Below are 54,591 nucleotides of genomic sequence, written 5' to 3' on the forward strand. Positions count from 1 at the left end.
GAGGCGACCGGGGCGAACATCGTCAAGGTCGCGATCGACGCGCCGCTCAAGCAGATCGCGCTCAACGCGGGCCTCGAGCCGGGCGTCGTGGTCGACAAGGTGCGCAACCTGCCCGTCGGCCAGGGCCTCAACGCGGCCACCGGCGAGTACGTCGACATGCTCGCCTCGGGCATCAGCGACCCGGTGAAGGTGACCCGTTCGGCGCTGCTGAACGCGGCCTCGATCGCCGGTCTGTTCCTCACCACCGAGGCCGTCGTGGCCGACAAGCCCGAGAAGAACCCGGCCCCGGCCGGTGGCGACATGGGCGGTGGAATGGACTTTTGACCTGAAGGGTGAAGGTTTCGGAGAAACGTTCACCCGAAAGGTCAAGGTTGAGGAGCGCCGCGCGAAGCGCGACGCGTCTCGAAACCCACGCCGATACGACAAAGCGGGCGGCTCCCACAAGGAGTCGCCCGCTTTCGCGTTGCCGGGGTGACGGCGGTTTCGAGACGCGTATCGCCTGAGGCGATGCGCTCCTCAACCACCTGACAGGGTCACCGGCTGGAAAACAACCGCTGGTTCTGCTGCTCGATCTCGGCGTACTGCTGGCCGGCCTGCGCGAGCGCGGTGCCGATGGTGGCGAGGTTGTCTTCCACCCGCTGCTGCGTGGCGCGCCATTCGGCGACGAGGCCACGGAAGGCGCTGGCGGCACCGCCCGTCCACGAGCTCTGCAGCTGCTCGAGCTGGGCGTGGAGGGCGCTGACCTCACCCTGGATGCGCCCGACGGTCTGCCGGGCGGCCGCCGCGTGTGCGAGGACGGCTTCGCTGTCTACCTGGAATGTGCTCATGCCGCCACGCTAGGAGCGCGGCGTGGTCCGCGTGGCGGGCGCATCGGCATCCGGGGACGACTCGAGCGTTTCGGCGGTGTGCAGGAGCGGAATGCTCACCCGAAACGTGGCGCCGCCGCCTGGGGTCTCCAGCACCTCGACGTGGCCGTCGTGCTTGGCCACGATGCCCGCGACGATCGCGAGGCCGAGACCCGATCCGCCCGTCTCGCGCGTGCGCGAGGTGTCGGCCCGCCAGAAGCGCTGGAAGATCTTCTCCCGCAGTTGCGGGGGATGCCCTCGCCGTGGTCGACGATCGAGATCACCCCGTAGCTCCCCGAGCGGTCGACACCGACCTCGAGTTCGATGGGGCTGTCATCCGGTGTGAACCGCATGGCGTTGCCGATGAGGTTCGTCATCACCTGCCGCAGCTTGTCTTCGTCGCCGCGCACGATGGGCCCGACCTTGGGCAGCGGGGTCGCGCTCGAGATCGTGGTGGCGGCCGTCGTCTCGATCGTCGCGGGGCGGCGGCGGCGCAGTCGGGCGAGCGCCGAGCCCGCGAAGGCGATGGGCCCGGTCGCGGTCGTCGACGGGGGCGTGGTCGGGCGGCCTGCGGCGACCGGCGCCACCGGTTCGGGCTCCGCCTCGCCCGCCTCAGGCGCCTGCTCGGGCTCGATGAGTTCGGGCACCACGACCGTGATCCGGCGGTTCGGTGCCGACGCGGAGGCGTCGAGGGCGGCATCCTGCGCGATCGGCAGCAGGTCGACGGGCTCGTGCACGACCGTGCGGGGCTCGTCGAGGCGCGCGAGCTCGAGCAGGTCCTCGACGAGGCCGCCCATCCGGATGGCCTCGCGCTCGATGCGGTCCATCGCCTGGGCCACGTCATCCGGCTTCTGCAGGGCACCCATCCGGTACAGCTCGGCGTAGCCGCGCAGCGACACGAGCGGCGTCCGTAGCTCGTGGCTCGCATCCCCCACGAAGCGGCGCATCTGCTCGACGGCGCGTTGACGGTCGGCGAGGGCGAGGTCGATGCGCGCGAGCATGGCGTTGAGCGAGCGGTTGAGACGGCCGACCTCGGTGTTCGGGGTCGCCCCGCCGAGGCGCTGGTTGTAGTCGCCGGCGGCGAAGCGGGCAGCTGTGCGCTCCACGTCGCGCAACGGCGTGAAGGTGCTCGTGACGAGCAGCTGGGTCACGGCGGCGCCGAGCAGCACGACGGCGATCGCGAACAGGAAGAAGATGAGGCCGTAGCGGGTGATGGTCGCGTCGATGTCGGTGATGTCCATGCCCGCCACGAGCGTCACGAAGCTGCCGTCGGTGCGGGGCGACAGGCTCGTCATGACGTGCCACTGCACCTTGCCGGTCTCGTCGACGACCTCCGTGATGCGGCCATCGTGCAGGTACGTCCACGACAGCGTCATGTTCGAGAGGTCGGGCTGCGGATAGCTCCGCGGCACGTTCGTGCACAGCTCGTCGCCGCTCGAATCGACCAGCGCGACCAGGTAGCCGTTGGGCTGGTAGCGCACCGTGCATTCGGCGAGCTGCGCGCCATCCATGCCCTGCACCTGCTGGAACCACGCCGTGACGGTCGCGTCGCGCTGCTCGAGCAGGTAGGTGCGCAGCACGGTCATGGTGCCCATGCCGGCCACCGCGAGCCCGAAGGTGAGCAGCAGCACCGTGACGCCCGTGATCTTGGTGCGCAGCGAGATGCCGTTCCACCACCGGTCGAACGACGCGTGCAGCTTCGCCATCAGCTGCTCCGCATCCGCTGCCCCCGCTGCAGGGGCGTCACGCCTTCGCGGTCTTGAGCATGTAGCCGAAGCCGCGCTTGGTCTGGATCATCGGCTCGGCCGAGTGCTGGTCGATCTTGCGGCGCAGGTAGGAGATGTAGCTCTCGACGATGCCCGCGTCGCCGTTGAAGTCGTACTCCCACACGTGGTCGAGGATCTGCGCCTTCGACAGCACCCGGTTGGGGTTGAGCATGAGGTAGCGCAGCAGCTTGAACTCGGTGGGGGAGAGCTCGACGGGCACGTCGCCCACGGTCACCTCGTGGGTGTCCTGATCCATCGTGAGCTCGCCGGCGCGGATGATGGCGTCTTCTTCGTCTTGCATCGTGCGGCGCAGGATCGCCTTGATGCGCGCGACGATCTCGTCGAGCGAGAAGGGCTTGGTGACGTAGTCGTCGCCGCCGACGGTGAGACCGGTGATCTTGTCTTCCGTATCGTCTTTCGCGGTGAGGAACAGGATGGGCGCCGTGTAGCCGGATGCGCGCAGGCGCTTGGTGACGCCGAAGCCGTTCATATCGGGCAGCATGACGTCGAGGATGATGAGGTCGGGCTCCTCGTCGAGCACGGCCGAGATGGCCTGCGCGCCGTTACCGACCGCGCGCACGGCGAAACCGGCGAATCGCAGGCTCGTGGTGAGCAGGTCGCGGATGTTGGGCTCGTCATCGACGATGAGGATCTTGGGTCCGTCGCTCATTCAGCCATTATCTGCATGTTCGCTGTATGCGCGCTGGATCGTTATCGGATCGCATCCTGCGTGCGGGTGATCCGCACGCAGCATCCGTCGTCGAGCGGGGTGACGGCCTCGACCATCTCGGGGTCGGCGCCGGCGCCTTCGGCGATGCCGCGCAGCAGAGCCGCGTTCGCGTGGCAGACGAGCTCGGTGTGCGCGGAGGCGAGCCGATGGAACGGGCAGTTGGCGAGCGCGATGCCCCCGGCCTCGTCGGCGCGCGGCTGGTACCCGCCCTCCTCGAGGGCGGCATCGAGCGACCCCGCTTGCGCCCCCAGTCGACGCCCGGTCGCCGTCGCGACGCTCGCGAGCGCCTCGCGCACCGGCAACTGGGACCGGTCGGCCTCGTCGATCGCCGAGGCGAGCAGTTCGCTCGCGAGCTCGTACTGGCGCGGGGGATCGATACCTGCACATCTCCCGGTGCGCGGCGGTACAGCTTGGCCGGCCGGCCGGACCCCGGTCCGGTGCGTCCGCTCAGCCGTCGGTACTCGGTCACGAGCAGCCCCTGCTCGACGAGCCGGTCGAGGTGGAACGCCACGGTGCTGCGCGAGATCCCGAGGTGCTCAGCCGCGTCGTCGCGCCCGACGGGTTCGCTCTGTCGGCTCACGAAGTCGTAGAGGGCCGCCCGCTGGGGGTCGTCGACGGCGGCGACCGCGGCGATCTGCTCACGACGGGAAGAGCCCATGTCGGCATCCTATCTCTAAAAATGCGAATCTTGACAAAAGAAATCCGGCGGTCCTAGAGTCCAGGCATACCGACCCCGGAGAGGACGATCGCCATGACCACCACACACACATCCGAGCACACCCGGACCTGGCTGCGCGATCCGGCATCACAGGCGTTCGTGCTGCTGCGCACCGTGTTCACCGTCGCGCCCATCCTGTTCGGCGTCGACAAGTTCCTGAACCTGCTCGTCGACTGGCCGAGCTACCTCGCGCCCATCGCGACCGACATCCTGCCCTTCGATGCGCAGCAGATCATGTACGCCGTCGGCGTCGTCGAGATCGCCGCGGGCATCGTCGTGGCGCTCGCTCCGCGCTTCGGAGCCCTGCTCGTCGCTGTCTGGCTCGCGGGCATCATCGTCAACCTGCTGCTGGTTCCGGGCTACTTCGATGTCGCCCTGCGCGACTTCGGGCTGCTCGTGGGGGCACTCGCGCTGCAGCGGCTCGCGACCGCCCATCACCGCGGCCAGCTCGTCGCACGGAGCTGACGCGGCATGGGGGCGCATGACGGAATCGTCATCGTGGGGGCAGGGCTCGCCGCCGCCTCGGCGGCAGCCGAGCTGCGGGCGCAGGGATACGAGGGCGGCATCCGGATGCTCGGCCGTGAGGCCCACCCGCCGTACCTGCGCCCGCCGCTCTCGAAGGGGTACCTGAGCGGGGAGGAGGGGCTCGATGGCGTGTTGCTCCACACGGAGGACTGGTATCGCGACAACGCCATCGAGCTCCGCACCGAGACGCAGGTATTCGCCGTCGACGTGCAGGAGCGCGAGGTGACGTTGCGCGGCGGCGAGACGCTGCCCTACGCGACCCTGCTGCTCGCGACGGGATCGGCGCCTCGCCAGCTTCCGATCGACGGTGCCGAACTGCGCGGAGTGCACTATCTGCGCACGCTGGATGACTCGCGTCGCCTCCGCGAGCAGCTCGCCCGCGGGGGCGGCGTCTCGTGCTCATCGGCTCCGGCTGGATCGGCATGGAGGTCGGCGCGACGGCGCGCGGCCTCGGCAACGAGGTGACGATCCTCGAGCGCGACGCGGTGCCGCTCGCGAACGCGATCGGCGAGACCCTGGGAGGGATGTTCGCGAGGCTGCACCGCCAGAAGGGCGTCACCATCCGCGCGGGGGCGCTCGTCGACCGCATCGTCGGTGACGCCGGGGGTGTGCGCGCCGTCGAGCTCGTCGGCGGTGAGCAGGTGCCCGCGGATCTCGTGGTCATCGGCGTGGGCGCGGTGCCGAACGTCGGACTCGCGGAGTCGGCGGGACTGCTCGCCGACGACGGGGTGCTCGTGGACGAGCGGATGCGCACGAGCGATCCGCACGTCTTCGCGGCGGGCGACATCGCATCCGCGGTGCACCCGCTCGTGCGCAAGAGGCTGCGCAGCGAGCACTGGGCCAATGCGAAGCGCGGGGGAAGGCTGCCGCGCGTGGGATGCTCGGCGTCGAGGGCGACTACCGCGACGTGCCGTACTTCTACACCGACCAGTTCGAGCTGGGCATGGAGTACACCGGCTTCGCGCCGTTCACCGTCGGTGCGGAGATCGTGTATCGCGGTCGCCCCGAGGACGGCAGCTTCATCGCGTTCTGGCTGCGAGACGACCGCGTCGTCGCGGGCATGAACGTCAACCTGTGGGATGTCGCTGACGACATCGCCGAGCTCGTGCGCGGCGGCGCCGCGGGGCGTCGGATCGATCGCGCACGGCTCGTCGACGTCGACGTGCCGCTCGGGGAGGTCTGATGGCCGCCGCGGGCAGCCGGGCAGGCCGCGCCCCCGGGCACGGGCCTAGCATCGGGAACATGGCCGATCACATCCTCATCGTCGGAGCGGGACTCGCCGGAGCGGGCGCCGCCGTGGAGTTGCGCGAGCGGGGCTTCGACGGCGACATCGAACTCATCGGCGCCGAGGCCCACGCGCCCTACATCCGTCCGCCGCTGTCGAAGGGCTATCTCGCGGGCACCGACGAACGCGCGTCGTTCGAGGTGAAGCCCGCGGGCTGGTACGCCGAGCACGGCATCCGCTTCGTGCCGGACGCGACCGTGACAGCGCTCGACACCGCGGCACGCAGCGTCACGCTCGCGAGCGGCGACACGCTCGGCTACGACAAGCTCCTGCTCGCGACGGGCTCGACGCCGCGCCCGCTGCCGGTGCCCGGCGGCGAGCTCGCGGGAGTGCACCTGCTGCGCACCGTCGACCAGGCGGATGCGCTGCATGCGGCGCTCGCGGATGGGGGCCGGCGCGTCGTGCTGATCGGCTCCGGCTGGATCGGCATGGAGGTGGCCGCGACGGCGCGCACGCTCGGCAACGAGGTGACGGTGCTCATGCGCGGCGCGGTGCCGCTGCACTCCCAGCTCGGCCCCGAGCTCGGGGCCGACTTCGCGCGTCTGCACATCGAGAACGGTGTCGTGCTGCGCGCCGACGTCAGCGCGAGCGAGGTCGTCGGCGTGGGGGCGCGGTGACGGGCGTGCGCCTCGAGGGTGGCGAGCTCGTGCCGGCGGATGTCGTGGTCGCGGCGGTGGGGGCGTCGCCGGTGACCGAGTTGGCGGCATCCGCGGGCCTCGCGACGGGCGACGGTGTGCACGTGGATGCGCGACTGCGCACCTCGGACGCCGCGGTCTGGGCCGCGGGCGACATCGCGGCGATCGCGCATCCCGTGTTGGAGGCCGCGGGGTTGCCCGCCCGCATCCGCAGCGAGCACTGGGCCAACGCCGAGAAGACCGGCCCCGCGGCCGCCCGTTCGATGCTCGGCGACGACACCGCCTACGACGCGATCCCGTACTTCTACACCGACCAGTTCGATCTGGGCATGGAGTACACCGGGTTCGCGCACCTCACGCGGGATGCCGAGGTCGTCATCCGCGGCGACCGTGCGGCGCGCGAGTTCATCGCGTTCTGGGTCCGCGAGGGCGCGTGCTCGCGGGCATGAACGTCAACGTCTGGGATGTCGCGGATCAGGTGGAGCGGCTCGTTCGGGCGGGCTTCGCCGGGCATGTGGTCGACCCCGTGCGGCTCGCCGACCCCGGCGTGGCCCTCGACGAGCTCTGATTCCGGGATGCCTGCCCGCGGCTCAGCAGTCGGGCTTGCCGTCGGTGAGGCGGCAGAAGTCGAGGGTCCAGCTGTAGTCGAGGGTGTGGAGTTCGCCCGGCCCGTCATCCTGGCAGCTGAACGAGCCCTCGACCTGGAAGTGCCGCACCGAGGGGTCGCCGATGTCGGCGATCGAGGGCAGCTTGCCACCCGTGATCATCGGGGTGCCGTAACAGACCTCGTACTGCGAGGCCACGATCGGCTCGTTCGGCTGCACCGGGTCGCCACAGTGCTTCCACAGCTGACCGCCGACGGGCTGGCCCGCCGCGAAGAGCGTACGCGGCTCGGGGATCGTCACCTGCAGCGTCGAGTCGTAGTCGCGCACGCCGCAGTCCTGCGCCGGCTCGGCGTCGTCGTCGCCCGTGCCGCCGGCGCCCACGCCGTTGCAGGCGGCCGAGTCGGTGACGTGGTCGGGTATCGGCGCCGTGCCGGGGAGGCGACCGACTTCTCGACCGTGTAGTGCACCGGCATCGAGAACATGCCGACGCCGCTCTGAGCGACCTCGCGCATCGTGAACTCATCCTCGCCGCGCGGCACGAAGACGAAAGCCTGATCGCCCAGGTTGCCCACGTCGTTGCTGATGAGCAGCGCCGTCACCTCGACCGGGTCGGCCGTGAGGGTGCCCTTCTCACGCGTCGACCGATTCTTGCCGGGGATGTCACTGCAGGCCCAATCGATGTTGTAGGCGCTGCGTCCCTCGAGCGTCCCGATCGCGGTCACCTCGAAGTCGGCGTCGAGCTTCCAGTCGCGCACGGCGATCTCGCCGTAGGTGGTGATGTTCTTACCGCGCGAGATGAGCTCCGGCAGCAGGCTCACCCCGAAGTTCTCAGAGAAGTCGGCGGCATCCCAGGGAATCGAGCCGAGGTCGTTCAGCAGGTCGCTGCCCTTGAGGTCGTTGCGCGCGTGCACGCCCACGGTGAGATCGTCGGGAACGGCCTGCTTCGGAACGGGCTCGGCCTGAGCCGCGCCGGAGAGCTGGAAGGTCACCTTGCCGTCGCCGTCGGTCTCGGCCGAGTTGACGGTCGTGCTGCCCGTGCCGCCACCCACGAGCACCTCGTCGATGTCGTCGGAGAAGAGCTCGACGTCGATGCCGGACGGGGCACCCGCCTGGCTGCCGGGGATCTCGATGCCCGTCGGCGCCAGGAACAGGTTGAGGCACTCGCGCACCTTCTCCCACTTCTGCCCGTCAAAGCCGTAGGTGATGTGCAGATCGCGCACCTCGCCCGGATGCGTGTCCTTGGTGCGCACGAGCGGTGCGTTGTCGAGGAGTACGTCGCCGTGATGGCGGCGAACTTCGCGATGAGGCTTGCATACGCCGAGAAGGTGCGAGCCGTCGACACCCACTCGCCCGCGCTCGTCATGATGCCCGACTTCGCGAGATACTTGAGGCCCTCGTCGAAGATGAACTTCGCGTGCGACTTCATGAACTGGTTGAGGATCTGCTGGCCCCATGGGCTGCCGCTCAACTCACACGGGCGCTTGTCTGCAGCGCGCGAGCCGGACGAGCGCACGCTCGCCAGCTGGACGCCGGCGGATGCCGCATCGTGCGTGTACGCGACGGTTACGGCATCCGGATCCAGCTCGAACCCGGTGACGACCGCTTCCGCCGCGAGACGGCGCAGCAGCAGTTCCACCTGCGCGAAGTCGAGGAAGACCTGGTCGGCCGCGACGAGCCCGTGCTCGTCGGTGAGGCCGGGGCCGACGGCCCAGAAGACCTCCCAGAAACCGTGGTCGGGGATGCCCTGAAGCTCGTCGTAGAGCTGTTGCGTGAGCTCGGCGTCGCCCAGGTCGAACGCGGCGTCGAGCACGTGGGCGAGGTCGGTGAGCATGAAGCCGTCGCGGTCGGCGGCGAGCGCCGCATGCGTGCGCAGCTCGGCGTCGCTGAGCGGCCAGCCGGAACCCGTGACGCCGTCGAGCGCGACCGGGGTGCCGTCTGGGCCGTCGACGGCGATACCGGCGACCACGAGCAGCGACTCCCAGGCGGCGACGGCGTCCTTGCCGCCCTTCGCCGCGGTGGCGGCGAGCTCGCCGACGGCCTTCTGGTGGGCCTCGGCGACTGCCTGTTGCTTCTGGTACGCCGTGGAGTACGCGTCGAGCCCCGCCTTGTAGGCGGCCATCGCCGTGCTGTCGGTCACATCGGCCGGGCGGTGGGGCAGCGCAGGCAGTTCTGCGGCGGGGGCAGCGGGGCCGGCGGCGGCAGCTCTCCCATGTAGAGGTTCGTGTCGGCGGAGGTTCCGGAGGCGCCGGCGGTCTGCGGCGAGATGCAGGCCGTGAGGAGCAGCGCGACCGCGACCGCGAGTGCGGCGGCATGGGTCGCTCGATTCGAGAGGAGCTTCAGCATGATCGGGTCTGAGTCCGGTGCGGCGTCGGTGCCGGCGCGGAAACTCTCGGAGGCTAGTCCTCCTCAGGACGTGCGTCAAGGTTTTCGGGGGCTTGTCGGGACGGGCTCTAGCATCGAGAGCGTGACCGCTTCCTCGCTCGTGCGCCGCATCGGGGCCCGCGAGTTCGACTTCTCGCGTCGCGTGGCGGTCATGGCGATCGTCAACCGCACGCCCGATTCGTTCCACGACAAGGGCGCCACATTCGCGCTCGATCGCGCGGTCGAGGCGTCGCTCGCGGCCGTCGCCGACGGCGCCGACTGGGTCGACGTGGGCGGCGTGCCGTTCGGCCGCGGCCCGGTCGTGGAGCTCGCCGAGGAACTCGAGCGCATCGTGCCGGTCGTCGAGGCGATCCGTGCGGCGAGCGACGTCGTGATCTCGATCGACACCTTCAACGCCCGCGTGGCCGAGGCCGCTCTCGCGGCGGGGGCGGATGTCGTCAACGACACCTCCGGGCTGTGGGACCCGGACATGGCGGGCGTGGTGGCCGCAGCGGGCGGCACCATCGTGCTGACGCACTCGCTCACCCCGCCCCGCACGCCGCATCCCTCGCCGCAGTACGACGACGTCGTGAACACGGTCGTCGCGCACCTGGGCGAGCGCATCGAGAGGGCGCTCGCGGCGGGCGTGCCGTTCGAGAAGCTCATCGTCGACCCCGGTCACGACCTCAACAAGAACACGCTGCACTCGCTCGAGCTCACGCGTCGGCTGGGCGAGCTCGCGGCGCTCGGGGCACCCGTGCTCGTGGCGCTCTCGAACAAGGACTTCATCGGCGAGACCCTCGATCGCCCGCAGTACGAGCGCCTCGAGGGCTCGCTCGCCGCGGCCGTCGTGTCGATCATGAACGGCGCACGGATCGTGCGGGTGCACGATGTGAAAGCCACGGTCGCGGCCGTGCGCATGACGGAGGCGATTCTCGGATGGCGGGAGCCGGCGTGGCTGAAGCACAACATGTAGCGATCGACCGGGTGTGGCCCGACGCCGCATCCGATCTCGACGACGACGCGCTCGTCGCGGTGCTGCGCGAGCCCGTGCTGCGCGTCAACTTCGTCTCGTCGGTCGACGGCGCTGCCACCCGCGACGGCCTTTCGGGCGGGCTCGGCGACGCCGCCGACCGTCGCTTCTTCGAGCTGCTGCGGCGGGTGGCGGATGTCGTGCTCGTCGGGGCGGGCACGGTGCGCGCCGAGGGCTACGGCCCGATGCGGGTGTCGGATGCCTCGGTCGCCTGGCGCGAGGCGCACGGCTTGACCCCGCATCCGGTGTTCGCGATCGTGTCGGGTTCGCTCGACCTCGACCCTGCCTCGCGCATCTTCACCGAGGCGCCGATCCGTCCGATCGTCGTGACGACACCGGGGCGAGACGTCGCGCCGTTCGCCGAGATCGCGGATGTCGTGGAGACCGGCGTGGGCGAACGGATCGATGCCGCCGCCGCGACCGAGGCGCTGCGAGCGCGGGGCCTCGCCCACATCCTGTGCGAGGGCGGACCGCACCTCTTCGGCTCGCTGCTCGCCGCCGACGTCGTGGACGAGCTCTGCGTCACGCTCGAGCCGAGCCTCGAGGCGGGGGAGTCGCGCCGGATTGCGGCCGGCATCCTGCCCGCGCCGCGCGAGCTCGAGCTCGTGCACGTGCTGCGCTCGGGCTCGACGCTGCTGCTGCGCTACGCACGAGACGCGTAGCGCAGCAGCACGCGTCACACGTCGCGGCTCTTGATGAGCGCCGCGCCACCGGCGAGCGCGAGCACCACCCAGCCGAGCAGGGCCAGGGTGGCCTGGCCCGGGTCGAGTGCGATGACCTCGCTGCCGGGCATGCCGCCGCCGAGGAACGGCGAGTACATCGTCGATCCGAGGCTTGAGGGCAGGAACGCCCCCACGTTGAACGCCCAGGTGGCCCGCAGCAGGCCGCCGATCACCTGGAAGATCGTCGGAACCACGAGCAGCAGGCCGAGCACGGCGGCGATCGAGCCGGCGGAATTGCGCAGCATCGTGCCGACACCGGTGGAGAACACCGCGACGAGCGCCGGGTAGAGGGCGCCCAGCACGACGCTCAGCCACACGCGGGTGTCGCCGGCGTCGGTCGGGATGTCGAATGCGCTCAGCACGACCCCGCTGAGGGCGGTGCCGATCACGAGTGCCGCGAGCGTTACGCCGAAGACGGCGCCGCCGATCACGAGGGACTTCGCGAACAGGGTCGACAGGCGCCGCGGAGCGGCGGCCATCGTCGAGCGGATCATGCCCGTGCCGTACTCTCCCGTGATCACCAGGCAGCCGAGCACGGCGGCCGCGAGCACGCTGAAGCCGATCGGGATCGTCACCACCGTCATCCACATGGAGTACACGTCGTCGGGGCCGGCGCTCGTCACGCCCGCGGCACCGAGTGCGAGTGCGATGAGCGGCGGCAGACCCGCCGCGACGATGGCGAGCACGCCGAGGCACCACCACGTGGAGCGCAGGGTCACGAGTTTGACCCATTCGGAGCGGACGATGCCGACGCCGCTCAGGCGCGTGCCGGCGAGCGCGTCGGGGGCCTGCGTGGTCGCGGTCATGCCGCACCTCCTGCGTGATATTCGACCTCGTCTTGGGTGAGGGCGAGGTAGGCGTCTTCCAGCGAGCCGGCGACGGGCGTCAGCTCGTGCAGCACGATGCCGTCGCGCGCGGCGAGCTCGCCGATGCGCTCGGTGGGGATGCCGACGACGGTGAGCCCCGTGGCATCCGGCGTCGCGGTGCCGTTCTCGGCAGCGATGGCCGCGGCGAGCCGGTCGGCGTGGGGGCTGCGCACCCGCACCGCGCCCTGCCCGGTCGCCGAGGCGACGATCTGCGCGACCGGGGCATCCGCGATCACCCGACCGCGGCCGAGCACGATGATGTGGTCGGCGGTCTGCGCCATCTCGCTCATGAGGTGGCTGGAGAGGAACACGGTGCGCCCCTCGGAGGCCAGATGGCGCGCGAGCTTGCGCACCCAGATCACGCCCTCCGGGTCGAGACCGTTGACGGGCTCGTCGAGGATGAGCGTGGCCGGGTCGCCCAGCAGCGCCGCGGCGATGCCGAGGCGCTGGCCCATGCCGAGCGAGAAGCCCTTGACGCGCTTGCCGGCGACGGCGTCGAGGCCGGTGAGCCCGATCACCTCGTCCACGCGGCGCAGCGGGATGCCGTGCGTGGCCGCGAGCGCGCGCAGGTGCCCGCGGGCGCTGCGCCCGGGGTGCACGGCCTTGGCATCCAGTAGTACCCCGACCTCGCGCAGCGGAGCGGGGAGGGCGGCGTACGGGGCGCCGTTGATGGTGACCGCGCCGCTGGTCGGGCGGTCGAGCCCGACGATCATGCGCATCGTGGTGGACTTGCCGGCGCCGTTGGGCCCCAGGAATCCGGTCACGATGCCGGGGCGGACGGTGAAGGTGGCGTCGTCGACGGCGGTCTTGGCGCCGTAGCGTTTGGTCAGTCGGGTGGCTTCGATCATCGAGTCGTCCTCATGCCATCGACCCTACGGGGCACGGGCGACCGCGGTCTATCGGGGCAGCCCCCGGATGCGTGGCAGGTCAGCAGTCGCCGGGGCCGGCACCGCGTAGGGTTGCATCGATGTCGTCGGCAATCCACCCCTCGGTAAGGTCCCCAGCATCCGGGACGCCGTCGAGGCCGCGCTCGATGAGGCGATCGCATCGGGCGAGCTGGAGCCGGGGATGCTCGTCACGGCGCCGAACCTGGCGGGTCGTTTCGGGGTGTCCGCGACGCCCGTACGCGAGGCGATGATCAATCTCGAGCGTCGGGGGCTCGTCGAGTCGGTGCCGCAGAAGGGCTTCCGGGTGCTCGGCATGGGCAGTGCCGAGGTGCAGGAGCTCCTGCAGATCCGCAGCTGGCTGGAGGCACCGGCGATGGCGTTGGTCGCGCGCACCGCGTCGCGCGACCAACTCGAGGATGCGGTCGCTCGCCGATGAGACGGTGTCGGCCGCTCGGGAGAGCGACCTCGCGCACTTCGTCGCCGTCGACAACGCCTTCCACCTGGGGCTCACGGCGCTCACCGGCAGTCCGCGGCTGGTCGAGCTCATCGCCGAATTGCGCGGCCGGATGCGCCTTGTCGGATTGTCGGGCATGTCGGGGACCGACGAACTGGTCACCTCGGCCGAGGACCATCATGTGCTGCTCGACCTGCTTCTCGCGGGCGACGCCGAGGGGCGGAACTGTTCACCCGCAGGCACATCGGTGACGTCGTCGGCTGGTGGTCGGCCCGAAGCCCGAGCTGAGATGACGATGCGCCGCCCCGGAATCGGAGCGGCGCATCGCGTGCACGGATCAGCCGAGCGCTGCGCGGGTTTCGTCGAGCAGAGCTGCGGAAGCATCCTCCGGGCTCATCCGATCGAACAGCACTTCGGCGGTGTAGCGGCGCATGTTCTCCTGGAACGACGCTCCACCGGCGGGGGCGAGCGGCGTCGCCACCACCTCGTCCGAGATCTCGGCGACGAAGTCGACGACCTTCGCGTCATCGGCGCTCAGCAGGGGTAGCAGCGCGTCGCGCACTTCGCTGTTGGCGGGGGAGCCACGGCCCACGAGTAGCAGCTTTCCGGCCTCCGGCGAGTTGGCGAGGAAGTCGATCAGCAGCTGAGCCTCCTCGGGATGCTCGGTCCGCGCCGACGCCGACCAGTACTGCGAGGCGACGAACGACATCTTCTGATCTCCCGCCTTGCCGCTCGTGGTGGGGTACCTCAGCAGTTCGAGGCCCGACTTCGAGATCTGCTCGAGCGAGGAGCTGGTTGGACGCCCAGAAGCCCATCGCGTAGCGGTTGAGGGCGGTTCCGGTCTGTTCGAGCCCAAGGGGATCTGCTCGATCGCCTCGTCGGCGCTCGGGGCCGCGCCGCTGGCCACCAGCTCCTTGGCGAAGGCGTAGAAGCCCGCGACCGTCTTCTCATCGGTGCCGAGCTGGCCGTCGGCGGTGAACAGGTCGCCGCCGTGCTGGCGCGCCCACATCGCGATCTGGTTGGAGTCGCTGCCAAGCGACTGCGTGCCGAAGATGCCGTCGGGGGTGCTCGCGGAGATCTGCTGGGCGATCTGCGCGTACTCCTCCCATGTCCAGCTCTCGTCGTCGGGCATCGGCACGCCCGCCTGCTCGAAGATCGTCGGGTTGGCGACGATCGCGAACGTCGCGATGCCGGTGGGAACCCCGAGCTGCTCGCCGTCGAAGTTCACGACGCTCGTGGTGGCGGGATCGAGCAGATCGGTGGAGACATTGGCCAGGTCCAGCAGCGCGCCGCGGGTGCCGTACTCGACGACGAAGTCGCCGGTGAGCTGCTGCACATCGGGTGCGTCGTTCGCGGCGACCTGGGTGGAGAGCCGGTCGAAGTAGCCGTCGAACGGCAGCGACTCGGTCTCGACGGTGATGTTGGGATGCGCGTCCTCGAACGCGTCGACGGCGGCGCGGGTGACGGCGGCGCGGTCATCCGAGCCCCACCACACCAGGCGCAGGGTGACCTTCTCATCCGCGTCGTCACCGCCCGTCGGGGCGCAGGCGGACAGCAGCAGGCCGGCGGTCGCGGCGACGGCGAGGAACGCGGTCGCGGCCCGTCGTTGTGGGGTAGTCACGGCAAATCTCCTTTGATCGGGGATCGGCCCGGCGATCCGGGCCGCAAGGGTTCCCGCTTCGCGGCGGATTCTCGCAGTACCATTTCACTGTGAGTTGCGGGCAAGACTAGCGGGACCAACCCTGGAGCACAAGGCGCGAAGAATCGGGAGACTACTTCCGTTACGGGTTTGGCATCTGCCTGAGTAAAATGTTACCGTGTGGCGAACCGGCTGCGGATGCGATGCTGCAGCCCGAGCCGGCGGATCGGAAGGAGAACGGGATGAGCGTCCTCGGCGAACTGCGCCGACTGCGCGCCGGACGCGCCGGACGCGCTGCGCCACGGCGGCGCGAGACCGCGATCGGGTATCTGTTCTTGACGCCCTGGCTGCTCGGCGTGGTCGTGATCACCGCTGTGCCGATGCTCGCCTCGCTGTACCTGGCGTTCACGGACTACGACCTCATCAGGCCCCCGGAGTGGGTCGGGCTCGACAACGTCGTCGCGATGCTGAACGACGCGCGGCTGGCGAACTCGCTGCGCGTGACCTTCACCTACGTGCTGGTCTCGGTGCCGCTCCTGCTGGCGTTCGCGCTCCTGGTCGCGGTGCTGCTGGATCGGAAGCTGCGCGGCCTCTCGTTCTACCGCTCGATCTTCTATCTGCCCTCGCTGCTGGGCTCCTCGGTGGCGATCGCGATCCTGTGGCGGCAGATGTTCGGCCGCGACGGCCTTATCAACCAGGTCCTCGCATGGTTCGGCGTCCAGGGGCCGAGCTGGATCTCCAACCCCGACACGGCGCTCGGCACGATCATCCTGCTGCACGTGTGGACCTTCGGCACGCCGATGCTGATCTTCCTGGCGGGCCTGCGGCAGATCCCGGTCATGTACTACGAGGCGGCGCAGGTGGACGGAGCGAGCGCCTTCCAGCGCTTCACGCGGATCACGCTGCCGCTGCTGAGCCCGATCATCTTCTTCAACCTCGTGCTCCAGATCATCGGCGCCTTCCAGTCCTTCACCCAGGCCTACGTCGTCTCCGGAGGATCGGGCGGCCCCGCCGATTCGACCATGTTCTACACGATGTACCTCTATCAGCGCGGGTTCGCCCAGCTCGACATGGGGTACGCATCGGCGCTCGCCTGGGTGCTGGTGCTCATCATCGGCGCCTTCACCGCCGTCAACTTCATCGCCTCGAGATTCTGGGTCTTCTATGACGACTGACATCGCACCCGTGAGGCGCACGCGCCTCCTGCGCACACCCGCCGCCGGCATCGTGCGGCACGTGCTCCTGATCGCGGCGAGCATCGTCATGATCTATCCGCTGCTGTGGATGCTCGCCTCCTCCTTCCGGCCGAACGACGAGATCTTCAGCAACCCGGGGATCATCCCCGAGGGGCTCGACGCGACCAACTACCTCGAGGGCTGGAACTCGCTCGCCCATCCGTTCGGGCGGTACCTGATGAACTCCGCGATCGTGGTGCTCGGCTGTGTGCTCGGCAACCTGCTGTCGTGCTCGCTGACCGCCTACGCCTTCGCGCGCATCAACTTCCGGTTCCGCGCGCCGCTCTTCGCCGTCATGCTCGTGACGATCATGATCCCGGTGCATGTGATCGTCGTGCCGCAGTACATCATGTTCAACCAGCTCGGATGGGTGAACACCTTCGTGCCGCTCGTGCTGCCCAAGTTCCTGGCCACCGATGCGTTCTTCATCTTCCTGATGGTGCAGTTCATCCGCTCGATCCCGCGCGAGCTCGACGAGGCCGCGCGCGTCGACGGGCTCGGCCATATCGGGATCTTCTTCCGGATCATCCTGCCGCTCATGCTGCCGGCACTCGCCGCGACCGCCATCTTCACCTTCATCAACAGCTGGAACGAGTTCTTCACGGCGCTCATCTACCTGACCTCGCCCGACATGATGACGGTGCCCGTCGCGCTTCGCTCGTTCCTCGACGTGACCGCCGGATCGTCGTACGGGCCCATGTTCGCCATGTCGATCGTCTCGCTGCTGCCGGTGTTCTTCATCTTCCTGTTCGGGCAGAAGTACCTCGTGCGGGGCATCTCGACGACGGGCCTGAAATGACCGCCACCCCGCCATCCGCCCGCCACGAACCCGGGAGCCCCCGATGACCCCCACCCGCTCGCCCCGACCGGCGCGCCGCTCTTCTTCCCCGCCACGCCGTTCGACGCCGCCGATCGCGTGGATGCCGTAGCCCTCGAGGCACACATCGAGAATCGCCTGGCCTGGGAGCCGAGTGCGGTCGTCGCGGCGAGTGGTGCGGGCGAGTTCCACGCCATGTCGCAGGACGAGGTCGCCGCCGTCGCCCGTATCGCGGTCTCGGCCGTCGCGGGGCGGCATCCGGTGCTCGTCGGATGCGGTGGCCCGCTCGGCAATGCCCGTATCGTGGCGCGCGCTGCGCAGGAGGCCGGCGCCCAGGGGCTGCTGCTGATGCCTCCGTACCTGGTCGAGCCGATGCCGGGCGGCATGGCCGCCTATGTGCGTGCCGTCGCGGCGTCGAGCGAGCTGCCCATGATCGTCTACCATCGCGGACACGGGACGCTCTCGGTCGACGATGTTCGCGAGCTCGTGCACGATCCGCTCGTCGCGGGTATCAAGGACGGCGTCGGCGACCTGGCGCTGGCGCGGCGGTTCGCCGAACTCGTGCGCGAGTCGGGTCGCGAGCTCCTCCTGCTCAATGGAATGCCGACCGCGGAGGTGCATCATGCGGCGTACGCCGAGATCGGCATCGACCGCTACTCGTCCGCGGTGTTCACGATGGCGCCGGAGATCGCGATGGGCTTCCACTCTCCGTCGGAGCCGGGGATGCGCGACGCGCTGCTGCGGGAGTTCTTCGAGCCCTTCGTGCGCCTGCGCTCCGAGGCCCCGGGTCTCGCGGTCGCACTCGTGAAGACCGGACTCCGGCTGCGCGGCGAGGACGCCGGGGTGCCACGCCCTCCCCTGCGCGATGCGGAGCGGATGCGCCACCGACTGGCAGAGTTGCTCGAGCGCGGCACCGCGATCATCCGAGGAGGCACCCGGTGAGCTCGATCATCGCCACGGTCACGACGCGACGCCTGGAGGTGCCGCTCGCCCGCCCGTGGTCGCCGACCGTGCGACGCGTGGCGGTGCTCGCGGTCGACGTCACCGACAGCGAGGGACGGGTGGGCCACGGCTTCTCGTGGGTGCCGGCTATCGGCGCCGGCGCCGTGCAGTCGCTCCTCGACGAGGACATCCGCGAGTTCGCGATCGGGCAGCCGACGGATCCCGAGGCGCTCTGGCCCAAGATGTGGCGTCACCTCCACGAGGCGGGATCGGGCGGTCTCACGACGATCGCGATCGCCGGTCTCGACCTCGCCCTCTGGGATCTCGCCGCTCGCCGCTCCGAGCTCTCGATCTCGGCCCTCCTCGGAGAGCGCCGTTCCTCGGTGGAGGTGTACGCCAGTGGCATCAACTTCTATTTCGACCTGCGCGAGGTGCGCGCCCAGGCGCGGCGCTGGGAGCGGCGCGGCTACCGCGCCGTGAAGATGAAGGTCGGTCGCAGCAACGTCGCGCATGACGTGGCGCGCGTCGCCGCGGTGCGCGAGGTCATGGGGCCCGAGTGCCGGATCATGGTCGACGCCAACCAGCGCTGGAGCGTCGAGGAGGCGGTCACCGCGCTCGCGGCGCTGCGGGAGTTCGATCTGACCTGGGTCGAGGAGCCGCTGCGCGCCGACGACCTGCCCGGTCACCGACGCCTTCGCGAGGAGACCGACATCCCGATCGCCCTGGGCGAGAATCTGTACACGGCGTACCGGTTCGCCGAGTTCGTCGATGCGGGCGTCGTCGACGTGATCCAGCCCAACATCGTGCGCGTCGGAGGCATCACGCCGTTCCGGCGCATCGCGGAGCTCGCCACCGGAGGGGTCACGCTCACGCCGCACCTGCTGACCGAGCTCTCGGGCCAGCTGGCCCTGACGCTGCCCGACGACACCCTCGTCGAGGATGCGGACGGCGCCGACTTCGCCTCGCTCGGGCTGCTCGCCGGGGACTCCCCGGTGGCGATCGACGACGGTCGGCTGCACTCCACCGGCCGTCCCGGGCTCGGGCTCGAGTTCGTCGAGGAGGTCGGCGATGTCGAGTAATCCGTTCGAGGTCGGCGAGGCGACCGCGGCCGCGGCCCTCGCCGCGCCGATTATGCGCAGGTCCACCGCGGCTCAGCGCGCGCGCTGGCTCTCCACGATCGCCGACGCACTGGACGCTGCGGCCGGTGAGCTCTTGCCTCTTGCCGAGGCGGAGACGCATCTCGATGCGTCCCGCCTCGCCGGCGAGCTGGCACGCACCACGCGCCAGCTGCGCTTCTTCGGCGAGGTGATCCTCGACGGCGGCTACCTCGAGGCCGCGGTCGACCATGCGCGACCGGATGCCACCCCGCCGGCACCGGACCTCCGCCGGATGCTGGTGCCGATCGGACCGGTCGCCGTGTTCAGCGCCTCCAACTTCCCCTTCGCGTTCTCTGTCGCGGGCGGTGACACCGCCTCCGCGCTCGCGGCCGGAGCACCCGTGGTCGTGAAGGGGCACTCGGCGCATCCGCGGCTCTCACGACGCACGGCGGAGCTCGTGCGCCACGCGCTCGAGGCAGCGGGGGCGCCGTCCGGTGCCTTCGGGCACCTCACCGGTCGCGAGGCGGGAGCATCGCTCGTCACCGACCCGCACATCGCCGCCGTCGGCTTCACCGGCTCGCTCGCGGGGGACGGGCGCTGTTCGACCTCGCCGCGGGCCGTGCTGATCCGATCCCGTTCTACGGCGAGCTCGGCTCCGTCAACCCGGTCGTGATCACGGCCGAGGCGCTGCGCTCTCGGGGCGACGAGCTCGCGGCCGGCCTCGCCGGCTCATTTCAACTCGGCGCGGGCCAGTACTGCACCAAGCCGGGGATCGTCTTCGCGCCGCGCGGCGGCGGGTTCGCCGAGCGCGTCGCCCGTCACCTGGCGCCTGCGTCTCTCGCCCTGCTGAGCGACCCGATCTCGAACGGCTTCCGCGACGGTCTCGACACGCTGATCTCCCTGCCCGGGATGACCGTCCACCGCGACGCGACGGGCGGCGACGGCATCCGGCCGCTCGTGCTCGCGACGAGCATCGACCGCGTGCTCGAGAACCCGTCTGCCCATCTCGTCGAGTGCTTCGGGCCGGTGACCGTGGTGGTCGAATACGCGTCGTCGGATGATGTGACGACCGCGATCCGCGCCATCGGCGGCAGCCTCACGGCCACGCTCCACGGCGCGCCCGGCGAGGGCCTCGCGGCGCTCGCCGACGAGCTGTCGGCCATCGCCGGCCGGGTGCTGTTCGACGGCTGGCCCACAGGTGTCGCGGTCGGATGGGCGCAGCAGCACGGCGGGCCGTGGCCCTCGAGCACTGCGCCGCACACCTCGGTCGGCGCGACCGCCATCCGCCGCTTCCTCCGGCCGGTGGCATGGCAGTCGGCGCCGGATCACCTGCTGCCGCCGGAGCTGCGCGAGGCGAATCCGCTGGGCATCCCGCGCCGTGTGGACGGCGCGCTCGTGCTCGCAGACCGCGAGGGCGGTGCGTGATGGACCACGAGCTCAGCGCCTTCCGCCCGCACGCCGATGGGCAGCGGCTCGACACCGCCGCGATCCAGGAGGGCATCGACGCGGTCCACGCCGGCGGCGGAGGCACGCTGCGGATCGGCGCCGGCCGCTATCTGGTGGGCGGCATTCGGCTGCGCAGCGGCGTGACGCTGCTGCTCTCCGCGGGTGCCGTGCTCGTCGCGAGTCCACGCTACGAGGACTTCCTCGCCCACGAGGCCGCGACCGAGGTCGAAGGGGCCCGGCATGCGGTCATCTATGCGCGCGATGCGCGTGATGTCGGCGTGCGAGGTCCCGGACGGATCGTGGGCAGCGCCGACGCCTACTTCGAGACCGTCGCCGACGAGCAGGGCTACCGCCGCCCGCTGCCCCGTCGCCCGCGCGTGCTGCTGTTCGAGGGCTGCGAGCGCGTCGCGATCGAGGACGTCGTCATCGAGCAGGCGCCGATCTGGACCGTGCACCTGGTGGCCTGCCGCGATGCCTCGATCGTCGGCGTGACCATCGACAACGACCTGCGGATGGCCAACACCGACGGGATCGATATCGATGGATGCCAGCGGGTGCGGGTCGCCGACTGTCGCATCAGCTCGGCCGACGACGGCGTCTGCATCAAGACCACCCGGCGTCCGGGCGGGCTCGGCGGGCCCGCCGAGCACATCGTCGTGACGGGCTGCATCATCCGCTCCACGAGCTGCGCCGTCAAGGTGGGCACGGAGACCGTCGAGGATGTGCGGTTCGTGGTGGTGGCGGACTGTACCATCTCGGCCAATCGCGGGGTGGGCCTCATCTCGCGCGACGGCGGTGCGCTGCGCCACATCGTCGTCTCGGGCGTCACCATGGAGTGCACCCTCGCCGGCTGGGCGTACTGGGGCAAGAGCGAGCCGATCTTCATCTCGGCCGGTCGACGCGCCCCGGGCAGCAGCCCGGCGCCATCGAGCATGTGCGGTTCTCCGGCATCTCGGGCGACGCCGAGGGGCGATCACTCTGCATGCCGAGGACGACGCCGCGATCTCGGATGTGGTGCTGGAGCGCATCCGGATCGTCCAGCGCGCGTCCGCCTCGCCTCTGCAGGGCATGCGCGACCTGCGCCCGGTGCCGTCGAGCGAGACCGGTCCGGATGCGGCGCCGGGCGGCGGTACGACGGGGGTGTCGCCCTACCCGGGAGGGCTGCCCGGTGTGCACGCCCACGGCATCCGGGGGCTGCGGATCGACGACCTCGTGGTGCACCGCCCCGATCCCCTTCCCGCGGGGTGGAACCCCCGCACGATCGTCGAGACCCGATGAGCAGGATCACGATCACCGGGGCGAGCGGCGAGATCGCGAGCGCGATCCGTCCGCTGCTGCACCGGCATGACCTGCGCCTCGTCGACCTGCGTGAACCGGCGGGCGCGCTCGGATCGCACGAGGAGTTCGTGCGGGCGGATGTGACCGACGTCGACGCGATGACGGCGGTGTGCGCCGGCGCCGAGCTCGTGGTGCACCTGGGAGGGTTCCGCCAGGAGCGCGCCTTTGACGACATCCTGCGCGTCAACATCGGCGGCACGCGAACCGTGCTCGAGGGCGCCCGGCTCGCGGGTCGCCCCACGGTGCTGCTCGCGGGCTCGGTGCACGCCGTCGGATACACGACGGTCGCCACGGCGCGTGACCGTCCGGTGCCGGCTCCGCGCCCCGACTCGCTCTACGGTGTGGGGAAGGTCGCGGCCGAGGCGCTTGGCAGCCTGTACGCCGACCGCTTCGGCATGGCGGTGGTCACGGCACGGATCGCCGCCTTCCTCCCTCGGCCGGTGGATCGGCGCGGACTCTCGCTCTGGTGCTCGCCCGCGGATCTCGTCCGTCTCGTCGAGGCCTGCCTCAGAATCCGCACACCGGGCCACCGCATCGTCTGGGGCGTGTCGGCCAACAGCCGGGCGTGGGTGGATGCCGGTGCCGGTGCCGAGATCGGCTTCCGTCCGGTCGACGACGCAGAGGCCTTCGCCGACGACATCACGCTGAAGGGCGCAGCGGACGAGGATGCGGCGGCGATCGCCGCAACGCCGCTCGGCGGCGACTCGGTGCTACGAGATCGTCCTCTCGGCACCGACTGGGATCCGCGCGCGCAGTAGCGCCGCGCAGCAGGAGTCGATCCCTACGCCGCCAGCTCGTGGGCGTCGAGGATCGTGTAGCTGTAGCCCTGCTCCGCGAGGAAGCGCTGCCGGTTCTGGGCGAAATCCTGATCGACAGTGTCGCGCGCCACGAGCGTGTAGAAGTTGGCGGGGAGTCCCGATTCCTTCGGGCGCAGCAGGCGTCCGAGGCGCTGCGCCTCCTCCTGGCGCGAGCCGAACGAGCCCGACACCTGGATCGCGACGGTCGCCTCCGGCAGGTCGACCGAGAAGTTGGCCACCTTCGACACCACGAGCACCTTCGTCGTTCCGTCGCGGAACTCCTGGTAGAGCCGCTCGCGCTCGGCCACGGGCGTCGCGCCCGTGAGCTGGGGCGCGCCCAGGGCATCCGACAGCTCCTCGATCTGATCGAGGTACTGGCCGATCACGAGGATCCGCTCGCCGTCGTGCTTGGCCACCAGATCCTTCACGACCTGCAGCTTCGCGGGCGCGGTCGCCGCGAGCCGGTAGCGCTCGTCGTCGGCGGATGCGGCGTACTCGAGGCGCTCGGACTGCGGCAGGTCGATACGCACCTCGAAGCACGATGCCGGCGAGATGAAGCCCTGCGCCTCGATCTCCTTCCACGGCGCGTCGAAGCGCTTGGGGCCGATGAGGCTGAACACGTCGGACTCGCGGCCGTCTTCGCGCACGAGGGTCGCCGTGAGGCCGAGGCGCCGACGCGCCTGCAACTCTGCGGTGAGCTTGAACACGGGCGCGGGCAGCAGGTGCACCTCGTCGTAGACGATGAGGCCCCAGTCGAGCGCGTCGAGCAGGGCCAGGTGCGCGTACTCGCCCTTCCGCTTCGCCGTGAGGATCTGGTAGGTCGCGATCGTGACGGGCTTGATCTCCTTGACCTGGCCGGAGTACTCGCCGATCTCGTCGTCGGTGAGGCTCGTGCGCTTGAGCAGCTCGGCCCGCCACTGACGTGCCGACACGGTGTTGGTCACGAGGATGAGGGTGTTGGTGTCGGCCGCGGCCATGGCGCCCGCGCCGACGAGCGTCTTGCCCGCGCCGCACGGGAGTACGACGACGCCCGAGCCACCCGCGAAGAAGTTGTCGACGGCTTGCTGCTGGTAGGGGCGTAGCGCCCAGCCGTCCTCGACCAGTTCGATCTCGTGCGGGGTGCCGGGCGTGTAGCCGGCCTGGTCGTCGGCGGGCCAGCCGATCTTGAGCAGCTCCTGCTTGACCTGGCCACGCGCCCAGGGCTGCAGGGTCCACTCGGTGCTCGTGCGGCGGATGCCGAGGAACGGCGCGATCTTGGAGTTGCGGGTGATCTCGGCGAGCACCGCGGCATCCGAACCCCGGATGACGAGCTCGCCGGGCTCGTCGGCGCTCGCCTCGTCGCGCGCGATCACGAGGCGGCCGTAGCGGCCGACCGTCTCGTCGATGTCGATCTGCACCGTCTGCGGCACGGGGAACTTCGCGTAGCGTTCGAGAGTCGCGAGCATCTGCTCGGCCGTGTGGCCGGCCGCGCGGGCGTTCCACAGGCCCAGCCGCGTGATGCGGTAGGTGTGCACATGCTCGGGCGCGCGTTCCAGCTCGGCGAAGATGGCGAGCTCGTGGCGCGCCTCTTCGGCATCCGGATGCGCCACCTCGAGCAGCACGGTGCGGTCGCTCTGCACGATCAGCGGTCCGTTCATAACCGAGCAAGCTTACCCGCGGGGCGAACCCTCGTGCTGGTGCGGCGCCGGCCGCGGGGAGCGGGAGGGGATCAGTCGGCGGGGTCGACGGCGACGATGTGCGAAAGGGGAGAGTGCGTTCGATGTCGGCGCGGCGATCGCGGGCGCGGAGGCGGCCGCCCGCGAGCGCGGCGGGCTCGAGCAGGTAGGGCACCTCGGTGCCGTCCGGCATCCGCACGACGACCGTCACCTCGAGTTTCGCCTTGATCGCGAGCTCGAGCTGGCGTGCGTTCCAGGCCGCGCCGCTCTCGGCGGGCTGGTGCTCGGCGGCCTCACGGATGCGCGCCACGAGACGCACGGCCGGATCGGGTGCGGGCTCGGTCACCACGGGCCGTGGGGGCGTGCGCTGCACCGCGCGGATGACGCCATCCGGTCCCTCGAACACCGCCGGATAGCGCGCGTCGACGAGCGCCCAGTAGAGGGTCTCGGCGTCGAAGCGGCTCACCGCGCGGTGGTCGCCTGTGCGACGGGGAGCGAGCGAGGTGAGCGCCTGATCGATCACGAGCTGCCCGATGAGCGTCGGGTCGTCGGCGCGCACATAGCTGTGGGCTCCGCCGTCGGGCCCCGGCTCGCCGTCGAGCGGCCCGACCCGCAGGATGCCGAAGCGCCCGGCAGTCTCCGACAGCAGGTATTCGAGCGGCTGCGGGATGCCGGTGAGCGAGATCTCGCCGAGCAACGCGCGCAGCTGCTCGACCGTCTGGCCCGTCGTGAGGGCACGCGTCACGGATGCTGCGGTGATGCGGTAGCTCGAGGCCAGTCCCACCGATTCCACATCCGCCACCTCGCGCAGGCGCAGGTCGACGTCGGAGGCGAGCGGGCCCGGCGCGATGATCGAGAGGTCGTGCTGGATGTAGACCTGGCGCACCTCGGGCGGGAACAGCTCGGCCATCGCGGCCTGCGCGGCCTCGGCCCCGCTCAGCAGCAGCGCGGAGCCCGCGCTCGAGGGCACCGACGCGTCGGCGATGCCGAGCGCCTCGGCGGCGGCGATCACCTCGCGCGTGCGGTCGGGCAGCCAGGCGCCGCCGGCCGGATACAGCCAGGAGAGGTACTCGAGCAGCCCGTCGCCCCAACTGGCTCCCGCCCGAGCGCGCAACTGCGCGCGCAACTCGGGGGCACCTGCTCGAGCCAGCTCGCCGCGAGGCGCGCCCAGCGCTCGACGCGCGGCGAGGAGCGCCAGTGCTCGGCCCGCTCGGTCGCCCGCCAGGCCCCGGTGGCCGGTGCCACGAGCCCCGCGCCCTCGGTGATCGCGAGCAGCGTCGCGAGCTCGGCATCCGTGTTGGCACCCGTGGCCCCGAGCAGCCGGCGCCAATCGGGCAGCGCGATGCCACCCCGCTGCAGGATGCGCGCCGGCTCGCGTTCGATTGCCCCGACGAGTTCGCCCACCGCCGTGACCGCCGTGAAGGCGCGCTCGCTCGCGACCCGGTCGGCAGACGCGCGGTCGGCGCGGCCGACGGGCTCGAGCGCCGCCGGAGGGCTGCCGTGGATGAGCTGCTCGAGCGACGGGAGACCGTCATCCGGCCAGCCGCGCAGCACCTCGGCGACGGCGCCGGGCACGATGGTGCGCCCGTCATCCGGGATCAGCAGCGCGAGCTCGGTCAGGTGGGTGATCGCCGCCGCCACCTCGGCGACCGGTCGATCGATCCGGTGCGCGATCGTCTTGGCGTCGGAGCTCTCGGGGGCGAGTGCTCCCGCGGCGAGCACCCCGAGGGCGGTGCGGTCGAGGTGGGCGAGCGACGCCTGGATCGACCCGGCATCCAGCAGGGCCTCGGCGAGATCGAAGACATCGCGGATGCCGAACTCGCGCACGGGCCGCGCGTGCAGGAGCGCCGTCAGCGCAGCATCGGACCGCGCGCGCAGCGACGCTGCGAGCGCGAGGGCCGAACTGCTAGCGGCCACCGTCCCGGGCCGTGCGGCGGCGGCGCGCGCTCACGATGAGGAAGGTGACGATGAGCAGGAACGCGATCGGCAGCCCGATGTAGCCCACGAGCATGAGCGACGGCCAGATGCCCCCCGACATGTCGAGCCCCGCGCCCGCGCCGAGCATGGTCGCGACGATCGCCACGAGCGAGATCGCGATGATGGCCAGGATCATCGCGGCGAGCACACGTTCGATACGATTGAGCGGGACGGGGGCGTTCTCGGGCACGAGACAACACTATGCCCCGCATCCCCGCCCCCATGAGCAGCGAAAGAGGCCCGCGATGCCCACCGGCAAGGTCAAGTTCTACGACGAGGAGAAGGGCTTCGGCTTCGTCACGTCCGACGACGGCCAGGAGGTCTTCCTGCACGCGTCGGCGCTCCCGGCGGGCGCCGTCGTGCGCGCGGGCACGCGTCTCGAGTTCGGCATCGCCGACGGGCGCAAGGGCGCCCAGGCGCTCTCGGTGCGCGTGCTCGACGCCCCGCCGAGCCTCAGCAAGCTCACGCGTCGCTCGGCCGACGACATGGCGATCGTGATCGAAGACCTCGTGAAGCTCCTCGACGGCATCGGCGCGGGGTTGCGTCGGGGTCGCTACCCCGACCGCGCGCACGGTGCGAAGATCGCCGCCGTGCTGCGCAAGGTCGCCGACGATCTGGACGCGTGATCGCCCCGTGACCGACGAGGAACGCGCCCGTCTCGCCCGCGAGGCCCTGCGGGAGATCACCGCGGATGCCACCGTCGGTGAGCTCGTCGGCCAGAGCGACGAGGGCGAGGGCGTCACGACGCTGTCGTTCGCGACGACGATGCCCGGCTACCCCGGATGGCACTGGACGGTGAGCGTGGCCGATCTGCCCGGCGAGGCGCCCTCGGTGCTCGAGGTCGAGCTGATGCCCGGCGACGGCGCCCTGCTCGCGCCCGACTGGGTGCCGTGGTCGGAGCGCCTCGAGGAGTACCGCGCCGCCCAGGCGGCCGCCGCCGCGGAGGCGTCCGAGGCGGAGGACGACGAGACCGACGACGAGGACGACGAAGACGACGACGAGGACGGCGACGACGACATCGATGACGAGCTCGACGAGCACGACATCGACGACGACTTCGGCGACGACCCCGACGATGGCATCGACTTCGAGCACGACGACGTGGAGCCTGCCTCCGAGGAGGAATGACCGGGTTTCGAGACGCGAACCGCCTGCGGCGGTGCGCTCCTCAACCGCCTGAGTGTGAAACCAGCGTCAGCGCTGCCGCGCGCGTCGGTGCACGTAGACGAGGGTGACGAGCCCCAGGCCGATGCCGACGAGGCACGTCCACAGCCACCACACGCGCCCGGCCTCCACGAGCGGCCCCACGAACACCAGCAGCGCCGCCAGGGCGATCACCCACAGCACGAGCCCCGCCAGGATCGCGGCGCGGTCATCCGTGACGACCGGCACCGGATCGGGTCGCCGCTCCTCGTCGCTCAGCCAGAACCGCATGCCGCGAGCCTAGTCGTGCCGGGTCAGAGCGCCTCGACGACGTAGTCGATCGACGCGGTGAGCGCGCGCACATCGTCGGGCTCGATCGCCGCGAAGGTTGCGACGCGCAACTGGTTGCGGCCGAGCTTCCGGTAGGGCTCGGTGTCGACGATGCCGTTCGCGCGCAACACGGATGCCACCTGGGCCGCATCCACGCGCTCGTCGAAGTCGATCGTGACGACGACCTGCGAACGGTGGGCGGCATCCGTCACGAACGGCGTCGCGAAGGCGCGCTCCTCGGCCCACGCGTAGAGGTGGCCGGAGGATTCGCGGGTGCGCGCGTCGGCGAAGGCGAGGCCGCCGTTGGCGTTCATCCAGTCGAGCTGCGCCTCCATGAGCAGGAGCGTCGAGATGGCAGGCGTGTTGAGAGTCTGGTCGAGGCGCGAGTTGTCGACGGCGTTCTTGAGGCTGAGGAACTCGGGGATCCAGCGACCGGATGCCGCGATGCGTTCGATGCGCTCGATCGCGGCGGGGCTCATGAGGGCGAACCACAGTCCGCCATCCGAGGCGAAGTTCTTCTGCGGGGCGAAGTAGTAGACATCCGTCTCGGATGCGTCGATGTCGATGCCGCCCGCGGCGCTCGTCGCGTCGATCACGGTGAGCGCTCCGGCGTCGCCGTGCACGCGGGCCACCGGCGCCATCACGCCCGTCGAGGTCTCGTTGTGCGGCCAGGCGTAGACGTCGACGCCCTCGACGATCTCGACCTCCGAGCGCGACCCGCCGGGTGCGTCGATCACGTGGGGGCCTCGAGGTGCGGCGCGGCGGCGGCCTTGGCGAACTTGGCGCCGAACTCGCCGAAGGTCAGGTTCTCGCTGCGATGCTCGATGAGCGAGAAGGCCGCGGCGTCCCAGAAGGCGGTCGACCCGCCGTTGCCGAGCACGACCTCGTAGCCCTCCGGCAGTCGGAAGAGCTCCGAGAGACCGCCGCGCACGCGGCCGACGAGCGACTTCACGGGCTTCTGCCGGTGGGAGGTGCCGAGCAGCTCGGCGCCCGCCTGCAGGTGGGCGAGCTGCTCGGGGCGGACCTTGGACGGCCCGCAGCCGAAACGGCCGTCGGCGGGGAGGAGGTGCGGGGGATCACGATGTCGGGCACGCCCACGAGTCTATTGAGCCTGCGGCTAGGCTGGGATCGACGTGCAAGGGAGGCCACGATGACCGATCTCGTCGACACGACGGAGATGTACCTTCGCACCATCCTCGACCTCGAGGAAGAGGGGATCGTGCCGCTGCGCGCGCGCATCTCCGAGCGCCTGGGGCACTCGGGCCCGACCGTGTCGCAGACGATCGGCCGCATGGAGCGCGACGGGCTCGTGGTCGTCGAAGGCGATCGCCATCTCGTGCTCACGGTCGAGGGGCGGCGCCGCGCCCTGCACGTCATGCGCAAGCACCGGCTCGCCGAGCGACTGCTCGCGGATGTCATCGGCCTCGACTGGGCGTACGTGCACGACGAGGCCTGCCGCTGGGAGCACGTCATGAGCGAGCAGGTGGAGCGCCGGCTGCTCGAGCTGCTCGATCACCCCACCGAGTCCCCCTACGGCAATCCCATCCCCGGTCTCGACGAGATCGGCGGCACGCCCGCAGGCGCGTTCCTCGACGGTGTCGAGAACCTCGTGACGCGCGCCTCATCCGCAGCGGGCCAGGTCACGGGTGTCATCCGCCGGCTGGGGGAGCCCGTGCAGTTCGAGCCCGAGCTGCTCGTGCAGCTCCGGGAGGCGGGGGTCGTGCCGGGTGCGGTGGCCAACCTCTCGACCGCCGGCTCGTATGTGATCGTGCAGGTCGACGGTTTCGGTGACGGGCTCGAGCTGCCCTCCGAGGTCGCCTCGCACATCTACGTCGAAGCCTGAACGACGAATCCTGCCGATTCTCAGCTAACCCGGCCTAGGCTCGCCGGGTCCTCTCGGTCACGCATGTCGATCGGAGGCCGCCAGGCAGGGCGTCCCGTCTCACCCATCCTCTGCCGGCGACGTGACATACGAAAGGGATGGGGTCGCCCGACAGAGCGACCGGGACGCGGGAGTTCTCGTGTCAGCTAACCCGAATCGCCGGCCCACCCAGCCGGCGGCGCGATCCGTTCTCGGATCGCTCCGCAACGCGTCCATCGTCGCCCTCGTGGTGCCCGCCCTCTTCGCCACCGTCGCGCTGCCTGCCTCGGCGTATGCTCCGGCATCCGACGACACCGCATCCGACGGTGCCGCGCGGCTGAGCGCCATCGAGCAGCTGCGCCAGGACAAGGCTCAGGATGTGGCCGTCGCCTCGGTCGCGCTCGCCCCGCAGTCGCGCGACGGCTACGACATCACCTCGGCCGCCGAACTGCGCCGCGCGCAGCAGCGGGCCGCCCTCGCCGCCTACTCCGGGCCGACCGTGCGCGAGTACCTCGCCAACCCGCCCTACCCCTCCTTCGACCTGAACCAGGTCGTGCAGGTGGGGCTGCAGTATCAGGGCGTGCCGTACGTCTTCGGCGGCGCCTCGCCCGCGGGCTTCGACTGCTCGGGCTTCGTGATGTTCGTCTACGCGCAGTTCGGGATCGCACTGCCGCACTCCTCGAGCGCGCAGGGCCGCGGCGTCGGCGGCGGACACCTCATCTCCCGCGCCGATGCGCTTCCCGGCGACATCGTCGTCATGGACGGCGGCGGGCACTCGGGCATCTTCATGGGCGGCAACACGATGGTGCACGCGCCCAAGCCCGGCGGCGTCGTCGAGGTGCACCCGATCTGGGACCCGAACGCCTGGTTCGTGCGCTACGGCATCTGAGTTCAACGTGCGCTGCGATAATCCGCAGCGCCGGCCGATCGGCCGGCCGCGCGCGAGCGCCCGGCCGATCGAGTGCCGACACCGTCGAGCATCCTGTTCGTCGCCGGTTGAGCAGCGGCGCAGCCGCGTGTCGGAATCGGCACGCGCCCCCGCATCACGTGTCGTGCCGACGGTGGTCACCGGTCGGGTCTACCCTGGGGTTCTCGGAGATCTTCGGATCGGGGAGGGCACATGAGAACCGCGCACAGCATCCGCACCATGGATGTGCGCGCCCAGTTCCGCATGCAGCTCAGCAGCCGGCCCGACGTGCACTGTCTCGTCGCGGTCGAGTAAGGCGCTGTCGTTCGCGACGGCGCCTTTTTCTGTTCTCACCCCGTTTCGACGGAGCTCCGGGAGGTTCGACAGCCTGCACGCCATGCAGGCTCCCTCGAGAGGAGACCCGTTGCGTACCCTGGTTCTCAATGCCGGATACGAGCCGCTGGCCGTGGTGTCGTTCAAGCGAGCCCTCGTGCTCGTCCTGACCGAGAAGGCCGTCGTGGTGGCGAGCGATGACGACAACCCCGTGCACGGCATCGGCTCCGATTGGGAGCGACCATCGGTGATCCTGTTACGCCGCTACGTGCGCGTGCCGAGCGGACGCTCGGTTCCCGTGTCGCGGCGTGGGGTGCTGCGGCGCGACGACCAACGGTGCGCCTACTGCGGTGTGCACGCGTCGACGATCGACCACGTGATCCCGCGTTCGCGAGGGGAGCCGACAGCTGGGAGAACCTCGTGGCGTGCTGCCTGCGCTGCAACAACATCAAGGGCGACCGCACACCTCGGGAGATGGGGTGGACTCTACGGTTCGCCCCGCGTGCGCCGCACGGCACGGCGTGGCTCGTGCGCGGGGTCGAGCGGGCGCAGCCGGAGTGGCGGGAGTTCCTCGCCCCCGCGGCGTGAGTCGCCGCCCTCGGCGCTTCCGCGTGGAACAGCGTCGGCGACGGATTTCGTTGTGAGAAGCAGCATCAAGCTGGGAAACCCCTGTGCAAACGGGCTGTCTGCCCCGCAAAACGGGTCGTTACCGAGACGTGACATTCGGATGGATGTCGCGTAACGTCGTTCTGGTCGTTTCAACCCGGAAGACTCTTCATTCACGTGACTGACTACGAGACCCTCGCTGCCCTCGGCTTCACCGAGCCGGCTGCGAAGACCTCGGAGCACGCCTCGCAGGCGCGTCCCGACGGCATCTCGAGTGCCCACGCGGCCGCTGAGCTGCCCTCGCGTCGTTCGCTTCGTGCCACCACGCAGGCTCCGATCAACGATCTCCCCGCCACCCCCACGACCCCGGCCATGCCGGGGTCGCGTCGTGCTGCCCGCGAGGCGCGTGCGGCGATGGACTCCGCCGCGCCGGTCGTGCCCGCCGAGGCGACCGCCGCGGCAGTTGCGGCTCCCGTCGCCCCCGCGCCGACTCACCCGGCGGCGATTTCCGCGGCGGCGGTTCCTACGGCGCCGCAGGTGGCCGCGCCGTTCGGCATCTTCGCTGCGCCGACCGAGGAGCCCGCGTCACGTCGCGGCCGCCGCGACCGCGGGGCGAGCACGCACCCGGCATCCCGGCCCGTTGCGCCTGCGGCACCGCGCACGCCGTCCGCATCCGCTGCTCGGCCGTCGGTGCGCAAGCGTCTGAGCGCGGCCGGCACCATGGTGCTCGTGGGCGGTCTGTTCGTGTCGCTCACGCTTCCGGCTTACGCCTCCAACGACTACTCGGGCGGCGAGCTCGCGGAGCCCGCAGCGGCGAAGATCGACGCGCAGGCCCTCGCCCTCGACGACTCGGCCATCCAGGCGGCGAGCACCGTCGAGGCGCGCGACGGCTACGAGACGACGAGCGCCGTAGAACTGCGGCGGCTGTACCGCGACGCGCTGCGTCAGCAGCGTCTGCAGGAGTACGCCGCATCCGGCGCGATGGCGATGGGCGACGACTACCCGTGGGCCACCGAACTCGGGATGTCGCAGGGCGGTGGGCTCTCGCCGCTGAACTACTTCATCCGGCAGTGCACCGACTTCGTCGCGTGGCGCCTCAACCGCGACGCGGGCAGCACCCACGCGCCGTTCAAGTACACGTGGTCGTACCTGACCCCCGGCGGCGGTAGCGCCCACTCGTGGAAGAGCCAGTGGGAGCGTCACGGCTGGACCGTGAGCAGCACCCCGGCTCCCGGCTGGGTGGCCTGGTTCCCGGGTGGCAACCACGTGGCATACGTGAACAGCGTGCTCGCCGACGGCTCCGTCTTCATCGAGGAGTACAACTGGGGGCCCGACACCTACAACCAGCGCATCATCCCCGCCGGTTCGGCGCTCTACCTGGCCCCGCCACCCGCCTGATCCGGCCCTCGCGCCCGCGCTGCTCCTCCGCTTCCGCTCGGTAGACTCGGGCGGTCAGCCTCTGTAGCTCAATGGAAGAGCAGTTCCGTCCTAAGGAAAGGGTTGGGGGTTCGAGTCCCTCCAGGGGCACAAGGGCGCCGGTAGGCGGCGGCGATGGGTTCGCGAGGTGAGGAAACTCGATCCCTCAGGATCCACACCGCGAGATTGTTCGACGCTATGTGTCAGCCAGGTTCCCTATACTGACGCTTATCTCCATAAGTGTCAGAGGTAGGGGTTTCCAGTGACAGATCGGTCGCCGTCAACAGCCCTTGGTGTGCGCGTGGCACCGCTCACTTTCGACGACCACGTCTGGAACGTCACAGACGAAGGTGCCAGTCGCGCCGAACGGGAACGGGAATCGGGGCCCTACCGTTCAGCGGTCACCCCCGAACTATCGGACCTCGAGTTGGTTCTGCCGGGTGCCATCGCCGCCAACATCGGCGAAGCCACGGTGGCGCTGGCCAAGTTTGACGTCTACGCAACGACGATCCTCGGCGCGGGCGAACTGGCGCCCATGTCGGCGATCTTGCTGCGAACGGAGAGTGCGTCGTCCTCGAACATCGAGCAGATTACTGCCGGTGCTCAGCAGATCGCGCTGGCGGAAATCGGAGAATCTGGCTCTGAGAATGCGAACCTCGTCGTCGGCAACGTGCGTGCGATGGAGGCAGCGCTCGAGCTCGCGGACGATCTGAGCGTCGATAGCATCTTGCGGATGCACGCGCGCCTCCTCGCGCACGAACCTCAATGGGCGGGCCGGTACCGTGATGGGCTCGTGTGGGTGGGTGGCGACAAGCTGGGGCCGCGCCGCGCAACTCACGTTGCACCGCAGCGCGAACTCGTGGTCGACGCGATGACAGACCTGGTGCAATTCATGGCCAGAAATGACCTCCCGCCGCTTGCTCAGGCGGCAATCGCGCACGCCCAGTTCGAAACCATCCATCCCTTCGCGGACGGGAACGGACGTACCGGACGAGCATTGGTGCACGCGATCCTCCGCGGCAAGGAGGTCGTGACCCGGGCCACGGCGCCTGTATCTGCGGGCCTACTCCGAAACACAGGCGACTATTTCGCGGCGCTCACCGCATACCGCGAGGGTAACGCAAGCCCGATCATCGCCCAGTTCGCGGACGCATCCCGTTTCGCGGCCGCGCGGGGACGTCGCCTCGTCGATGACCTCGCGCAACAAACCCGCGAATCTGAAGAGCGGATCGTGGACATCCGAGCGGACGCCGCCGCTCGGCGAGTGATACCGCTACTCGTCGGTCAGCCAGTCGTGAACGTCGCCTACATCCAGAAGCGCCTCGACCTTAACGAACGCGCCGCATTCCGGGCGATCGATGCCCTCGTCACCCGCGGCATCCTGGTCGAACGCGCCGGACGGAGCCGCAACCGTGTCTACGCGCATCGGGGGATCTTGGGAGTCCTGGACTCCTTCGCGGCCGACATCCGGCGAGGCTAGCTCCGGCCCATGCCGAAGACGTCGTGGACGGCTGAATCGTAGGCGGCACGCCTCAGAAGCTGCCGAGCACGTCGAGCCGCAGCTGCGCCGCGACCGCGATCACGACGTAGTTGACGAGGGTGATCGGCGCGAGCCACGTGCCGATCACCTCGCCGACGCGCCGCGGGGAGCCACCCCAGACCCCTGCGCGGAGCGTCCAGGCCACCACCGACCAGAACAGCGGGATGGTCATGAGCCACACGAGCATGCACCACGGGCACAGCGAGCCGAACTCGAAGATGCTCCGGAAGGCGAACATGTGCACGAGCGCGTAGCCACCCAGCACGAAGAGGGCGAAGACCCGCCAGTACCAGGCCCGCATACCGCCCGGTGAGGCGAGCGCGCCGATGGCCGCGTAGATCGGGCCGAGGAAGAGCACCATCCCGAGGAGGGCGTTCGTGAAGCCCAGCAGGTTGCCGGCCGGCGAGAGCAGGTTCGGGCCGCAGGTGACGAGCGGGCTGATGTCGCACGAGATGGCCGGCTCGGCGTTCGTGAGCTGCCCGACGTACTCGAGATAGAGCAGGAACGACACCGTCCAGGCGACGAGGCTCAGCACGATCCACAGGATCGCCGTGCCGATGCCGGGGCGGAAGGTACGGGATGCGGGGGCGACGATGGTCACAGGCTCAGCCTCTCTCGCGGGTCGGTGTCGACGTCGGCGCGCTCACCGGGGATATCCGACGCCCGCGCGCTGCGCCCGGTGAGGCGTCTCGCAAGATCGACGACCATCCCCGCGGCCGTCAGGCACCACACGCCGAGCCCCACCCAGAACCAGAGTGTGCCGATGGTCTCGACCACAGGCAGGCGATCCGCGCGCCCCAGGTAGATGCTCGCCGCCGCGTACATCCCCATCGGGAACACGAAGCTCCACAGTGTCGGCTGGTAGCGCAGCGGGATGCGATGCACGAGGTGGCGCCACACCCCGGCCGCCAGCAGCACCGGGATCAGCCAGCTCGCGAACGCCCAGAAGATCACCGAGAGTCCCGCGATGAGCTCGCGCGTCACGTCGATCATGGGCGCGTCCGCCATCTCCACGATCCGCGCCCCTGCGACGACCGTGATCGCCACGGCACCCATCGCGACCCAGTACGGCGGGTCGAGGTCGTGCGGGTCGAGCCGGTAGAGCATCGCACGCAGCATCACGAACAGCGCGCACGCCGTGTAGAGCACGACGCCCGTCGACCATGCCACGATCGCGATGATCGCGAGCCACTGCCGCAGCGCCGGGTAAAGCGGCTCGAGCCCCGCGGCGACCACCGCGATCGACTGGCTCGCGACCACCCAGATGAACCACGTACCGTTCGCGCGGTCGAGCATCGGGCGGCGCGGGTTGCCGAGCACCGCGGTCCACGGGATCACGTAGCCGAATACGACCCAGGCGAGCGTCGCGATGGCCAGCAGCACGGCGGCGGCCAGCCCCAGGCCGACCCCCACGAGCATCGCCCCGATGACGTTCGTCGCGGCGATGAAGGTGAAGAAGCCGAACGCGCGCGCCGGATCGTGGAAGTCATCCGACATCTGCCGGCGGTACGCCGCGAAGCGCCACACGTTGAGCACGACGAGCACGAGGTAGAACACCACCGCGATCCAGAACAGCACGGATGCGAGCACCGCACGGTCGGTCAGCTGCGCCCCGATCGACACGATGCCGGTTCCCATGACGCCGGCGAAGTAGCCGGGGTGAGACCCGCGGGGCCGCGCGGGGTGCTTCGGCATCCCGGATGCGTTCCTCGGCTTCGGCGCTGCTCACGTGAGGTCCCTTCGTCGCCGAACGGTTGCTGCACAGGGTACGACCCCGGCGGCGGTGCGCTTCCTCGGATCACCGTGCAAATCCGCCCCGCCGCACGGGTGCGCCGGTGTCGGTGGGGGAGGCGTTGAATGGGGGCATGCCCGCCCGGGGACTCCGCACGTACTACAAGACGCTCGATTCGCTGAGCCGGATCAATCTGCTGCACGCGCTGCAGACACGTGGTGCCCTGACGGTCGACGAGCTCGCACAGGCGACGGGTCTGCACCCGAACACGGCGCGCGAGCATCTGCATCGACTCATCGCGGTCGGGCTCGTGCGCGCGGAGCCGATCCTGCGCGGCGTGCGGGGGCGTCCTGTGCTGCGATACCGCGCATCCGGGGCGACGACCGGCGGGGAGCGCGGCCGCGAGGCGCGCGCGGCGCAGCAGCTCGCGGCGCTCGACGGCCACCTCGCCCGGTGCGGCTTCACCGCCGCGATCGATCGCGGCACGAGCCGGCTCACCCTGCGCGACTGCCCGTTCGCCGCACTGTCAGAGGGCAATCCGCAGGTCTGCGAGGTGCACCGCGCCCTCATCGCGGATGCCCTGGCCGCCTCGCCGGGGCCGGTGCGCGCGGGGCGGTTGCAGCGTCTCGTGACCGAGCACGAGTGCACGCTCGAACTCACTCGCACGCCAGAATCCACAACATCTAGTGGCGAGGTTCCGTGATAAATACCAGATGTAGTGCCGGCTGCCTAGCCTCGTCGTAGGCGCGTGGCGAGGGACCCCGCGCGAGAAGGAGGAACCCGGATGCCACAGCCCACCGCGACGGCCGTCGACGTCGCATCTACGATCGACGAGTACCTCGACCGCTCCGATTGGCGCGTCAACGCCAACGCCAACCAGGGCTACTCGCTCGGCGGACTCATCCTGAACACCGCAGGCAAGGTCGTCGCGAACTACTGGCTCGACGAGGTCTACCCCGCCGAGATCGGTCGCGCGCACCGCGAGGGCGACCTGCACATCCACGACCTCGACATGCTCGCCGGCTACTGTGCCGGCTGGTCGCTGCGGGTGCTCCTCGAGGAGGGGCTCAACGGGGTGCCCGGCAAGGTCGACGCCCTGCCCCCAAGCACTTCGGATCGGCGGTCGGGCAGATCGTGAACTTCCTCGGCACGATGCAGAACGAGTGGGCCGGCGCGCAGGCGTTCAGCTCCTTCGACACCTACATGGCGCCGTTCGTGCGCATCGACCGGCTCGGCTACGCCGAGGTGCGCCAGCACCTGCAGGAGCTCGTCTACAACCTCAACGTGCCCTCGCGCTGGGGCACGCAGACCCCTTCACCAACCTCACCTTCGACTGGGTGTGCCCGGCCGACCTGCGCGAGCAGGTGCCGGTGATCGGCGGTGTCGCGCAGGATTTCAGCTACGGCGAGCTGGCCGAGGAGATGGCGCTCATCAACCGCGCCTACATTGACGTCATGACGGCAGGGGATGCGAGCGGACGCGTCTTCACCTTCCCGATCCCGACCTACAACATCACCGAGGACTTCGACTGGACCTCCGAGAACGCCGAGCGACTGTTCGCGATGACGGCCAAATACGGCACGCCCTACTTCCAGAACTTCATCAACTCCGAGCTCGAGCCCGGGCAGATCCGGTCGATGTGCTGCCGCCTGCAGCTCGACCTGCGCGAACTGCTCAAGCGCGGCAACGGACTCTTCGGCTCGGCCGAGCAGACCGGGTCGCTCGGCGTCGTCACGATCAACTGCGCGCGGCTCGGCTACCTCAACCCGCGCGACGAAGCGGGCGTGCTGCACGACCTCGACCGCCTGCTCGAGCTCGCGCGCGACTCGCTCGAACTCAAGCGCGAGGTCGTCGACCGCTTGATCCGCGACGGCCTCTTCCCGTACACGAAGCGCTATCTCGGCGGAGGCCTGCGCAACCACTTCTCGACCATCGGCGTCAACGGCATCAACGAGCTGGTGCGCAACATGACGGGCGACGAGCACGACATCACGACGCAGGAGGGCCACGCGATCGCCGTGCGCCTGCTCGACCACGTGCGCGCCCGCATGATCGAGTTCCAGGAGGCGACAGGCCACCTCTACAACCTCGAGGCCTCGCCCGCCGAGGGCACCACCTACCGCTTCGCGAAGGAGGATCGCAAACGGTTCCGCGGCATCCTGCAGGCGGGCACCGAGAGCAATCCGTACTACACGAACTCCTCGCAGCTTCCGGTCGGCTTCACCGACGACCCGTTCGAGGCCCTCGATCGCCAAGACGAGCTGCAGACCAAGTACACGGGCGGCACCGTGCTGCACCTCTACATGTCGGAGCGGCTCTCGAGCGCCGACGCCTGCCGCGAACTCGTGCGGCGCTCGCTCGCCACCCACCGGCTGCCCTACATCACCGTCACACCGACGTTCTCCATCTGCCCCGAGCACGGCTACCTCGCCGGCGAACACCCCAGCTGCCCCAGCTGCGGCGGCGAATGCGAGGTGTGGACGCGCGTCATGGGCTACTTCCGCCCGGTCAGCTCGTTCAACATCGGCAAGAAGGGCGAGCACGCCGAGCGCACGCACTTCGTGGAGTCCGCGCTCGCCGGGGTGAGCTGACGATGCGCGGCCCGGCCCTCGCATCCGGCACGTCCGCACCGGTGGCAGAGCAGCTGCAGATCGCCGGTCTCGCGCGCCTGTCGAGCTGCGACTGGCCGGGCAAGCTCGTCGCCACGGTGTTCCTGCAGGGCTGCCCGCTCGACTGCGGCTACTGCCACAACCCGGGCCTCCTCGATCCGCGGGTGCCGGGCGTCGTGGCGTGGCACGAGGTGCTCGAGCTGCTGGCCCGTCGTCGTGGCCTGCTCGACGGCGTCGTGTTCTCGGGTGGCGAGCCCACCCGGCAAGCGGGTCTGCCGGATGCCATGCGCCAGGTGCGGGAGTTCGGCTTCGGCGTGGGACTGCATACCGCGGCACCGTATCCCCGCATGTTCGCCGAGGTGCTGCCGCTGTGCGACTGGATCGGGCTCGACATCAAGGCGCCGCAGCGGATGTACGGCCAGGTCACCGGGGTGGCCTCCGCGGGGGCGAAGGCGTTCGCGTGCCTCGAGCTGGCGCTCGCGGCGGGGGTGCCGCTGCAGGTGCGCACGACGGTGGACCCCACGACGATGAGCGAGGCGGATGTGGCCGAGCTCACCGCGACGCTGCACGGTCTCGGCGTCGCCCGGCACGTGCTGCAGGAGGTGCGCATGGAGGGCGTGCGGCAGGAGTACCGGGACCTTGGTCCCGTTCACCCCCGTTCCGCGCGGGAGTAGCGTGAAGAGAGTAGGAAGGGACACGACATGACGGCAGAACCGATCGAGTTGCGCGCCACCAAGCCGCACGAGGCTGCGAGCGGCGGATGCGCGTGCGGGCACGAAGACGAGAGCGAGATCGTTCTCGACACGCGCCAGATCCCGCACGCGATCCGACACGCCACGATCTTCGGCGCGCTCGGCGCGATCGCCCCCGGGTTCAGCCTCGACCTCATCGCCAACCACCGGCCGAACCCTCTCGTGTCGCAGCTCGAGGAGCGTCACCCGGGCGAGTTCGCGGTGTCCTTCGTCGAAGACGGACCTGAGTTGTGGAGACTCCGCTTCACGCGTCAGTGAGCAGTGCCGCGCCCGTGAGCAGCGAGCCGCGGCCCTTCGACGACGCCGAGCTCGCCGCGATCCGCGCCGATTTCCCGATCCTCGACGGGCGGGTGAACGGTCGCCTGCTCGTCTATCTCGACTCGGCGGCGACCTCGCAACGCCCGCGGCAGGTGCTGGATGCCGAACGTGCCTACGTTCTCGGCACCAACGCCGCCGTGCATCGCGGCGCCCACACCCTCGCCGCCGAGGCGACCGAGCTGTTCGAGTCGGCCCGCGAGCGCGTCGCGCGCTTCGTGGGCGCGGATGCCGAGGAGCTCGTGTGGGTCTCCAACGCCACCGAGGGCGTGAACCTGGTGGCCTACGCTCTCGGCAATGCGAGCCTCGGGCGGGGAGGCGCAGCGGCCGAGCACTTCCGGCTGGGGCCCGGCGACGAGATCCTCACGACCGAGCTCGAGCACCACGCGAACCTCATCCCGTGGCAGGAGCTCGCCGCGCGCACGGGTGCCGTCTTCCGCTACCTGCCGGTCGACGACGAGGGGCGTCTGCAGCTCGAGCGGCTCGATGACCTGCTCACCGAGCGCACCCGGGTGTTCGCGTTCACCCACGTCTCGAACGTCACGGGCGAGGTGCAACCCGTCGCAGCGCTCGTGGCGCGTGCGCGCGCGGTGGGTGCGCTCACGGTGCTCGATGCCTGCCAGTCGGCTCCGCACCTTCCGCTCGACCTGCACGAGCTCGGGGTCGACTTCGCGGTGTTCTCCGGCCACAAGATGCTCGGCCCCACCGGGGTCGGCGCGCTCTACGGGCGACGCGAGCTGCTCGAGCACCTGCCGCCGTTCCTTGCCGGGGGTCGATGATCACGACGGTCACGATGGAGGCCGCCGAGTTCCTGCCCCCGCCGCACCGCTTCGAGGCGGGAACCCAGCGCGTCTCGCAGGCGATCGCGCTCGGCGCGGCCGTGGACTATCTGAGCGAGCTCGGCATGCAGCGCGTCGTCGCGCATGAGGCGGCACTCGGCGCGCGGCTGCTCGCGGGGCTCGCCGCGATCGACGGCGTGCGCGTGCTCGGGGCGACGGCCGAGGACCGCGTCGGGCTCGCCGCGATCGACGTGCCCGGCATCCACGCCCATGACCTCGGCCAGTATCTCGACCTGCAGGGCATCGCGCTGCGGGTCGGGCATCACTGCGCCCAGCCGCTGCACCGCCGACTCGGCGTCACCGCCTCGACCCGCGCGAGCAGCTACCTGTATACGACGCCGGATGAGATCGATGCCTTTCTCACGGCGCTCCCCGCGGCGCTCGCCTACTTCCGGAGCATGCAGTGAGCGACCTCGACGCGCTCTACCCCGAGATCATCGCGGACCACGTGAAGCATCCGCGACGCAAGGGCGAGCTCGCCGACGCGACCGTCGAATCCCGGCAGCTGAACCCGACGTGCGGCGACGAGGTGACGCTGCAGCTCCTGCTCGACGGGGACCGCATCGTGGATGTCGCCTGGGCCGGCCGGGGCTGCATGATCTCGCAGTCGTCGGCCTCGATCCTGGCCGAACAGGCACCCGGCCTCACGATCGGCGAGCTCGAGGAGCGCATCGCCTCGTTCCGCGCCTCGATGCGCTCTCGAGGCGAGCTGCCGGTCGACGAGGAGCTGCTCGGCGATGCCGTGGCGCTCGAGGGGGCCTCCCGATTCGTGGCACGTGTGAAGTGCGCCCTGCTGCCGTGGGTGGCGGCGGAGGCGGCGCTCGCCGAACGCTGAGCCGTCGTCCGCCGGGTCTACGGTGGATGAGTGGATCTCTCACTCTCCGGCATCGGCGCCCGAGCGCTGCGAACCCGCTGGTTCGTGCGCGCCCCGATCTGGCTCTACCGCCACGGACTCGGATGGCTGCTCGGCAGCCGCATCCTCATGCTCGAGCACACCGGCCGCAGCTCCGGGCAGCCGCGATACGTCTGCCTCGAGATCGTCGAGCGGCCGGCCCCCGACCGCATCGTGATCGTGTCGGGCTTCGGCGAGCGCGCTCAGTGGTACCGCAACCTGCAGGCCGACCCGAACTGCTTCGTGAGCACGGGACGGATGCGGCGCGCCCCCGCGGTGGCTCGCCTGCTCACCGGGCCCGAGGCATCCGCTGCGCTCGAGCGGTACCAGCACGCGCACCCGCGCGACTGGGAGATGCTGCGGGGTGCGATCGAGAAGGCCGTCGGGCATCCGGTACAGGGGCTGCCCATGGTCGAACTGCGGCTCGAGGCAGCCGGGAGCTGATTCCGGCGCGTCCCCCTGACGGGCGGCAGGCGCGGGCCGCGCAACCCGCTAGTTTTATCGCATGGCGACACGGGCGGAGAAGAAGCGCGCGCGCGAACTCGTCGACACTCTCGTCTGGGATCTGCCCGAGATGAACCCCAAGCTCGGCACCCTGCCCCCGAACCCCGACGGGCTCGAGCACTGCGCCGAGTTCGAGGTGCTGCCCGGCATCAAGGCCGTGTGCTTTCCCGATGGCGACAGCTGGCGGGGTCTGCTCGTGCAGTACGACCCGGCCACGGGCCAGGTCACGAGCACCATGGAGCACCAGATCCGGGCCCAGTCCGACGAGGACGCCCCGCGGTGGGCGCAGCTCGTGATCTACGACATCCTCGCGAGCGCCGTCAAGAGCGCCCCCTCCGAGGCCGCCGCCACGATGCCGCGCGAGCGCCTCGCGAAGGTGTCGCAGCTGCTCGAGCGTCTCTGAGACACCACTGAGGCGTCACGTCGCGTCGCGCCCGCGCCGTGTAACACGACAGAAATCGACGCCTCATACGCTGAGCTCGTGCCGCAGTCAGCCCCCGTCATCGCCCTCGGCGACCTGAACGACCCGCGCGTGCTGCGCCTGCTCGACGACCACCTCGCCGACATGTACGCCACCTCGCCGCCCGAGAGCGTGCACGCCCTCGACGTGTCGGGACTGCAGCATCCCGACGTCACGTTCTGGGCGCTCGCGGAGGGCGAGCAGCTGCTCGGCTGCGTCGCGCTCAAGCAGCTCGACGCGCGGCACGGCGAACTCAAGTCGATGCGCACGGATGCCGCAGCACGCGGCCGTGGGTTCGGTCGCCTGCTGCTGGAGCACGTGGTGGCCGAGGCGCGGGCCCGCGGCTACACCCGGCTGAGCCTCGAGACGGGCGCGGAGGACTTCTTCCGCCCGGCCCGCGCGCTCTACGCGCGGTACGGCTTCCTCGAGACGGAGCCGTTCGCCGACTACGCGCTCGACCCCAACAGCGTCTTCTTCACGCTCGAACTCGTCTCCTAGGCCAAACGCTGTAGCGGTTCGCGACGGGCGCCCGTCATTCCTGGGGCCCGCGGCGAATCGCTACAGCGTTTGACATGATCGGCGGGCACGTGTTTCGCTCCCGGGTTCCCGAGGGCGCGCGACCTATCGTGGCCGTGTGTGGCCTGCCAATCGACGGGATGATGACTCCGGGGAGATCCCGGTGAGTCCTGATGCATCCGTGCAGCCGGCGACGCCGCTGCTCGCACCCGCCCCTGCGGTCCGCGGTGTCGCGGATACCGCTCGTGACGCCTGGCGTTCCGAGCTCGCCGAGCTCGGCGGCACCTCCCCTGCTGCACTTCGTCGACGCGCCGACCACCCGCATCGAGCTGTCGACGACGCACCCCGGTGGCCTTGCGCGCTTCATCACCGGCAAGTCGACGCTGCTCTCGCAGCTCATCCGCGACGACCTCGCCCTGCGTCGCGCCCGCGTCGCCGCGGAGCGCATCACCGCGAAGGGCCTCGAGCTCTCGACCACCCGCGGCCTCGACGTCGTGCACCTCGGGATCGGCATCGTGCGGTGGACCCACGATCGCGTCGACTACTGCGCGCCGCTGCTGCTGCGCCCCTCGCCATCCGCCGCCACGGACGCGACTACGAGCTGCGCCTGCGCGGCGCCGCCGTGCTCAACCCGGCGCTCGCGCGCGCGCTCGAGAAGCAGTACGGCATCTCGCTCGACGCCGCCACCTTCGTGGCGCTCTCCGACGACGACGGCACCTTCAAGCCGAACGCCGTGATCGACCAGCTGCGGCGCCTCACCGGCCACCTCGGCGAGATCGTGGTGCAGCCGCGCCTGGTCGTCTCGTCGTTCGAGGAGGTCGCGCCCGCGCTCGTCGCCGATGCCAAGAGCCTCGACCACCCGGTGCTCGACGCCGCGGCGGGGGATGCGACGGCCAAGTGGACGCTCGAGGAGGGCTACCAGGCGGTCGAGGCCGCCGACGCCGACCGCCGCGACCCGTCGACCGACGTGCTGCTGCTCGACGCCGACGCCGAGCAGGAGCACATCGTGGCGCAGATCGCCGCGGGCAACTCGCTCGTCGTGCGCACGCTGCCCGGCACCGGCGCCACCCAGACCATCGTCAACGCACTTGGCATGCTCGTGGGCCAGAACAAGCGCGTGCTCGTCGTGAGCCCGCGGCGCGCGAGCCTGCGCGGCATCGCCCAGCGGCTCGGGGATGTGGGGCTCGCCGGCATGGCCGTGTCGCCGTCGTCGCTGCGTCGCGACGTGGTGCGCGGCATCGCGCGCAACGAGAAGGCCATCCAGCCGCAGCTCGCCGAGGTCGACGAGGCGCTCGTGCGGCTGCGCAGCGTGCTCATCGACTACCGCGAGGCGCTCTCGCGCACCGACGAGACCCTGTGGGTGTCGGTGTTCGACTGCGTGGCCGAGCTGTCGCGTCTCGCGCTGCTGCCGCATCCGCCCACCACGACCGCGCGGCTCACCCCGCAGGCCGTGCGCGCCCTCGCGGGCGACCGGGCGAGCGTCGCCGCGACCATGGTGGAGGCTGCTCGCCTCGGGGAGTTCCGCTACGGGCCGGGCGACTCGCCCTGGTACGGTGCCCAGTTCGCCACCGGCGACGAGGCAGCCCGCGCCCACGGGATCGCCAAGAAGCTGCACGCCGACGGCCTTCCGCGGCTGCTCATCAAGGCGAACGCGCTCATCGGCTCCACGCGGATGCGGCCGTTCACCACGATCGCCGAACTCGGCATCTATCTGCGCCTGCTCTCGGAGCTGCGCGACACGCTCGACAAGTTCGACGCGAGCGTGTTCGACCGCTCGCTCTCGGAGCTCATCGTGGCGACCGCGCCGCGGCGCGACGCCCCGAGATGTCGGGCGCCAACCGCCGGCGGCTCAAGAAGCTCGCGCGCGAGTACGTGCGCCCGGGCATGCATGTGGGCGATCTGCACGAGGCGCTCACCGCGATCCAGCAGCAGCGCATCCTGTGGCAGCGCTACGTCGCCGCGGGCGTGACGCCCGAGGTGCCCACCGGCATCTCGGACGTGCAGGTCGCCTGGCAGCAGGTCTCCGCCGACCTCGCCGAGCTCGACGCCCCGCTCGGCCGCACCACCCCGAGACGCGTCTCGCATCCCTGCCGCTGCACCAGCTCGCCGACCTGCTCGAGGAGCTCGCCGCCGAGTCCGACGTGCTGAACAACCTGCAGGAGCGCAGCGCCCTCATGCAGCGGTTGCGCGACCTCGACCTCGACGAGTTCATCGCCGACCTCGCCGCGCGCCACGTGCCTGAAGATCAGGTGGCGGCCGAGCTCGAGCTCGCCTGGTGGCGCTCGGCACTCGACGGGCTGCTCGTGAACGACCGCGCCCTGCTCGGCGCGAAGACGGATGTGCTGCAGCGTCTCGAGGCCGACTTCCGGCTCGTCGACGAGGCGCACCAGCAGGGCAGCGCGGGCCTGCTCGCCTGGCAGCTCGCCGAGAACTGGCGGATCGGGATCATCGACTGGCCGGATGAGGCCGCCGCGCTCAAGCAGCTCATCACGGCCGGCGCCCTCACCGCGGAGTCGCTGCAGCGACTCGCCCCCACCTCTCGCGCACGGTCGCGCCCGTGTGGCTCGCCTCGCCGTACGAGATCGACCAGGTGAGCGACACGATGCCGATCGACGTCGTGATCCTCGTCGACGCGGGGGCCACGACCCTCGCCGAGAACGTCGGCGCGATCCGCCGTGCGCGTCAGGTGCTCGTCTTCGGCGACCCCGTGACGCAGACCCCGGCCCCCTTCCGCATCGGGCTCGACGAGGGGAGGAGTCGCCCGTCGCGGTGGCGTACCCCTCGGCGCGCGCGTCGATGCCGGTGCGGGGTGCGGATGTGGACGAGGCGGATGCGGCGGATGCGGTGGAGACCGCGGACGCGGATGATGCTGATGCGGGTGATTTCGATACGCCGCCCGCGGCGGCTACTCAATCCGCGGGGGTGCCCCTGCGGCTCCTCCCTCAGCTGAGCAGGTGGACGACGCACCCGCCGACGACCTGCACGCGCGCTCCGCGTTCGCGCAGCTCGCATCCGTGCTGCCCGTGCTCTCGCTCACCCGCAGCTACCGGGCCGGCGGCGAGGACCTCGCCGAGCTCGTCAACCGCCGCTTCTACGGCGGGCGCATCGACGCGCTGCCGTGGGCGGGGTCGTTCCTCGGGCACGGCAGCCTCTCGCTCGACTACATCGAGAACGGCACGGGCCTTCCCGACCCCGACACCGGGGCGGTGGAGTCGGTCGACGCCGAGGTGGCGCGCGTCGTCGAGCTCGTAGTCGAGCACGCGGCGACCCGGCCGCGCGAGTCGCTCATGGTCGTCACGGCGTCGGAGAAGCACGCCGTGCGTGTCATGAACGCGGTGTTGGCCCGCATGTCGGCGCACCCGCAGCTCGGCGAGTTCGTCGTGGGCGAGAGCGCCGAGCCCTTCGCCGTGCTGCCGGTCGAGCGTGCGGTGGCCCACAGCCGCGATCGCGTCGTGTTCTCGCTCGGCTACGGGCGCACCCCGCACGGACGCGTGCTGAGCGACTTCGGCGCCCTCGGCCAGCCCGGCGGAGAGCGCCTGCTCGCCGTCGCCATGACCCGAGCGCGTCGCTCGCTCGTGATCGTGACGTGCGTGCAGCCCGACGACCTCGACGAGACGCGCATGAAGCACGGCGCGGTGGCACTCGCCGAACTGCTCGGCGAGATCGCCAACCGCCGCGCCGAGCCGCCGCTGCCCGACGACTCCGACCCGATGCTCGTCGACCTGTCGCGCCGACTCGAAGCACGCGGGCTGCGCGTCGCGCTCGGGCATCGCGGCAAGCTCGGGCTCGTGGCCGCCAACGGCGGCATGTGCGTCGTGGTCGACACCGACTCGGTGCTCACCGGCCGCAGTCTGCGCGAGGCCCTGCGCCTGCGCCCCGAGGTGCTGCGCCGACTCGGATGGCACTACGCGCGGGTGCACGCCTTCGAGCTGTTCACCGATCCGGATGCCGTGGCCGACCGCATCGCGCGGATGGCCGGCCTGCCTGCCGGACCCGTCACCGAGGAGATCCCGATCGTTGCCGCACACACCGCGAGCTGACCCCGAGGGAGACGACGACGAGCAGCGGCCTCGCCGCCCACGCCGCCGCGTGACGACGCCGCCCCCGGCGGGCAGCGACCCGCATCCGACCCCCGAGCCGAAGCGGCACACGCCCACCGAGAACGACGAGCGGATGCGGCGGGAGAAGCCGCCGCACTACTAGCTCTTTGCGCCGCGATAATCCGCGGCGCTGCGCCGGTTCCGGGCACGAGCGCGGTCGCGCCCGGAACCGACTGCGCACTCGCTCTGGGTCTGCTGGGGGCCGCGGCGCTGCCGTCGAGGTGGCTGAGGAGCGTCCGCGCAGCGGATGCGTCTCGAAGCCTCCGTCGCTGCCGACCCACCGGTCCTGCTGCGCCCTCACCCGGTGGTGTTGCGCTCCGCCAGCAGGTCGCGGATCTCAGCGAGCAGCTGCGTCTCGGTGGGGCCGGCCTCCTCCTCGGCGATGCCCTTCCTCGCGGCCTGACGCTCGCGCAGCTTGTTCACCGGCAGCACGAGCACGAAGTAGACGACCGCCGCGATGATGAGGAAGTTGATGGCCGCGCCGATCACCGCACCGAAGTACATGGTGGCTTGGCCGCCATCCGTGGTGGGGATGGTCACCGGCAGGGCGGTGTCGAGCGAGTCCGCGCGGAACAGCGCCCCGATCGCCGGGTTGATGACGGCGTTCACGATCGAGTTGACGATCGCCGTGAACGCGGCGCCGATGACCACCGCGACGGCCAGATCGATGACGTTGCCGCGCAGTACGAAGTCTCTGAAACCCTTCATGGTGTGCTCCCGTTCTCTCCCGTTGGGTGAGCCCAGGCTACGGCGGCGTCAGCCGCGCGAGAAGGAGACGATGCCGCCGGGCGTCACGACGCCGTCGACCGGCATGTCGTGCGGCTCGGTGGGCACCGCGTCGACGAGCTCGTCGTCGTAGATGACGGCGTACACCGGCGGGCCGCCTTCCATCGAGCCGAGCGTCTTGTCGAAGTAGCCCCGCCCCCATCCGAGTCGCATGCCGTCACGAGCCACACATGCCGCGGGCACGAGCAGCAGATCGACGCCGTTGATCGCGATCGGGCCGAGCAGCTCGCTCGTGGGAGTCGGCATCCCGAGGATGTCCTGCTCCTCGTCTTCGCCGTCGTACGGCGCCCAGTCGAGCAGGCCGTCTTCGCGCGACACCGGCAGCAGGATCCGGATGCCGTGGCCGTCTGCCCAGCGCAGGAAGTCGCGGGTTCCGGGCTCGTCGGGTGTGGAGAGATAGGCCGCGATGAACGTCGCGCGGAGGTCGCTCGTGAGCTGCACGAGTTGCTGGGTGAGGGCCGTCTCGGCCGCCTCGCGCTCGGTCGCCGTGCGGATGCGGCGGCGCCCCCGGAGCTCCGCGCGCAGGGCGCGCTTGCGATTCTCCGGATGGTCGGGCATGCCCCGATTGTAGGAGACTTGCGACCGGATCTCAGGAAGAGGTGGATAGCCTGGCAGGCATGGCTTCCCCCGCACTGTCACGAAGGCCGTCATCCCCGTCGCCGGGCTCGGAACCCGGTTCCTGCCTGCCACCAAGGCGATGCCGAAAGAGATGCTCCCCGTCGTCGACAAGCCGGCGATCCAGTACGTCGTGGAGGAGGCGGTCGCGGCCGGCCTCACCGACGTGCTCATGATCACGGGCCGCAACAAGACGGCGCTCGAGAATCACTTCGACCGCGCGGGTGAGCTCGAGGCCGTTCTCGAGAGCAAGGGCGACGACGAGAAGCTCAAGAAGGTCGACTACTCCACGCACCTCGCCGATGTGCACTATGTGCGGCAGGGCGATCCGCTCGGACTCGGACACGCGGTGCTGCGCTCGAAGATGCATGTGGGGCACGAGCCCTTCGCCGTGCTGCTCGGCGACGACATCATCGACGTACGCGACCCCCTGCTGGGACGGATGCTCGAGGTGCAGCAGCGCGAGAACACGACGGTCGTGGCGCTGCTCGAGGTCGACCCCTCGCAGACCCACCTCTACGGCATCGCGACGGTCGAGCCGACCGAGGAGGACGACGTCGTGCGCATCACGGGGCTCGTCGAGAAGCCTCCGCCGGGCGAATCGCCGTCGAACTACGCCATCATCGGTCGCTACGTGCTGCGTCCCGAGATCTTCGAGGTGCTCGAGCGCACGCCTCCGGGGCGGGGCGGGGAGATCCAGCTCACCGACGCCCTGCAGGAGCTCGCGGCCGGACCCAACTGGGCGGGGGTGTGCACGGCGTCGTGTTCCGCGGGCGGCGCTACGACACGGGTGATCGGCTCGACTACCTCAAGGCGATCGTGCGGCTGGCGAGCGACCGCGACGACCTCGGCGTCGAGTTCCGTCCGTGGCTCAAGGAGTTCGTCGCGGGGCTTCCGGATGAGGGGGCCGTGTCGGCAGGCGAGGGTGCGTCGGAGGGCGAAGACGGCTGAGTCGCTCGTTGCGACCTCGCCCCCGGCTTTCGTGCGACTTTTCGGGGCGCGGGCGGGCGTCGACCCGCCGCGGGGATGGGTAGTCTGGCGCCGATGGCAACACCGACCCTCAGCGACGAGCATGTGACGATCCGCCCCATCCGGATCCGCGATGCGCGCACGCTCGAGAACGAACTCATGCGCAACCGGGCATGGCTGCGTCCGTGGGAGGCGAGCAACCCCTACGGTCCCGCCGGCTTCGACGTGAAGGCCTCCATCCGCTCGCTGCAGACGCATGCGCGCTCCGGCTCCGGATTGCCGTTCGCTGTCGAATGCGACGGGGAGTTCGCGGGGCAGCTCAATGTGTCGGGCATCGCCTACGGGTCGCTGTCGTCGGCCACGCTCGGCTACTGGGTGGCCGAGCGGTTCGCCGGGCGCGGGGTCACACCCACCGCCGTCGCGCTCGCAACCGACCACTGCTTCTTCGGCATGGGGCTGCACCGCATGGAGATCTGCATCCGCCCGGAGAACGCTCCGAGCCTGCGCGTCGTGCAGAAGCTCGGCTTCCGCTATGAGGGGCTGCGTCGCCGCTACATCCACATCAACGGTGACTGGCGCGACCACTTCTGTTTCGCGCTGCTCGTGGAGGAGGTACCCCAGGGCGTGCTGCGACGCTGGAAGGACGGCCGCGCGCCCGAGTCGGCGGCGCAGGTTCCCGAGGGCGACCTGCAGGCCGCGACGCGCCCCCTGCGGTTCTGAGCCGCGGCCGCCGCTGTCCATCCCGGTGGTCGAGGAGCGCCGCGCGGAGCGCGACGCGTCTCGAAACCGCCGTCGGGACGGCTTGCTCAGGTGGTTGAGGAGCGCCGGAGCGGCGTCCCGAAACCGCCGCCGGGACGGCTTGCTCAGGTGGTTGAGGAGCGCCGCGCGGAGCGCGACGCGTCTCGAAACCGCCGCCGTAACTGCTGGGTAACGACTTGGTAACACCCTCGTTCATCGGTGTGGATTTGGGTCGTCTCGGCGTCGTTTCCGCCCCGGGATGTCGGTGGCCTCGGATGGTCTTGCTTCATGGAACCCCGCCCCGACCCGATCGCTGCAGCGGACGCTGCGCTGGATCGTGTGGTGGCGTTGCAGGCGCAGATCGATGCGCTCAGCGCGGCGCGTGCGGAGGCGCTCGTGGAGTTCGAGAAGGCGTTCACGGCCGCGTACCCGCCGAACGCTGCGGCGCTGCGGGAGCGGGCGTTGACGGCGGAGGCGGCGTGCGCGTTGCGGATGCCGGAGCGCAGCGTGCAGCGTCTGTTCGGTGAGGCACGCATCCTGACGCGTGAGCTCCCCGCGACGCATGCCGCCTTGGCGGAGGGCCGGTTCTCGTACCGCCACGCGCAGGTCATGATCGACGAGACCGCCGGGCTGGAGGCGGATGACCGTGCCGTGGTGGAGCGGCTCGGGTTGGCCACCGCAGGCACGACGACGGTGTCGCAGTTCCGCACCCGGGTGCGGAAGCTGCGGGAGAAGCGCGCCCCGGAGTCGATGGCGGCGCGAGCGCGGGAGGCGCGGGAACAGCGAGAGCTCACCCTCGATCCGGTGAGCGACGGGATGGCCTACCTGACCCTCTACACGGGGGTTGTCGAAGCGACGGCGATCTTCGACCGGGCCACCGCCGCGGCCGCCCGCGCCGCCGCGGACGGCGACCCCCGCACACTGGCCCAACTCAGGGTGGATCTGGCCGTCGATGCCCTGCTGGACCGCGATACCGTGCTGGGACCGTCTCGCACCCAACTGGAGCTGATGGATCTGGATCCCGCGGAGGCGGCGCTCGTGCAGGAGGCCGAGTTCGGTCCGTTCACCGGGATCGTGCCGACGGTCGTGGTGACCGTTCCGGTGCAGACCCTGCTGGGCGGGGCCGAGCCGGGCACGCTGGAGGGTGTCGGGCCTATCGACGCGGCGACCGCCCGAAAACTCACCGCCCAAGCCCCATCGCTTTATCGATTGTTGACGGATCCCGAGACCGGGGTGGCATTGTCGATGTCGCGCACGAGCTACCGCATCCCGGAACCACTGCGACGATGGCTCAGGCTGCGCGACGAGACGTGCAGGTTCCCGATGTGCCGCATCCGCGCCGGAAGGTGCGACATCGACCACACCCGCGACTGGCTTCACGACGGGAACACCGATCACGACAATCTGGCGCACCTGTCGCGCGGGCACCACACCCTCAAACACCACGGCGGTTGGAAAGTGAAACAGACCCGCCCGGGTGTGCTCGAGTGGACCAGCTACCTCCGCCGCCAGTACGACACCCACCCCGCCACGGTGTGACGGGTTCGGCAGACTGCCAGGTGGGCACGCGCGCGCCTTCCGGGGAGCGCGGCATCCGCTCGTACCCTGGGGCGCATGGACTTCACGGGTGCGGGAACCGCGATCATGCTCGCGCTCGCCGCCGTGCTGTGGTTCCTCTATCTGCTGCCCAGCTGGATGCGGCGCCGCGAGTTCCTGGCCACCGAACGGAACGCCACGCGACTGCAGCGTGCCATCCGGGTGCTCGCCGAGACCGCGGAGGCTCCGGCGGAGCTGCGGGTCGAGGCCAACGCGCGCGAGGTCGCACGCACCGAGCGCCTGCTCGCTCAGGAGCGACGCCGGGTCGAAGCCGCCACCCGCGCCGAACTGCACGCCGCCGAATTGCGGGCCCGCGCGGCCGAGACCCAGGCCGCCGAGATCGCCCGTGCCGCCCGGCGCGACGCGCCCATCCCGGCCCCGATCGCGCAGCGCCCAGCCGCGGCAGACGTCACGCCCGTGCTGCTCGCCTTCGCGCGGCTGCGCCGCGCCCGCCGTGTCGCCGGGCTGCTGTTGCTCGCCGCCGTGACGGTCGGCGCCGTGCAACTGTGGCTCATGGCGACGACCGGGATCGCCGTCGGGTCGTGGATCGTGGTGGCGGGATGCGTGCTCGCCGCCGGTACTTCTGTGCGGCTCCAGCGGCGCATCGCCGACCGCGCCCGCGTGCTCGCCTCGGCGCCCGCGCAACGTCAGCGCCGCGGCGCCTCGACCCTGATCGACGCCGAGATGCGGCAGGAGCGGCCCGCACGCGCGTGGACCCCCGTGCCCGTGCCGAAGCCGCTGTATCTCGAGCGCGGCGAGGCTCCCCGCGTTCCCGTCGTGCCGCCCGTCGCCGCGGAGGCGCTGCTCCTCGCGGCCGCACAGGAGGCCGAGCGCGCCCTCGCAGCTGCCCACGCCGAGCCGGAGGTCGTGGCGTTCCGACCCCGCGAGAGTGCGCCCGCCGCCGCGTCCGCCCCCGCGCCGGCCGTCGCATCCGCGCCCAGCCCCTTCGCCGCGATGGGACGCATCGACGACGTCGACACCGCACGCCCCGACCTCGACGAGGTCCTCCGCCGCCGCCGCTCGGCGGGCTGAGCCGCCGCCGCTCGGCGGGCTGAGCGGCCTCCCGCATGGTCAGGCGCGAGGGCGCCGGGGTGATATCGTGTTCAGGCAGTCAGGGCCCATGGCGCAGTTGGTAGCGCGTCTCGTTCGCAATGAGAAGGTCGGGGTTCGAATCCCCCTGGGTCCACCACATCCGTCACGCCACCACCGCGCGAGCCGTTATCCGGCGGTTGGCGTGTGCGCCAGCCAATCGGTGAGGCGCACCGTCGCGAGCGTGGCGCCCGCGAGCGGCACGAGGGTGTCGGCGCCCGGATGCCCACCGAAGTAGCTCGCAGCGGCGTCCGTCACCACGGGGCGCGGGTCGCGACGGGCCTCGAGCACCGTGCGCACGAAGCCGTCGAGAGTGAGGCGCTCCGGGCCCGCGAACTCGACCACGCCACCACGCGGGGCCGCCAGCGCGACGCCGGCCACGGCATCCGCGACCTCGCTCGACGCCATCGGCTGCACGGGCGCCGGCGGCAGCCGCACCACTCCTCCACGGTGGAGGCGTCGGCGATCCCGAGCGCGAACTCGAAGAACTGACTCGACCGCACGAGCGTGAACGGGATGGCGGATGCCTCCACGAGCTGCTCCTGCACGCGCTTGGCCCGGTAGAAGGCCGAATCGGTGAGCCGGTCGGTGCCGATCGCCGCGAGGGTCACGTGGTGCCGCACGCCCGCATCCGCGCCCGCCCGCAGCAGCTGCGTCGTGCTCTGCCGGTAGTAACGCAGCACCGCCTCGTCGCCGTAGCTGTGGGGCTTCGAGACGTCGATGACGACCTCAACCCCCGCGAACGCGTCGGCGAGGCCGGCGCCCGTCGCGGCGTCGACCCCCGCGCTCGGCGACGCTGGGACCACCTCGTGACCGGCGGATTCGAGCCGGGAGACGAGCTGTCTGCCCACCAGTCCCGTCGCCCCCACCACGAGGATCTTCCCCGCCGCCGTCCGCTCCGCCATGCCTCGATTGTGCTCCTGTCGTCGAGCGGCCCTGGCCGCCCGGCTGCGTGGCTCTGCTACTGTGTGGCCACCCGATCCGCCACCCGACGAAGATGAGGCCCGACATCTCCACCCGTCGCCCGACGGCTGCCGCGCGCCGTCGCACCCGTTCCGCTGTCATCGCTGTCCTGGCCGCGAGCCTCGCTGCCCTCGGCGCCGCCGCACCCGCCGTCGGCGCTCCCGGCGAGCCCGTCACGGATGCCGCATCCGGTTCCGCGATCGCCTTCGGTTCCGCGGCCGACGGGCGCACCACCGTGCCGCCGCTGCCCGCGGGCATGACGTACATCGCCGCGGAGGCGGGGCTGGACCACACCGTGTTGCTGCGCTCCGACGGCGCCGCCATCGCGTTCGGTGCCGACGACGCCGGCCAGACCGACGTGCCCGCCCTCCCGGCGGGAACGAGCTACGTGGCGGTGGCGGCGGGCAACCAGTTCACCGTATTGCTGCGCTCCGACGGCGAGGCTGTCGCGTTCGGGGCGAGCTGGGCGGGTCAGACGACGGTGCCGACGCTGCCCGCCGGTCTCACGTACACGGGTGTCGCGGCGGGGGCCGACCACGGCATGCTGTTGCGCTCGGACGGCACCGCGGTCGGATTCGGCTTCAACGGTGCCGGCCAGACCTTCG

General features: G+C 70.7%; 57 protein-coding genes, 2 tRNA genes and 13 pseudogenes (2 of these 72 cut by a window edge). 48 read left to right on the forward strand and 24 right to left on the reverse strand.

Translation table 11 applies throughout. The features are described from left to right. Positions 1-324: the 3' end of a chaperonin GroEL gene (groL, locus tag QQK29_RS09105; protein WP_284299667.1), read on the forward strand. It extends 1,299 nt beyond the left edge of the window; 324 of the gene's 1,623 nt are visible here — the last part of the coding sequence; the start codon falls outside the window, past its left edge; it ends in the stop codon at positions 322-324. A 209-nt stretch (positions 325-533) separates the two neighbouring features. Here the strand turns inward: groL and QQK29_RS09110 are convergent, their stop codons facing one another. From QQK29_RS09110 to QQK29_RS18645, 5 genes and pseudogenes are all read right to left on the reverse strand, one after another. Continuing rightward, positions 534-827 carry a WXG100 family type VII secretion target gene (locus QQK29_RS09110; protein ID WP_284299669.1) on the reverse strand — a complete coding sequence of 98 codons (294 nt, stop codon included), beginning with the start codon at positions 825-827 and terminating at the stop codon, positions 534-536. 9 nt (positions 828-836) lie between these two features. Further along, positions 837-2,551 (reverse strand): annotated as a pseudogene (locus tag QQK29_RS09120) (sensor histidine kinase). A 37-nt stretch (positions 2,552-2,588) separates the two neighbouring features. Beyond that, positions 2,589-3,281 carry a response regulator transcription factor gene (locus QQK29_RS09125; protein WP_284299672.1) on the reverse strand — a complete coding sequence of 231 codons (693 nt, stop codon included), beginning with the start codon at positions 3,279-3,281 and terminating at the stop codon, positions 2,589-2,591. Between the two features lie 41 nt (positions 3,282-3,322). Continuing rightward, complete coding sequence (locus QQK29_RS09130; protein WP_284299674.1) at positions 3,323-3,637, reverse strand: helix-turn-helix domain-containing protein; 315 nt, start codon at positions 3,635-3,637, stop codon at positions 3,323-3,325. Between the two features lie 206 nt (positions 3,638-3,843). Beyond that, a pseudogene (locus QQK29_RS18645) lies at positions 3,844-3,999 on the reverse strand (hypothetical protein); the annotation flags it as partial. A gap of 93 nt (positions 4,000-4,092) precedes the next feature. Here QQK29_RS18645 and QQK29_RS09135 point away from each other — a divergent pair. The 7 genes and pseudogenes from QQK29_RS09135 (at position 4,093) to QQK29_RS17945 (ending at position 7,072) form a co-directional block, all read left to right on the forward strand. Further along, positions 4,093-4,524 (forward strand): hypothetical protein, encoded by a 432-nt coding sequence (locus QQK29_RS09135; RefSeq protein WP_284299676.1) that lies wholly within the window; start codon positions 4,093-4,095, stop codon positions 4,522-4,524. Between the two features lie 6 nt (positions 4,525-4,530). Beyond that, positions 4,531-5,049, forward strand: a complete 519-nt coding sequence (locus QQK29_RS09140) for an FAD-dependent oxidoreductase (RefSeq protein WP_284299678.1) — start codon at positions 4,531-4,533, stop codon at positions 5,047-5,049. Continuing rightward, positions 5,007-5,381 (forward strand): annotated as a pseudogene (locus QQK29_RS09145) (FAD-dependent oxidoreductase); the annotation flags it as partial. The gene QQK29_RS09140 and the pseudogene QQK29_RS09145, both read left to right, overlap by 43 nt. 146 nt (positions 5,382-5,527) lie before the next feature. Beyond that, entirely contained in the window at positions 5,528-5,767 is a 240-nt protein-coding gene (locus QQK29_RS09150) for an oxidoreductase C-terminal domain-containing protein (protein WP_284299679.1), read from the forward strand. 59 nt (positions 5,768-5,826) lie between these two features. Further along, a pseudogene (locus QQK29_RS09155) lies at positions 5,827-6,689 on the forward strand (NAD(P)/FAD-dependent oxidoreductase); the annotation flags it as partial. Between the two features lie 144 nt (positions 6,690-6,833). Next, positions 6,834-6,953: a hypothetical protein gene (locus QQK29_RS17940; protein ID WP_348533916.1), complete on the forward strand. Its 120-nt coding sequence runs from the start codon at positions 6,834-6,836 to the stop codon at positions 6,951-6,953. After that, positions 6,950-7,072: a hypothetical protein gene (locus tag QQK29_RS17945; protein ID WP_348533841.1), complete on the forward strand. Its 123-nt coding sequence runs from the start codon at positions 6,950-6,952 to the stop codon at positions 7,070-7,072. The genes QQK29_RS17940 and QQK29_RS17945 overlap by 4 nt, the downstream gene beginning before the upstream one ends. A gap of 22 nt (positions 7,073-7,094) precedes the next feature. Here the strand turns inward: QQK29_RS17945 and QQK29_RS09160 are convergent, their stop codons facing one another. From QQK29_RS09160 to QQK29_RS09175, 4 genes are read right to left on the reverse strand one after another with little or no spacing between them, the layout of a single operon-like run. Continuing rightward, positions 7,095-7,436 carry a hypothetical protein gene (locus tag QQK29_RS09160; RefSeq protein ID WP_284299681.1) on the reverse strand — a complete coding sequence of 114 codons (342 nt, stop codon included), beginning with the start codon at positions 7,434-7,436 and terminating at the stop codon, positions 7,095-7,097. Continuing rightward, positions 7,406-8,158 (reverse strand): hypothetical protein, encoded by a 753-nt coding sequence (locus QQK29_RS09165; RefSeq protein ID WP_284299683.1) that lies wholly within the window; start codon positions 8,156-8,158, stop codon positions 7,406-7,408. The genes QQK29_RS09160 and QQK29_RS09165 overlap by 31 nt, the downstream gene beginning before the upstream one ends. Continuing rightward, positions 8,095-9,246: a hypothetical protein gene (locus tag QQK29_RS09170; RefSeq protein ID WP_284299685.1), complete on the reverse strand. Its 1,152-nt coding sequence runs from the start codon at positions 9,244-9,246 to the stop codon at positions 8,095-8,097. The genes QQK29_RS09165 and QQK29_RS09170 overlap by 64 nt, the downstream gene beginning before the upstream one ends. Beyond that, positions 9,243-9,452, reverse strand: a complete 210-nt coding sequence (locus QQK29_RS09175; RefSeq protein WP_284299687.1) for a hypothetical protein — start codon at positions 9,450-9,452, stop codon at positions 9,243-9,245. The genes QQK29_RS09170 and QQK29_RS09175 overlap by 4 nt, the downstream gene beginning before the upstream one ends. Positions 9,453-9,642: 190 nt before the next feature. Between QQK29_RS09175 and folP the strand changes: the two genes are divergently transcribed. Both folP and QQK29_RS09185 read left to right on the forward strand, forming a co-directional pair. Further along, a complete protein-coding gene (gene folP / locus QQK29_RS09180; RefSeq protein WP_284301937.1) occupies positions 9,643-10,446 on the forward strand; it encodes a dihydropteroate synthase in 804 nt (267 codons plus the stop codon). After that, entirely contained in the window at positions 10,425-11,165 is a 741-nt protein-coding gene (locus tag QQK29_RS09185) for a pyrimidine reductase family protein (protein ID WP_284299689.1), read from the forward strand. The genes folP and QQK29_RS09185 overlap by 22 nt, the downstream gene beginning before the upstream one ends. Positions 11,166-11,179: 14 nt before the next feature. On the opposite strand, the gene QQK29_RS09190 is transcribed toward QQK29_RS09185, so the two are convergent. Together QQK29_RS09190 and QQK29_RS09195 are read right to left on the reverse strand one after the other, a co-directional pair. Continuing rightward, positions 11,180-12,031, reverse strand: coding sequence for an ABC-2 transporter permease (locus QQK29_RS09190; RefSeq protein ID WP_284299690.1), 852 nt, complete (start codon positions 12,029-12,031; stop codon positions 11,180-11,182). Next, complete coding sequence (locus QQK29_RS09195) at positions 12,028-12,939, reverse strand: ABC transporter ATP-binding protein (protein ID WP_284299692.1); 912 nt, start codon at positions 12,937-12,939, stop codon at positions 12,028-12,030. Before QQK29_RS09195 ends, QQK29_RS09190 begins: the two co-directional genes overlap by 4 nt. A gap of 157 nt (positions 12,940-13,096) precedes the next feature. Here QQK29_RS09195 and QQK29_RS09200 point away from each other — a divergent pair, with 157 nt between their 5' ends. Then, a complete protein-coding gene (locus QQK29_RS09200; RefSeq protein ID WP_284301938.1) occupies positions 13,097-13,414 on the forward strand; it encodes a GntR family transcriptional regulator in 318 nt (105 codons plus the stop codon). Beyond that, positions 13,395-13,592 (forward strand): annotated as a pseudogene (locus QQK29_RS18650) (FCD domain-containing protein); the annotation flags it as partial. The gene QQK29_RS09200 and the pseudogene QQK29_RS18650, both read left to right, overlap by 20 nt. A gap of 177 nt (positions 13,593-13,769) precedes the next feature. Here the strand turns inward: QQK29_RS18650 and QQK29_RS09205 are convergent. Further along, on the reverse strand, positions 13,770-15,053 hold the full coding sequence (locus tag QQK29_RS09205) for an ABC transporter substrate-binding protein (protein ID WP_284299694.1): 1,284 nt from the start codon (positions 15,051-15,053) through the stop codon (positions 13,770-13,772). A 260-nt stretch (positions 15,054-15,313) separates the two neighbouring features. Here QQK29_RS09205 and QQK29_RS09210 point away from each other — a divergent pair, with 260 nt between their 5' ends. The 6 genes and pseudogenes from QQK29_RS09210 to QQK29_RS09235 all read left to right on the forward strand — a co-directional run bounded on the left by QQK29_RS09210 (position 15,314) and on the right by QQK29_RS09235 (position 22,704). Next, positions 15,314-16,246, forward strand: coding sequence for a carbohydrate ABC transporter permease (locus QQK29_RS09210; protein WP_284299696.1), 933 nt, complete (start codon positions 15,314-15,316; stop codon positions 16,244-16,246). Next, positions 16,236-17,105 carry a carbohydrate ABC transporter permease gene (locus tag QQK29_RS09215; RefSeq protein ID WP_431308675.1) on the forward strand — a complete coding sequence of 290 codons (870 nt, stop codon included), beginning with the start codon at positions 16,236-16,238 and terminating at the stop codon, positions 17,103-17,105. Before QQK29_RS09210 ends, QQK29_RS09215 begins: the two co-directional genes overlap by 11 nt. Before the next feature lie 87 nt (positions 17,106-17,192). Then, positions 17,193-18,065: pseudogene (locus QQK29_RS09220) on the forward strand (5-dehydro-4-deoxyglucarate dehydratase); the annotation flags it as partial. Then, entirely contained in the window at positions 18,062-19,144 is a 1,083-nt protein-coding gene (locus QQK29_RS09225) for a mandelate racemase/muconate lactonizing enzyme family protein (protein WP_284299700.1), read from the forward strand. The pseudogene QQK29_RS09220 and the gene QQK29_RS09225, both read left to right, overlap by 4 nt. Then, positions 19,134-20,587, forward strand: a pseudogene (locus tag QQK29_RS09230) (aldehyde dehydrogenase (NADP(+))). The gene QQK29_RS09225 and the pseudogene QQK29_RS09230 overlap by 11 nt, the downstream one beginning before the upstream one ends. Beyond that, the gene (locus QQK29_RS09235) at positions 20,587-22,704 is read left to right on the forward strand and encodes an NAD-dependent epimerase/dehydratase family protein (protein ID WP_284299702.1); all 2,118 of its coding nucleotides are present in this window, start codon (positions 20,587-20,589) and stop codon (positions 22,702-22,704) included. Before QQK29_RS09230 ends, QQK29_RS09235 begins: the two are co-directional and overlap by 1 nt. 23 nt (positions 22,705-22,727) lie before the next feature. Here the strand turns inward: QQK29_RS09235 and QQK29_RS09240 are convergent, their stop codons facing one another. Further along, a complete protein-coding gene (locus QQK29_RS09240) occupies positions 22,728-24,380 on the reverse strand; it encodes a DNA repair helicase XPB (RefSeq protein WP_284299704.1) in 1,653 nt (550 codons plus the stop codon). 197 nt (positions 24,381-24,577) lie between these two features. Here QQK29_RS09240 and QQK29_RS09245 point away from each other — a divergent pair, with 197 nt between their 5' ends. Next, entirely contained in the window at positions 24,578-24,814 is a 237-nt protein-coding gene (locus QQK29_RS09245; RefSeq protein WP_284299706.1) for a hypothetical protein, read from the forward strand. Between the two features lie 80 nt (positions 24,815-24,894). Here QQK29_RS09245 and QQK29_RS18655 read toward each other — a convergent pair. The 3 genes and pseudogenes from QQK29_RS18655 to QQK29_RS09255 form a co-directional block, all read right to left on the reverse strand. Then, positions 24,895-25,308 (reverse strand): annotated as a pseudogene (locus QQK29_RS18655) (helicase-associated domain-containing protein); the annotation flags it as partial. A 98-nt stretch (positions 25,309-25,406) separates the two neighbouring features. Continuing rightward, a complete protein-coding gene (locus tag QQK29_RS09250) occupies positions 25,407-26,315 on the reverse strand; it encodes a hypothetical protein (protein ID WP_284299708.1) in 909 nt (302 codons plus the stop codon). Then, the gene (locus QQK29_RS09255; RefSeq protein ID WP_284299710.1) at positions 26,305-26,565 is read right to left on the reverse strand and encodes a multidrug ABC transporter ATPase; all 261 of its coding nucleotides are present in this window, start codon (positions 26,563-26,565) and stop codon (positions 26,305-26,307) included. The genes QQK29_RS09250 and QQK29_RS09255 overlap by 11 nt, the downstream gene beginning before the upstream one ends. Before the next feature lie 55 nt (positions 26,566-26,620). Here QQK29_RS09255 and QQK29_RS09260 point away from each other — a divergent pair, with 55 nt between their 5' ends. Both QQK29_RS09260 and QQK29_RS09265 read left to right on the forward strand, forming a co-directional pair. Then, positions 26,621-27,001, forward strand: coding sequence for a cold-shock protein (locus QQK29_RS09260; protein WP_284299712.1), 381 nt, complete (start codon positions 26,621-26,623; stop codon positions 26,999-27,001). Between the two features lie 7 nt (positions 27,002-27,008). Further along, positions 27,009-27,503 carry a DUF3027 domain-containing protein gene (locus QQK29_RS09265; RefSeq protein WP_284299714.1) on the forward strand — a complete coding sequence of 165 codons (495 nt, stop codon included), beginning with the start codon at positions 27,009-27,011 and terminating at the stop codon, positions 27,501-27,503. A gap of 66 nt (positions 27,504-27,569) precedes the next feature. On the opposite strand, the gene QQK29_RS09270 is transcribed toward QQK29_RS09265, so the two are convergent. Continuing rightward, positions 27,570-27,809, reverse strand: coding sequence for a DUF2530 domain-containing protein (locus QQK29_RS09270; protein ID WP_284299716.1), 240 nt, complete (start codon positions 27,807-27,809; stop codon positions 27,570-27,572). Between the two features lie 23 nt (positions 27,810-27,832). Beyond that, positions 27,833-28,923: pseudogene (serC, locus tag QQK29_RS09275) on the reverse strand (phosphoserine transaminase); the annotation flags it as partial. A gap of 75 nt (positions 28,924-28,998) precedes the next feature. On the opposite strand from serC, the gene QQK29_RS09280 reads away from it, so the two are divergent. From QQK29_RS09280 to QQK29_RS09305, 6 genes and pseudogenes are all read left to right on the forward strand, one after another. After that, the gene (locus tag QQK29_RS09280; protein WP_284299718.1) at positions 28,999-29,691 is read left to right on the forward strand and encodes an iron-dependent transcriptional repressor DtxR; all 693 of its coding nucleotides are present in this window, start codon (positions 28,999-29,001) and stop codon (positions 29,689-29,691) included. Positions 29,692-29,956: 265 nt separating this feature from the next. Then, positions 29,957-30,598, forward strand: coding sequence for a C40 family peptidase (locus QQK29_RS09285; RefSeq protein ID WP_284299720.1), 642 nt, complete (start codon positions 29,957-29,959; stop codon positions 30,596-30,598). 442 nt (positions 30,599-31,040) lie between these two features. Next, positions 31,041-31,537, forward strand: a pseudogene (locus QQK29_RS09290) (HNH endonuclease). Positions 31,538-31,732: 195 nt separating this feature from the next. Continuing rightward, positions 31,733-32,953 carry a CHAP domain-containing protein gene (locus tag QQK29_RS09295; protein WP_284299722.1) on the forward strand — a complete coding sequence of 407 codons (1,221 nt, stop codon included), beginning with the start codon at positions 31,733-31,735 and terminating at the stop codon, positions 32,951-32,953. A 57-nt stretch (positions 32,954-33,010) separates the two neighbouring features. Next, positions 33,011-33,082: transfer RNA gene (locus tag QQK29_RS09300), tRNA-Arg, on the forward strand. Between the two features lie 190 nt (positions 33,083-33,272). Further along, positions 33,273-34,451: a Fic family protein gene (locus QQK29_RS09305; protein ID WP_284299724.1), complete on the forward strand. Its 1,179-nt coding sequence runs from the start codon at positions 33,273-33,275 to the stop codon at positions 34,449-34,451. 52 nt (positions 34,452-34,503) lie between these two features. Here QQK29_RS09305 and QQK29_RS09310 read toward each other — a convergent pair whose 3' ends face one another. Both QQK29_RS09310 and QQK29_RS09315 read right to left on the reverse strand, forming a co-directional pair. After that, complete coding sequence (locus QQK29_RS09310) at positions 34,504-35,112, reverse strand: vitamin K epoxide reductase family protein (protein WP_284299726.1); 609 nt, start codon at positions 35,110-35,112, stop codon at positions 34,504-34,506. After that, positions 35,109-36,206, reverse strand: a complete 1,098-nt coding sequence (locus QQK29_RS09315; protein WP_284299729.1) for a tellurite resistance/C4-dicarboxylate transporter family protein — start codon at positions 36,204-36,206, stop codon at positions 35,109-35,111. The genes QQK29_RS09310 and QQK29_RS09315 overlap by 4 nt, the downstream gene beginning before the upstream one ends. 170 nt (positions 36,207-36,376) lie before the next feature. On the opposite strand from QQK29_RS09315, the gene QQK29_RS09320 reads away from it, so the two are divergent. From QQK29_RS09320 to QQK29_RS09390, 15 genes and pseudogenes are all read left to right on the forward strand, one after another. After that, a complete protein-coding gene (locus QQK29_RS09320) occupies positions 36,377-36,946 on the forward strand; it encodes a helix-turn-helix transcriptional regulator (protein WP_284299731.1) in 570 nt (189 codons plus the stop codon). 81 nt (positions 36,947-37,027) lie between these two features. Then, positions 37,028-38,834: pseudogene (locus tag QQK29_RS09325) on the forward strand (ribonucleoside triphosphate reductase). Positions 38,835-38,836: 2 nt separating this feature from the next. Beyond that, entirely contained in the window at positions 38,837-39,526 is a 690-nt protein-coding gene (locus tag QQK29_RS09330; RefSeq protein ID WP_284299733.1) for an anaerobic ribonucleoside-triphosphate reductase activating protein, read from the forward strand. 27 nt (positions 39,527-39,553) lie between these two features. Beyond that, positions 39,554-39,862 carry a DUF2249 domain-containing protein gene (locus QQK29_RS09335; RefSeq protein WP_284299735.1) on the forward strand — a complete coding sequence of 103 codons (309 nt, stop codon included), beginning with the start codon at positions 39,554-39,556 and terminating at the stop codon, positions 39,860-39,862. A gap of 14 nt (positions 39,863-39,876) precedes the next feature. Beyond that, a pseudogene (locus tag QQK29_RS09340) lies at positions 39,877-41,165 on the forward strand (SufS family cysteine desulfurase). Next, complete coding sequence (gene sufU, locus QQK29_RS09345; RefSeq protein ID WP_284299737.1) at positions 41,162-41,593, forward strand: Fe-S cluster assembly sulfur transfer protein SufU; 432 nt, start codon at positions 41,162-41,164, stop codon at positions 41,591-41,593. The pseudogene QQK29_RS09340 and the gene sufU overlap by 4 nt, the downstream one beginning before the upstream one ends. Before the next feature lie 30 nt (positions 41,594-41,623). After that, positions 41,624-42,094 carry a nitroreductase family deazaflavin-dependent oxidoreductase gene (locus tag QQK29_RS09350; protein WP_284299739.1) on the forward strand — a complete coding sequence of 157 codons (471 nt, stop codon included), beginning with the start codon at positions 41,624-41,626 and terminating at the stop codon, positions 42,092-42,094. Positions 42,095-42,155: 61 nt separating this feature from the next. After that, a complete protein-coding gene (locus QQK29_RS09355; RefSeq protein WP_284299741.1) occupies positions 42,156-42,557 on the forward strand; it encodes a hypothetical protein in 402 nt (133 codons plus the stop codon). Positions 42,558-42,635: 78 nt separating this feature from the next. After that, the gene (locus QQK29_RS09360) at positions 42,636-43,112 is read left to right on the forward strand and encodes a GNAT family N-acetyltransferase (RefSeq protein ID WP_284299743.1); all 477 of its coding nucleotides are present in this window, start codon (positions 42,636-42,638) and stop codon (positions 43,110-43,112) included. Between the two features lie 263 nt (positions 43,113-43,375). Then, positions 43,376-43,867: a hypothetical protein gene (locus QQK29_RS09365; protein WP_284299746.1), complete on the forward strand. Its 492-nt coding sequence runs from the start codon at positions 43,376-43,378 to the stop codon at positions 43,865-43,867. Beyond that, on the forward strand, positions 43,753-45,099 hold the full coding sequence (locus tag QQK29_RS09370; RefSeq protein ID WP_284299748.1) for a DEAD/DEAH box helicase family protein: 1,347 nt from the start codon (positions 43,753-43,755) through the stop codon (positions 45,097-45,099). Before QQK29_RS09365 ends, QQK29_RS09370 begins: the two co-directional genes overlap by 115 nt. After that, a complete protein-coding gene (locus QQK29_RS09375) occupies positions 45,021-45,278 on the forward strand; it encodes a hypothetical protein (RefSeq protein ID WP_284299750.1) in 258 nt (85 codons plus the stop codon). Before QQK29_RS09370 ends, QQK29_RS09375 begins: the two co-directional genes overlap by 79 nt. Continuing rightward, complete coding sequence (locus QQK29_RS09380) at positions 45,272-45,724, forward strand: hypothetical protein (RefSeq protein ID WP_284299752.1); 453 nt, start codon at positions 45,272-45,274, stop codon at positions 45,722-45,724. Before QQK29_RS09375 ends, QQK29_RS09380 begins: the two co-directional genes overlap by 7 nt. After that, a complete protein-coding gene (locus QQK29_RS09385; protein ID WP_284299754.1) occupies positions 45,688-46,080 on the forward strand; it encodes a hypothetical protein in 393 nt (130 codons plus the stop codon). Before QQK29_RS09380 ends, QQK29_RS09385 begins: the two co-directional genes overlap by 37 nt. Before the next feature lie 4 nt (positions 46,081-46,084). Next, positions 46,085-47,170, forward strand: a complete 1,086-nt coding sequence (locus tag QQK29_RS09390) for a hypothetical protein (protein WP_431308677.1) — start codon at positions 46,085-46,087, stop codon at positions 47,168-47,170. Between the two features lie 357 nt (positions 47,171-47,527). Here the strand turns inward: QQK29_RS09390 and mscL are convergent, their stop codons facing one another. Further along, positions 47,528-47,938 (reverse strand): large conductance mechanosensitive channel protein MscL, encoded by a 411-nt coding sequence (mscL, locus tag QQK29_RS09395; protein ID WP_284299756.1) that lies wholly within the window; start codon positions 47,936-47,938, stop codon positions 47,528-47,530. 48 nt (positions 47,939-47,986) lie between these two features. Beyond that, complete coding sequence (locus tag QQK29_RS09400) at positions 47,987-48,574, reverse strand: 5-formyltetrahydrofolate cyclo-ligase (protein ID WP_284299758.1); 588 nt, start codon at positions 48,572-48,574, stop codon at positions 47,987-47,989. Positions 48,575-48,713: 139 nt separating this feature from the next. Between QQK29_RS09400 and QQK29_RS09405 the strand changes: the two are divergent. The 5 genes and pseudogenes from QQK29_RS09405 (at position 48,714) to QQK29_RS09425 (ending at position 53,123) form a co-directional block, all read left to right on the forward strand. Then, positions 48,714-49,582: pseudogene (locus QQK29_RS09405) on the forward strand (UTP--glucose-1-phosphate uridylyltransferase). Positions 49,583-49,675: 93 nt separating this feature from the next. After that, on the forward strand, positions 49,676-50,320 hold the full coding sequence (locus QQK29_RS09410; RefSeq protein WP_284299761.1) for a GNAT family N-acetyltransferase: 645 nt from the start codon (positions 49,676-49,678) through the stop codon (positions 50,318-50,320). A gap of 306 nt (positions 50,321-50,626) precedes the next feature. After that, positions 50,627-51,877 (forward strand): HNH endonuclease signature motif containing protein, encoded by a 1,251-nt coding sequence (locus QQK29_RS09415; RefSeq protein ID WP_284299763.1) that lies wholly within the window; start codon positions 50,627-50,629, stop codon positions 51,875-51,877. Positions 51,878-51,952: 75 nt separating this feature from the next. Then, a complete protein-coding gene (locus QQK29_RS09420; RefSeq protein WP_284299765.1) occupies positions 51,953-52,966 on the forward strand; it encodes a hypothetical protein in 1,014 nt (337 codons plus the stop codon). Positions 52,967-53,048: 82 nt separating this feature from the next. Further along, positions 53,049-53,123 (forward strand) — tRNA-Ala (locus QQK29_RS09425). A 29-nt stretch (positions 53,124-53,152) separates the two neighbouring features. Here QQK29_RS09425 and QQK29_RS09430 read toward each other — a convergent pair. Continuing rightward, positions 53,153-53,284 (reverse strand): hypothetical protein, encoded by a 132-nt coding sequence (locus QQK29_RS09430; protein ID WP_284299767.1) that lies wholly within the window; start codon positions 53,282-53,284, stop codon positions 53,153-53,155. Then, positions 53,278-53,928: an SDR family oxidoreductase gene (locus QQK29_RS09435; protein ID WP_284299769.1), complete on the reverse strand. Its 651-nt coding sequence runs from the start codon at positions 53,926-53,928 to the stop codon at positions 53,278-53,280. The genes QQK29_RS09430 and QQK29_RS09435 overlap by 7 nt, the downstream gene beginning before the upstream one ends. Positions 53,929-54,020: 92 nt before the next feature. Here QQK29_RS09435 and QQK29_RS09440 point away from each other — a divergent pair, with 92 nt between their 5' ends. Continuing rightward, on the forward strand, positions 54,021-54,591 hold the beginning of the coding sequence (locus QQK29_RS09440; protein WP_284299771.1) for an RCC1 domain-containing protein. It continues 767 nt past the right edge of the window; 571 of the gene's 1,338 nt are visible here — the first part of the coding sequence; the start codon lies at positions 54,021-54,023; the stop codon falls past the right edge of the window.

Origin of the sequence: Homoserinibacter gongjuensis (assembly GCF_030161875.1) — a bacterium.
In the GTDB taxonomy this organism is placed as follows: domain Bacteria; phylum Actinomycetota; class Actinomycetes; order Actinomycetales; family Microbacteriaceae; genus Homoserinibacter; species Homoserinibacter gongjuensis.

Bases quoted from the DNA above. Each gene is read 5' to 3' on its own strand.
- QQK29_RS09240 (WP_284299704.1), bottom strand. From the start codon at position 24,380: ATGAACGGACCGCTGATCGTGCAGAGCGACCGCACCGTGCTGCTCGAG.
- QQK29_RS09195 (WP_284299692.1), bottom strand. From the start codon at position 12,939: ATGATCGAAGCCACCCGACTGACCAAACGCTACGGCGCCAAGACCGCC.
- QQK29_RS09320 (WP_284299731.1), top strand. From the start codon at position 36,377: ATGCCCGCCCGGGGACTCCGCACGTACTACAAGACGCTCGATTCGCTG.
- QQK29_RS09125 (WP_284299672.1), bottom strand. From the start codon at position 3,281: ATGAGCGACGGACCCAAGATCCTCATCGTCGATGACGAGCCCAACATC.
- QQK29_RS09140 (WP_284299678.1), top strand. From the start codon at position 4,531: ATGGGGGCGCATGACGGAATCGTCATCGTGGGGGCAGGGCTCGCCGCC.
- QQK29_RS09335 (WP_284299735.1), top strand. From the start codon at position 39,554: ATGACGGCAGAACCGATCGAGTTGCGCGCCACCAAGCCGCACGAGGCT.
- QQK29_RS09410 (WP_284299761.1), top strand. From the start codon at position 49,676: ATGGCAACACCGACCCTCAGCGACGAGCATGTGACGATCCGCCCCATC.
- QQK29_RS09355 (WP_284299741.1), top strand. From the start codon at position 42,156: ATGGCGACACGGGCGGAGAAGAAGCGCGCGCGCGAACTCGTCGACACT.
- QQK29_RS17945 (WP_348533841.1), top strand. From the start codon at position 6,950: ATGAACGTCAACGTCTGGGATGTCGCGGATCAGGTGGAGCGGCTCGTT.
- QQK29_RS09235 (WP_284299702.1), top strand. From the start codon at position 20,587: ATGGACCACGAGCTCAGCGCCTTCCGCCCGCACGCCGATGGGCAGCGG.
- QQK29_RS09420 (WP_284299765.1), top strand. From the start codon at position 51,953: ATGGACTTCACGGGTGCGGGAACCGCGATCATGCTCGCGCTCGCCGCC.
- QQK29_RS09435 (WP_284299769.1), bottom strand. From the start codon at position 53,928: ATGGCGGAGCGGACGGCGGCGGGGAAGATCCTCGTGGTGGGGGCGACG.
- QQK29_RS09135 (WP_284299676.1), top strand. From the start codon at position 4,093: ATGACCACCACACACACATCCGAGCACACCCGGACCTGGCTGCGCGAT.
- QQK29_RS09260 (WP_284299712.1), top strand. From the start codon at position 26,621: ATGCCCACCGGCAAGGTCAAGTTCTACGACGAGGAGAAGGGCTTCGGC.
- QQK29_RS09175 (WP_284299687.1), bottom strand. From the start codon at position 9,452: ATGCTGAAGCTCCTCTCGAATCGAGCGACCCATGCCGCCGCACTCGCG.
- QQK29_RS09110 (WP_284299669.1), bottom strand. From the start codon at position 827: ATGAGCACATTCCAGGTAGACAGCGAAGCCGTCCTCGCACACGCGGCG.
- QQK29_RS09210 (WP_284299696.1), top strand. From the start codon at position 15,314: ATGAGCGTCCTCGGCGAACTGCGCCGACTGCGCGCCGGACGCGCCGGA.
- QQK29_RS09415 (WP_284299763.1), top strand. From the start codon at position 50,627: ATGGAACCCCGCCCCGACCCGATCGCTGCAGCGGACGCTGCGCTGGAT.
- QQK29_RS09215 (WP_431308675.1), top strand. From the start codon at position 16,236: ATGACGACTGACATCGCACCCGTGAGGCGCACGCGCCTCCTGCGCACA.
- mscL (WP_284299756.1), bottom strand. From the start codon at position 47,938: ATGAAGGGTTTCAGAGACTTCGTACTGCGCGGCAACGTCATCGATCTG.
- QQK29_RS09400 (WP_284299758.1), bottom strand. From the start codon at position 48,574: ATGCCCGACCATCCGGAGAATCGCAAGCGCGCCCTGCGCGCGGAGCTC.
- QQK29_RS09270 (WP_284299716.1), bottom strand. From the start codon at position 27,809: ATGCGGTTCTGGCTGAGCGACGAGGAGCGGCGACCCGATCCGGTGCCG.
- QQK29_RS09150 (WP_284299679.1), top strand. From the start codon at position 5,528: ATGGAGTACACCGGCTTCGCGCCGTTCACCGTCGGTGCGGAGATCGTG.
- QQK29_RS09330 (WP_284299733.1), top strand. From the start codon at position 38,837: ATGCGCGGCCCGGCCCTCGCATCCGGCACGTCCGCACCGGTGGCAGAG.
- QQK29_RS09280 (WP_284299718.1), top strand. From the start codon at position 28,999: ATGACCGATCTCGTCGACACGACGGAGATGTACCTTCGCACCATCCTC.
- folP (WP_284301937.1), top strand. From the start codon at position 9,643: ATGGCGATCGTCAACCGCACGCCCGATTCGTTCCACGACAAGGGCGCC.
- QQK29_RS17940 (WP_348533916.1), top strand. From the start codon at position 6,834: ATGGAGTACACCGGGTTCGCGCACCTCACGCGGGATGCCGAGGTCGTC.
- QQK29_RS09315 (WP_284299729.1), bottom strand. From the start codon at position 36,206: ATGCCGAAGCACCCCGCGCGGCCCCGCGGGTCTCACCCCGGCTACTTC.
- QQK29_RS09190 (WP_284299690.1), bottom strand. From the start codon at position 12,031: ATGACCGCGACCACGCAGGCCCCCGACGCGCTCGCCGGCACGCGCCTG.